This is a genomic window from Rhizobium pisi (assembly GCF_003938655.1).
Classification (GTDB): domain Bacteria; phylum Pseudomonadota; class Alphaproteobacteria; order Rhizobiales; family Rhizobiaceae; genus Rhizobium; species Rhizobium pisi.
This window is the reverse complement of sequence record NZ_RJJT01000015.1, coordinates 55,040-111,002: the sequence shown is the minus strand read 5'-3', so window position 1 is coordinate 111,002 and position 55,963 is coordinate 55,040. Positions and strand designations below refer to the sequence as shown.

The following is a 55,963-nucleotide window of genomic DNA, read 5'->3' as shown; positions in this document are numbered from 1 at the left end:
AGTCCAATCCCGTCCCCGACATGGCAGGTTTCTCCGTCGCCACAACGACGATACCGACAAGCATCGTCGTCTGACGACCCGCGGGCGAGGCGTGAAACGGGCGCAGCGCTGTCGCACCCGGCATTGCATCGGCCATCCAGCCGTCTATGCTCGGTCGAACTTTCCCATACCCGGCAGATCCAATGACCGCTAGAGAATTGAAAGCGCAGTTGCGCAACGAACGGCTGTCGGCACGCGACGCCATCCCCGCCGAGGAGCGCGCCGCGAAAAGCCGTGCAATGGCCGATCACGCCGGCGAGGCGGTTGGTTTTGCGCCGGGCACGATCGTCTCGGGCTTCCTGCCGATCCGCTCGGAAGCCGATCTCAGGCCGCTGATGGCGCGTTTTGCGGCGCGTGGCGCGCGGCTCTGCGTGCCGGCGATCCTCGACCGGCAAACCATTGTCTTTCGTGAATTGGCCGAAGGCGCGCCGCTTGTTGCGACCGGTTTCGGCACGGTCGGACCCGCCGAGGACGCCGCCATTCTCGATCCCGAGATCATGCTGGTGCCGCTTTCGGCCTTCGACATTCGCGGCCATCGCATCGGCTACGGCGCCGGCCATTACGATCGCGCCATCAGCCGGCTCAGAGAGAAAGGGCTGCATCCGAAGCTGATCGGCATTGCATTCGACTGCCAGGAAGTGGCACATGTGCCTGATGAGCCGCATGACATAAGCCTGGATGCCATCCTGACAGAAAGCGGCCTTCGCTTTTTTGCCTCTTGGATTGGATAGGGAATGCGACTGCTTTTTTTGGGTGACATGGTCGGCAAGACGGGACGCACCGCGGTCTGGGACCGCCTTCCCGGGCTGATCTCCGACCTCAAGCTCGATTTCGTCGTCGTCAACGGCGAGAACGCCGCCGGCGGCTTCGGCATCACCGAGGACATCTTTCTGGAAACGATCAATGCCGGCGCCGATGTGGTGACGACAGGCAATCACGTCTGGGATCAGAAGGAAGCCGTCGCTTTTGCCGGACGGCACGATCAATTCCTGCGGCCGGCCAATTATCCGCAGGGCACGCCCGGCCGCGGCTCCGGACTTTTCTATGCCAGGAACGGCGCGCGCGTGCTCGTCGCCAATGTCATGGGCCGGGTCTTCATGCATCCGGAACTCGACGATCCCTTCAAATCGGCGGAAGTGATCCTCGATGCCTGCCCGCTCAAAGAGCAGGCTGATGCGATCATCTTCGACTTCCATGCGGAGGCGACCAGCGAAAAGCAGTGCTTCGGCCATTTCGTCGACGGCCGCGCCAGCTTCGTCGTCGGCACCCATACGCATGTGCCGACGGCCGACGCGCAGATCCTGAACGGCGGCACGGCCTATATGTCGGATGCCGGCATGTGCGGCGATTACGACTCCTCGCTCGGCATGGACAAGGAGGAGCCCCTCAACCGCTTCATCTCCAAGATGCCGAAGGGCCGCATGGAAGCGGCGAACGGCCCCGCGACGATCTGCGGCGTCGGCGTGGAGATTTCCGATGCGACGGGATTGGCCGAAAAGATCGCGCCGCTCCGGCTCGGGCCGCGCCTGGCCGAGACCGTGCCGGAGTTCTGGCGGTAGGCCATCGCGCAGATCAACACGCGATTGTGAGCATCCTCCTCTGGACCGCTGCGACCTCATGCCGCATCCTCACGCCGCCAATTCCAAGTGATCGAGCGTCCTTGGCGCGCCGTTAGGACGCGCGGCGCTCTCAGTAATGCGCCGGAGGGGTGGCATGACGCCGCGATATCTTGTCCTCGCTCTCGCATGCCTTGCAGCCTTCGCCGCGCCGGTTCCCGCCGCGGCACAGGAACAGCGAACGCCCGTCAGCCAGTGCCAGGCGATCGCGCAAAATCTCCCCAGAGCGACCTTCGCAAGCTTTTCCGGGGCGCCGACGCTGATGCCTGCCGTCTCCGAGGGCGAAGACGTCAAGCTCACCTTCCTCGGCCATTCCACCTTCGAGATCGATACACCCGCCGGCATCGTCATCGCGACAGACTATAACGGCTGGTACAGGCCGGCGACGACACCCGATGTCGTGACCATGAACAAGGCGCACCCGACCCACTTCACCCTGACGCCCGATCCCGGCATCAAGCATGTGCTCCATGGATGGAGCGATGTTCCGGGCGAAAAGGCCAACGTCAATCTGGTCGTCGGCGATGCCCATATCCGCAACGTCACGACCGATATCCGCTTCAGCTATGGCCTCGGCGGCTCGCAGGAAAACGGCAATTCCATTTTCATTTTCGAGATCGCCGGCCTCTGCATCGGCCATCTCGGCCATCTGCATTACGAGCTGACGGATTCGCACTACACCGAGATCGGTCGCCTCGATGTCGTCATGGTGCCGGTCGACGGCGGCCTCACCATGGGCGCCGACAGCATGAGCCGCGTCATCAAGCGGCTGCGTTCATCGCTGATCCTGCCGATGCACCGCCGCGGTCCGCCGGTCGAGGCCTTTCTCGCCATGTTCGGCAAGGATTTCGATGTCGCCTACGCTCCCGACGACAGCATCACCGTCTCCATGCGCACACTGCCGAAGAAGCCGCTGATCTACGTCCTGAAGGGTGTGCGATAAATAGGCCCGGCGGTTTCCCTTCTCCTGCGCGCGCGTCCTTTTAGACGCGCAAAGGACGCTGTAGCACTTTGAATTGCTGCATAATTTTATCCTTAAATCGATTCCGATTTATGGAATTATGCAGGAGCCTTGCGCATCAGGCGAATTGCAGATGACGCTTGATGCCCACATCCGGCATCTTGTCGTCGTCGAGATTGGCCTTGGCGATCTCCCAGCCGAACTTCAGCGTATTGCCCGTGGAAACCCAGATCTCGGCATCGTCGACATGCAGGGAAAGCATGGTGAGCTTGGGATCCTTCTTGCCGCCGTCGTACCAGGCGGCCACCATCGAACTCCAGAATTCTTCGATCTTTGCAGGATCGGGACGCACGTCGATCACGCCGGCAAGGCAGGCGTGATAATCATGATCCTTGCCGACGACGCAGAAATGCGCGCGGCTGCCGGGCTTGATGGCGCGCACAATATCGGCATCGGTCTTGGTGTAGAACCAGATCGTGTTGGTGGTAGGATCGGCATGCGGCGCCATCGGCTGCATGTGCATGTCCAGGCCGGAAACGCCGAGCATGCCGGCATGAACATTGTTGACCTGATCCCAAAGCTGACGTGCTGGTTGTTCCCGCGCCTCGCTGAGACTTGCCATGACCGTTCCTTTCCGTTGGAGGGAGTTCGGTTGAAACGCCATCCCACTGCCTTTGTTCCCCGCAGAGGCAGCGGGCGACGTTGTCTTTTCAGCCTGCGAGAATATGCGATAGTGCGCCTGACCAAGAAGGGATCACCATGCGCACAAAACATTCGATTCTGGCTTTGATTTTTTGCACTGCCTTTGCGCCGATAGTCCTTGCGGCCGAAAAGACCTTCAAGCCCGACGAGAATGGTCAAGTCGTCTTCGTCACGCCCACAAGGAATATCGGCTGTGTCTATACGCCAAAGGGCGGCGTCGAAATGTATGTTCCCGAAGATGGTGGTCCGGAGCTTGCCTGCGAGCGCAAAGAGCCGGTCTGGACCCGCCTCATCCTGTCGGCGAGCGGCAAGGCCGATATCTTCAAGATGGTCGGCGATACCGCCTGCTGCAGCGAGGAACATATCCTTAACTATGGCGACAGCTGGAGCGGTGGGCCCTATTCCTGTACCTCCGGCACGGAGGGGCTGCGCTGCCGACGCCGAGACGGACATGGTTTCTTTGCCAGCCGCAAGCGATTGACGGTTGACTGAAACGGGCGGCAGGCCCGCGCATCGTGCGGCAAATCCACCGCTTTTTCCTTGAACGGGTGCCGTTTCGCTCTTATAAGGCGGCCCATTCCGAACAATGAGACGTGCACAGGGGTGCCATGGCTGGCCATTCACAGTTTAAAAACATCATGCACCGCAAAGGCCGTCAGGATGCCGTGCGGTCGAAAATGTTCTCGAAGCTTGCGCGCGAAATCACCGTTGCCGCCAAGGCCGGCCTGCCCGACCCGACGATGAACGCCCGTCTTCGCCTGGCGATCCAGAACGCCAAAGCCCAGTCCATGCCGAAGGACAATATCGACCGCGCCATCAAGAAGGCAGCCGGCGCCGACGGCGAAAACTACGACGAAGTCCGCTACGAAGGCTACGGCCCGGGCGGCACGGCAATCATCGTCGAGGCCCTGACCGACAACCGCAACCGCACCGCCTCCAACGTCCGCTCGATCTTCACCAAGGCCGGCGGCGCTCTCGGCGAAACCGGTTCCGTATCCTTCTCTTTCGACCATCTCGGCGAAATCACCTACAAGCTTTCCGTCGGCGACGCCGACAAGGTGATGGAAGCCGCGATCGAAGCCGGCGCCGATGACGTCGAGACCGATGAGGACGGCCACTACATCACCTGCGGCTTCGAAGCTCTCGGCGAAGTGTCGAAAGCCCTGGAATCTAGCCTCGGCGAAGCCGAAACCGTCAAGGCCGTCTGGCGCGCCCAGAACAATGTGCCGGTAGACGAGGAAAAGGCCCAGTCGCTGATGAAGCTCATCGACTCTCTCGAAGACGATGACGACGTGCAGAACGTCTATTCCAACTTCGAAGTCTCGGAAGAGGTTCTGGCGAAACTCTCCGCCTGATTTCTTCAGACCATCGTCAGTGGAAAACCCGGCCGCGACGCCGGGTTTTTTGTTGTGGAAGGATGTATCTTCTGTCGGAGTGCCGGCCGCCAAACCCTACGCGGCAGCCCGCATGAAATTTCCGAGCCCCGCAAACAGTTCCACCGACCGCAGCCGCGTCTCGATGTCGTGGATCGGCATCGAGATGATCACCTCGTCGGCCTGCGTTTCCCCTAGAAACCCGGTCAGTTTAGCCTCCGCCGTCTTCGGCGATCCCACCACGGCATAACGCAACGTGTGTTCGACGTTCATCTTCTCCATCGGCGACCAGAAGTCCTCCATATCGGCCACCGGACGCGGGAACGGCCCGCGAACATTGCGGCGCAGATTGACGAACTGCTGCTGGGCGGAGGTGAAATGGTACCGCGCCTCTTCGTCGGTCGCCGCCACCGCGCCCATGACGCCGACCATCACGTAAGGCTTGTCGAGCGTCGCCGAGGGCTGGAAACGATCGCGGTAGATCGCGATGGCATCGAGCAGCATGTCGGGCGCAAAATGCGAGGCGAAGGCATAGGGAAGCCCGAGGATGCCGGCAAGCTGGGCGCTGTAGAGGCTGGAGCCGAGCAGCCAGATCGGGACATGCGAATTGTTGCCCGGCACAGCAAGGATTGCCTGGTTTTCGACCGGCTTGCCGAGAAGCTGCTGCAGTTCCACGACATCGTTCGGGAAGCTGTTTGCGCCGGCCTCGAGGTTGCGCCGCAGCGCCTGCGCCGTGCGCATGTCCGTTCCCGGCGCGCGCCCGAGACCGAGATCGATGCGGCCGGGGAAAAGCGCCTCCAGCGTGCCGAACTGCTCGGCGATGACGAGCGGCGAATGGTTGGGCAGCATGATGCCGCCGGAGCCGATGCGGATACGCTTGGTGGCGGCTCCGACATGGCCGATGACGACTGCCGTGGCGGCGCTGGCGATCCCCGGCATGCCGTGATGTTCGGCAAGCCAGAAACGTTTGTAGCCGAATTCCTCGGCCTTCTGAGCCATCCGCGCCGAACTCGCGAGAGATTGGATGACGGTGCTGCCTTCGGCAACGGGGGAAAGGTCGAGTATGGAGAAGGGAACCATGGGAAACCTGCCGGCAGTTGAAGGGTGTGGCTTATGTAGGTTCCCGCCCTCACCATTCCAAACCATGCACGCAAACAAAAAGGGCCGCGCGAACGCGACCCTTGCCTGGTGTTGGAAACAACGGACTACCGGTGACGGCGCAGCACATGCACCTCGGCACTCGGCGCGTGATGGCCGGGCGGCAGCGTGAAATTGCCGAGCTGGCGGTCCATCTGCAGTGCTTCCGTTGCCAGCCGGTGGATCGCCTCGGTCGTCTCCTCGACCATCGAGGCGTTCTGCTGCGTCATCGCATCGAGTTCGGCGACGGCGCTATTGATCTCACGCAGCGTACCGGCCTCCTCGCGGGTCGATTCCATGATCTCGTTGATCTGTCCGTTGATCGCCTCGACATGGGCGCCGATGCCGGTCAGGGCAATGCCCGCTTTTTCCACAAGCGCCACGCCGCTTTCGACCTCGTGCGTCGATTTCTGCAGCAGGCTGGAAATTTCCTTGGCCGCGCTCGAGGAGCGCTGGGCGAGCTCGCGCACTTCCATGGCGACGACGGCGAAACCCTTGCCCGATTCACCGGCGCGCGCCGCCTCGACCCCGGCATTGAGCGCCAGGAGGTTGGTCTGGAAGGCGATGTCGTCGATGACGGAGATGATCGTGTTGATCTGGCGCGAGGAGGCCTGGATAGCCTCCATCGCCGCGATCGTCTCACGCATGATCTGCCCGGAGCCGGTCGTTTCCTTCTTGGCGTCGCGGGCAATGCGTTCGGCCTGCTCGGCCCGTTCGATCTGCCGGCGGACGGATTGGGTGATGGCGCTGATCGCATTCGCCGTCTCGGTGATCGAACCGGCCTGGCGCTCGGTGCGCGCGGCAAGCTCGTCGGCACCGGTGCGCATCTCCTCGGAGCCGGCGCGGACCGCCATCGAGTTGCCGCCGATCGCCGTCATGGTTTCGCTCAGCGTCGCCAGAGCCTCGTTGAAATTGACGCGCAGGCTTTCGAGCTCGTTCGGGAAGCGGGTGTCGATCTGATAGGCCAGATCGCCGTTCGCCAGATGATGCAGGCCCTCGTCGAGCGCCTCCACCACCTGCTGCAGCGACTTCGCCTCGGCCTCGCGCTCGGCCAAATTCTGCTGGCGGTCGTGCTCGGCCCGCAGGCGCGTCTCCTCGCTGGCCGCTTCGAGTTCGCGGCCTTCGATCAGCGATTGCCGGAAACGGGCGAGCGCATTCGCCATCGTGCCGATCTCGTCCTTGCGGTTCAGGCTGCCGATCTCGCCGTCAAGCTTGCCATCGGCGACATCACGGGTAACGCCCGCAAGACGCGCCAGCGGCGAAAACAGAAGATTGGTCACAAGCCCGGTCGCAACCGCCATGACGACGAGCACGCCGATGCCGATCATCGTCAGCAACATAGCGATCTCGATCGAACCAGCATTGAGTTCGCTCAGGAGCACGCTCTCGACCACGAGAAAGCGATCGCCGCGATAGTCGATGCCGCGGACATAGGCGCGGGCCGCGCCGTCCGCCCGGTTGAAATCGGCAACCGTCATCGCCGAACTGGCCAGTGCGTCCTTGATGAAGGTGAAAGGTGCCGTATCGAGCGTCGAAAGCTTGCCGCTTCCGTCAAGACCGACGGCGGATCCATCGGCGGAGACGATCGCCGCCCGCGCCGTGTTGCCCTGGACAATGCCCTTGGCAAGAATGCCGGCGACAATATCGTCTCGCACCTTGAAGAGGATGATGCCCTTGGCCGCTCCGAGCTTGACGATCGGCACGGCATAGAAGATCGCCGATTTGCCGCTGGCCACATCGACGCGGAGGCCGGAAAAGCCTGTCGGCGCAGCGTCATCGGTCGCCTTGGCGGTATTCTCGATTGCCTTGGCGAAAGCGATGCCCGCACCGGTCGCCTTCCAGGCATCCGACTTCAGGTTCTCGGCAAAGTCGTCGTCCTTCTTGTAGGAATAGAGGACAGTACCATCGAGATCGGCGATCAGCAGGTCGCTGAAGGCGGTATCCTCGAGGTCGCGGGCGACTTCGCCCTGCGTCTTTTCATGGTTCGAATAATAGAAGCCGCTCGGCCCTTCCGGCTTCATCAGCTTCTCGCGCTGGTCGGCCGGGTTCGGATTGCCCGATATGAAAACCTTCTTGAGCTCGGCGCGGGCATCCCCCGAGGTCTTCTCGATGGTTTTCCAGCCGCTCTTGAGGCTGGTGATCGACATCTGCAGCGCCTCGATGCGCGCGATCGAATTGGCCTGGTTTTCAAGCTGCGCCAGCTGATCCTGCAGCATGTCGCCGCGGAAGATCAGCACGCTTTCCTTGGCCTTCAGCGCCTGCTCGTCAGAGATGCGGCTGCTGGCGAAATAGGCGAGCACGTCGATGACTGCGATCGACAGCACGGTCATCAGGATGAATGTGGCAATAACCTTGAAGGACAGGGACTGAAATCTCTGAGCCATATGCAACGAACCCTTGTGAACGACGTCTGCCAGCCCGGCATGTGGCGCATGCCCGATCGACCGAGCTAGAATTCGGACATCTGTTTTAATTCGCAGTAAATGGTGCGCCTAAAACTCAGATGTTTTTGTTTTGTTCACATATCAATGGCAGTTATTTCGCAATCGCTATAGGTTGAACTATGCAAAATACGATTCGCATCATCGGCATCGATCCGGGTCTCCGCCGCACCGGCTGGGGAATCATCGACACGCTTGGCAATTCCCTGCGTTTCGTGGCATCGGGAACGGTGACCTCGGACGGCGACATGGACCTCGCCTCCCGCCTTTGCCAGCTGCATGATGGCCTGGCGGAAATCGTTCACAGCCACAAGCCTGATGAAGCCGCTGTCGAACAGACCTTCGTCAACAAGGATGCGGTCGCGACACTGAAGCTCGGCCAGGCCCGTGGCATCGCCATGCTGGTGCCGGCACGCGCTGGGCTGCCGGTATCCGAATATGCCCCTAACGCCGTGAAGAAGGCCGTCATCGGCGTCGGCCACGGCGAAAAGCAGCAGATCCACATGATGTTGAAGATCCTGATGCCCAAGGTCGAATTCAAGGGCAACGACGCCGCCGACGCCCTGGCGATCGCCATCTGCCATGCCCATAATCGCGGCAGCAACCGGATGCGCCAGGCGCTTGCGGGGTAACGCGTTCTTGACTTGTTCTTATTTGCTGATAAGTAATACCTCGGAGGTATTACCATGCGTGTGACCGAAAAAGGCCAGGTGACCATTCCCAAGGATATCCGGGATCGTTTGAAGATCGGCCCCGGGTCGGAAGTGGATTTCGTTGCCGATGAAAAGGGGGCTCGCCTTGTGGTTCTATCCAAGGCCGAGCCGTCGCCGGACGATTTTGAATCCTGGCTCGGCAGCATGAGCGGTACTCTCGACACCGGCGGCATGACGACGGACGAATTCATGGAATGGCTGAGGGGGCCGCGCGATGACCTCGGTCCTCATTGATACGAACATTTTCATCGATATCTTCGGTCCGGAGAACCGTTTTCGAGAGTGGTCCGCACGGACCTTGAGCGCGCTGCGGCCGGATTCACAATTTATCATGACACCCGTCGTCTGGGCGGAGTTGGCAAGCATGACACCACGCGAGGAAACCCTTGCATTTCTCCTGTCACGGTTAAACCTGATACGCGAGGCTTTGCCTTTTTCCGCCGCTTATCGCGCAGGCATGGCGCATGCGCAGTACCGAAGAGGCGGCGGATTGCGAGAACGCACCCTGCCGGACTTCTTCATCGGCGCGCATGCCCTCATTCGATCGCACCGCCTTCTGACGCGCGATGACACGCGCTACCGCTCTTATTTCCCGGAGCTGGACATAATTTCTCCCGAAACGCACCCCTGAGAGACCACGACCCATGATCGGCAAGCTGAAAGGCACCATAGATGAGATCGGCGAAGACTATGTGCTCGTCGATGTGCACGGCGTCTGCTACGTCGCCTATTGCTCGGCCCGTACGCTCTCCAAGCTCGGCTCGGTCGGCGAGGCCTGCGTGCTCTTCATCGAGACCTATGTGCGTGAGGATCAACTGAAGCTCTTCGGCTTCACGAGCGCATTGGAGCGGGAATGGTTCAACATGCTCCAGAGCGTCCAGGGCGTCGGCGCCAAGGTGGCGCTTGCCGTACTCTCGACGTTGACGCCGGGCGAACTCGCCAATGCGATCGCCCTGCAGGACCGCGCCGCGGTCTCCCGCGCGCCGGGCGTCGGTCCGAAAGTGGCAATGCGGCTCGTCACGGAGCTCAAGAACCGGGCGCCGGCCTTTGCTGGAGAGGCGATCAATATCGCTCTCAAACAGGAACTCGGTGAAGGTGTCGCCGCCGCACCGGTTGCCGATGCGGTTTCGGCGCTCACCAACCTCGGCTATTCCCGCGACCAGGCGGCGAACGCGGTTGCCGCAGCCATGAAGACGGCAGGAGAAGGCGCCGACAGCGCCAAACTGATCCGGCTGGGCCTAAAGGAACTGGCGCGGTGAAAAGTCGGAAAACCGATGATGGGATGTCGAGACGGCCGTCTTTTGGTGTATTGGTGTGACAGGTTTGAAAACGGAATGAGAGCATGAGCGAACCCGCCCGCCTGATATCGCCGGAAAAGCGGGGCGAAGATCTCGACATCACCCTGCGCCCGCAATCGCTGGACGAATTCACCGGCCAGGCAGAGGCGCGCGCCAATCTCAAGGTCTTCATCGAGGCGGCGAAGAACCGCGGCGAGGCGCTCGACCATGTGCTCTTCGTCGGTCCGCCCGGCCTCGGCAAAACGACGCTGGCGCAGATCATGGCGAAGGAACTCGGCGTCAACTTCCGCTCGACGTCGGGCCCCGTGATCGCCAAGGCCGGCGATCTCGCCGCGCTGCTCACCAATCTCGAAGAGCGCGACGTGCTCTTCATCGACGAGATTCACCGCCTCAATCCCGCCGTCGAGGAAATCCTCTATCCCGCCATGGAGGATTTCCAGCTCGACCTCATTATCGGCGAAGGCCCTGCGGCGCGCTCAGTGAAGATCGATCTGTCGAAATTCACGCTGGTTGCGGCCACCACCCGTCTCGGCTTGCTGACGACGCCACTGCGCGACCGCTTCGGCATCCCGGTGCGGCTCAGCTTCTACACCGTCGAGGAGCTGGAACTGATCGTGCGCCGCGGCGCGCGGCTGATGAATCTGCCGATAACCGAAGAGGGTGCGCGCGAAATCGCAAGACGCGCCCGCGGCACCCCCCGCATCGCCGGACGGCTACTGCGGCGCGTGCGTGACTTCGCCGAGGTGGCAAGGGCCGAAGCCGTCACCCGCGAGATCGCCGACGAGGCGCTGACCCGGCTGCTGGTCGACAATGTCGGTTTCGACCAGCTCGACAAGCGCTACCTCAACATGATTGCCGTCAATTTCGGCGGCGGCCCGGTCGGCATCGAAACCATCGCTGCCGGCCTTTCCGAGCCGCGCGACGCGATCGAGGACATCATCGAGCCCTATATGATTCAGCAGGGTTTCATTCAGCGTACGCCACGCGGCCGCGTTCTGACCGCAATCGCGTGGAAACATCTGGGAATGCAGCCGCCCAAGGATCTGGAGGCGGCGCAGTTCCGGCTGTTCCAGGAGGACGACTGAGTGATCACCCGCCGCGGATTTTTCAAAGTTCTCGGCGGCAGCGTGGCGGGCGTCATGTCGCTCGGCGGCTACGCCTTTGCTTATGAACCCCTCGCGCGGCTTAGCATTACCCGCTACCGGTTGACGCCGCCGGGATGGACGCCGGGGCTCAAGCTCCGCGTCGTCGCGCTCGCCGATCTCCATGCTTGCGAACCCTGGATGTCGGCAAGCCGCATTGCCGCGATCTGCCGCAGGGCGAACGAGCTCGAGGGCGACGTGACCGTCCTGCTCGGCGACTATGCCGCCGGCATGAACATGGTGACGCAATACGTGCATTCGAGCCAATGGTCCAAGGCGCTATCCACCTTGCACGCTCCTCTCGGCGTCCATGCGATCATGGGAAATCACGATTGGTGGGAGGACAGAACCGCCCAGAAGAACGGCGGGATGGAAACCTTCGGACACCGTGCCCTCGCCGATGTCGGCATCCCCGTCTACAGCAACCGCGCCGTTCGGCTCGAAAAGGACGGACACGGCTTCTGGCTCGCGGGCCTTGAAGATCAGTTGGCGCTACTGCCCGGCAGGAAATGGGGCCGCACGCAGATTCTCGGCCTTGACGATCTCGATGGAACAATGGCTCAGGTCACCGACGATGCACCCGTCATCCTGCTCGCCCACGAGCCCGATATCTTTCCACGCGTGCCCGAGCGGGTCTCGCTGACGCTATCGGGCCACACCCATGGCGGGCAGATCCGCTTCCTCGGCCGTTCGCCGATCGTGCCCTCGCGCTACGGCAATCGCTACGCCTATGGCCACATTGTCGAAGAGGGGCGTAATATCATTGTATCAGGCGGCCTCGGCTGCTCCATTGCGCCGGTCCGCTTCGGCGTGCCGCCGGAAATCGTCGTGATCGATCTTGGATAAGAATGACATGACCAAGCGCACTCACATCCGCCTGACTGCGGGCGCTGGGCGTTTCAACCACCGTATCGCCGGCATCGGCTTTCGCGACGGCCACGTGCTCGTCCATCGCGCCGTGCACGAGCCCTTCTGGACCTTTCCGGGAGGCACGGCCGAAATCGGCGAAACGTCGGAGGAGACGTTGAAACGGGAGATGGTGGAGGAACTCGGGGTCGAAGTCACCGTCACCCGCCTGCTCTGGATCGTTGAGAATTTTTTCCACTACGAACAGCGCGACTGGCACGAGCTCGGCATCTATTATCTGATGGAGATCCCGCCGGAATTCCCCTTCCGGCCGGAAGAGATCATCCACCGCGTCGAAGACGGCGACAATCATCTCGAATTCAAATGGATGCCGGCGACGCGCAAGGCCCTGACCGAACTCGATATCCCGCCCTACTTCATCGCCGATGAAATCGAGGCCCTGCCCGCGGCGCCACGCCACCTCGTCTGGCGCGACGGCAATCTCGACGACAAGAACTGACGCAGGCAAGTTCAACAGCGCGAAGAGGAGATGCGCCGATGCCGAGCTTCGATCCCGTCAGGGCATTTCGCAAACTCGCCTATAACAATGCCCTTGCCAACCGCCGTCTGCTTCAGGCCTGCGCGGCATTGAAGCCCGGCGAATTCGAAGCGCAGCGCACGAGCTTCTTCCCCTCGATCAAGGAAACCTTGAACCACATCATCACGGTCGACTGGTTCTATGTCGATGGCATGGAAGGCGGCACGCTCGGGCTCAAGGCCTTCGAGATCGACGAACCCTTTGATGATGTCGTATCGCTGGCGCAAGCGCAGGCAAAGGTCGATCAGCGACTGGTTGCGCTGTGCGAAGCGCTGACGCCGGAAAGGCTGATCTCCACCGTCAACCTCCACCGTGGCGACCGCATCCAGGAGGAGCGGCTGGAAGACGTGCTCGCCCATCTCTTCCAGCACCAGACGCATCATCGCGGCCAGGTGCATGCGATGCTTGCCGGCACCAGCGTCGCCCCGCCGCAGCTCGATGAATTCATCGTCGCCGACGATGCACGGTTTCGCGGCAGGGAGGTCGCGGAGCTCGGCTGGAACGAAGAAAAGCTGATGCGGTAGCACATAACCCGGAAACAGAAATCGATTTCCGGGCTATGTGAATTCAAGAGCTGCCTCTAATCCTGCAGCCGCTTCTTCAGCCCGTCGATGATCGACTTGGTGAGGAGGTCGTAGTTCTCGTCGAAGTGATGATCGCCGGGCAGTTCGACGACTTCGGCCCCGCTATCCTTCAGTGCCGGACAGGCGACATCGTCATCGTCGTCCTTGCCGTAGATGCATTGCACGAGCTTCGGATCGACGTTCTTCAGATCGGCGATGGGATCGCCTCCCGCCCCTTCGGTCTTCTGGCCGAGCCAGCCGAGAACGGAGATGACGTAGTCGACTTGATGCGACAGCGAGAGCAGCGACAATTGCGCCACCGCGGACTTCTCGGCCGGCTTGAGGAGCTGGTAGGTCGCAGGCACGACATCGGCGCCGAAGGAGTAGCCGACGAGCAGCACGCGTTTCACCTTCCACTGCTTGCGATAGAAGTCGATGATCTTCGAAAGATCGCCGGCAGTTTCTTCCGGCTTGCGTTCCGACCAGAAATAATGGAGCGAATCGATGCCGACGACGGGAATGCCTTCCTTCTGCAACTTGCCGCCGACTTCCTTGTCGATGTCGCGCCAGCCGCCGTCGCCGGAATAGATCACCGCCATCGTATCGAAGGCGGGCGTCGCCTCCAGCACCGCCAGCGGCAGGCCGAGCGGATTGCCGAAAGCGCCGGAAGCGGTCACGAGATCGTCGAGCGTATCGGCAAACACCGTCTGCGCGTCGTCGGTGGAATCGCGGATCTCGATCTCGGAATGGGCCTTCTTCAGCGCCTCGGCATGCGCCCGACCGTCCTTGTCAGCCTTGGGCGTGAAGACCGTTATGACGGGATCCGGCAGGGCGCCTTCGCTGAGGCCATAGACCGTGCGCTGGCCGACCACTTTCTTGGAAGCCGGCGTGCAAAGTTCCTTGCTAAGGGGAATCCCGGCGAGCGGATCGACGGCAAGCGTCTGGCCGATCGTCGCATCCGGCGTCTGCGCGGCTATCGCCAGCGCCAGGGCCCCGCCCTCGCCGATCCCGGCGACGATCGGAAGATGATAGGCGTTGTTGCCGGTCGCGCGCTGCACCTGCTGGCTGAGCGATTCGATATCCGAGACCATGTAGATGCAGCCGTCATTGAGGCTGACGTCATACCGGTTGAGCGCCTCGATATAAGAGGGAAAGTCGACACCGATGACGACGGCGCCCTCGGCAACCAGCCTGTCGGCTTCGGCCTTCTCATAGTCGCCCCAGCCGGCGGCATCCGAGATCAGCATCACCGTGCCCTTGACCTCGCCTTCCGGCAGGAAGATGTGCGGCGACGGGATAAGCCCGGTTTCGAAGTCCTGTGTCGTCTCTTCGGCGGCGCTTGCCGGTGCGGCCGCGATCATGCAGGCGCATGCCGTGGCAAGAAGAATTGTTCTGATCATTTTCTCACTACCCCTTTCAATCCGCCCCCGATCAGAAACGTCGCGTCCATCAACGCGATCATCGGATTGCCCCCTCCGGAGACCGCAAGATAACGCGGTTGCCAGTGCGGATGAAACTTGGATTTGAATGCCCGAAGGCCTTTGAAGTTATAGAACCGCTCGCCGTGTTCGAAAACGGTGCTGCCGATGCGGTCCCAGACGGGCGCCGCCTCGCGTTTCGACATGCCGGAGAGGGGCGCCATGCCGAGATTGAAGTGGGTGAAACCCTGGCCGCGCAGATACTCCATGATCTGCACGAAGAGAAAGTCCATCGAGCCCTTCGGCGCGTCGGGAGAGAAGCGCATGAGATCGATCGTGCCCTCCTCCCTGGATTCGGTGACGAGGATATTGGCGAAAGCAACGATCCTGCCGTCTTTTTTCAGGATGCCGACCGGCTGCGCCGAGACGTAGTCGGGATCGAAGGAGCCAAGCGAGAAGCCCTTTTCCTTGGCGTTGTGATGTTCGAGCCAGGCTGTGGAAACAGCGGCGAGATCATCGATGATCTCGCGCACGTTCTCGGGTTCGACGACGGCGAATTCCAGCCCGTCGCGCTGGGCGCGGCTTGCCGTCTGGCGAAGGTTCGCCCATTTGCCGCCCTTCATCTCGAAGGTCCTGAGATCCGCCACCGCCAGTTCGCCGAGCTTGAAGGCGCGAAGGCCGGCATCGGCGCAATGGGAAAGCAACGCCGGCGAGATTTGGTAGAAGACGGCGCGGCAGCCCGCCGCACGCGCCGCTTCGACGAAACGCCAGACGAGCTCCTGCACGGCGCGATGATCGCCGACCGGGTCGAACAGCGCGATCCATGAGCGGCCCTGCCGGCCGTACATGATGAAGGCGTCTCCCTTCTCGGAAAACATGATGCTCTTGTCGCCCATGCGCACCAGATTGGCGTCGGCATTGCCTTGCTTGCCGACGATCTCGACGGCGCGCACCAGCGCCTCGTCGGTCGCCGGTTCCGGCCGGAAGGTCGCCGGTCGGAGCAGGCTGAAAATGGCGATCGCCGACGAGATGATGGTGATGCCGAGCACGGCGCGCAGCCCGCGCGGCGCCTCGGCGGTGAATTCGAACTGCCACCAGAGCTGGTTGCTGTATTCGACATCGCGATAGACGAAGAGCAGGATGACGACAGCGCCGACGACGATGACGGCGATCGCCATCAGCCAGGACGCCGTCAGCGCCTGGTTGAGCAGCGACGCGTGGCGGGTAAAAAGCCGGCGGCTGACGAAGAGCCCGAAGATCAGGAAGGCCAGAAAAGCAGCTTCGACAAGCGCGATCGCCTTCAGGAGCGACAAAGTCAGCGCGGCAAGCGCCGAGAACACGGCCACCCACCAGGCGCCGTCGAGCCGCTGGCCGAGGCCGCGCGCAGCGACGACGAGTGCCAGCCCGAGCAGGCTGGAGAGGAAATGCGCTCCTTCGACCATCGGCAGCGGCAGATAGTTGGAGAGGAATTCCAGATTCTGGTCCGGCGTCGGCGTCACGCTCGAAAACACCAGCATGACGCCGAGCAGCAGCGCGAGCGCCGAAAGCAGCTGCGGCATCAGCCGCCCGCCGATGCGCCGCATGCTGGAGGCGGCCGGATGATCGACGAAACGACGCAGCTCCGCCGCCGACACGGCGAGCACGGCGATCAAAAGCGGCAACACATGGTAGATGAGCCGGTAGATCACCAGCGATCCGAGCACGGCATCGATGTTCACCGCGCTGCCGAGCGACGCGATGATCACGGTTTCGAACACGCCCAAACCGGCCGGAACATGGCTCAGCACGCCAAGACCGACGGCGATCGCATAGACGGCGAGGAAGACCGGCCAGCCGATCGCCGTCTGCGGCAGCAGCACGTACAGCACAGAGGCCGAAGCGGCGATATCGAAGGCGGTGACGAGGAACTGGCGCGACCAGGTGCGCGAATCCGGCAGGCGGATTTCCACAGGGCCGAGATTGAGCGCGCGGCCCTCGCGGCCGATGATCATCGCTGCGCCGAGAATGGCGATGATCGAGCCGGCGATCAACCGGAGAAACAAGGCGCTGACACCGATGAGCGGCCCGATCTCGTCGGCGATGATGAGGAGGGCGATCGCCGCGACACCCGCAAGCCCGAGACCGAAGGAGAGCGTAACGAAGGCGATGATCCGGCCGATATCCTCCGGCGAGAGCCCGAGGCGCGTATAGGCGCGGTAGCGGATCGCGCCGCCTGAAAGCGCGCCGAAACCGGCGGTATTGCCGACGGCATAGGCGCTGAACGCCGTCAGCGCCACGTGCGGAAAGGGCAACTTCTTGCCGATATATTCGATGGCGTTGAGATCGTAGAAAACAAGCGAGAGGAAACTGAGCGCCGTGAAGAACAGCGCGAGCAGAATCGCGCTCGGCCGGGTCGCCGCCAGTGCATCGACGACGTCGTCATAGCGCACCTCGTTGGTGAGCTGCATGATCGCGTAACCGACGAGGCAGAAGACCACCAGTGTCGCTGCTGCCGTCAGCGGCGTCCTGTAACGTCTGAAAAGCCCGAGGAAAAAACCGTCCGTCTCTTCCATTTCTTCCAAATTGTCGTGACCCGACATCTCTTACCTGCGCGCAATTTCCAGCTGGTGGGGAATCATTTCCGAAATGACGTAACATAAGAGGCATATAAGCTCTATGAAGCCCTGCCCGACGCTACCCCAGCCCGCCGCCTGCGCCTCCATCATCCTCAATTGGGGCGAATTTGCGCAGGCGCGCTTAACATCACATTGCATTTTCGTAAGTTACGAATGCCTTGCCGCCACGACGGAGATTTGAATGCGCGGAGAAGCCGGTATGCAGAAGGCGCCTGCCCTCATGCGGCCGGTTCACTGCCGGCCCGTGCATGCGCAGCGTAGCGCGCGACGGCAGCATCCACATCCGCGTCGCGATCGCCCGCCACCTGCACCGTCGGCACGGCGAATTCGATGCCGTTTTCCTTGAAGGCATTGCGGATCATCGCCAGCGCATTGCGGCGGATGACGAATTGTTCGCCGGGCTTTGTCATCATCGACAGGCGGATCTCGATGGCGAATTCGCCGAACTGTTCGACACCCTTCATCTTCAGCGTCTCGATGATATGCGGCCCGAATTCCGGATTTTCGAGCAGCGTTTGCCCGATCTGCTTGATCACCTTCTTCGCTTTGACGAGATCGGTGTCGTATTTGACGTTGAGGCTGATCTTGTCGATCGTCCAGTCGCGGTTGAGGTTCTTCACCGCGCCGAGTTCGCCGAAAGGCACCGTCGTCAGCGGCCCGCGATGGTGTCTGAGTTTCACCGAGCGCAGGCTAAAGGCTTCGACCACACCCTTGTGGCTGCCGCTTTCGATATATTCGCCGACGCGGAAGGCATCGTCCCAGAGATAGAACATGCCGCTGATGACGTCCTTGACGATCGTCTGCGCGCCGAAGCCGACCGCGACGCCGACGACGCCGGCACCGGCAATCAGCGGTCCGATCTCGATACCGAGGCCCGAAAGCACCATCAGCACCGCAATGACGGCGATCACGACGGCAAGGATGTTGCGGAAGATCGGCAGCAGCGTCTGCATCCGCGCGCGTTTGGCCTTCTCCTCGTCCGTGGCAGCCCCGTCCAGGGGGGAGTCGAGCAGCTGGCCGTCGATATAGGCCTTGACGACGTGCCACAACAGGTCGGCCGCCAGCAGGATGACGATGCCGCCGATGACACCGCGGGCGATCTTGTCGACCATCGTATCGCCGGCAGCCATCGTGTCGGCGCCGACGCCGAGCATCCGCCCGAGCCAGACGGCGGCAACGGCGATGATCAGCGCGCGCACGCCGCGGTCGAGCAGCACGGTCGCGATGCGACGCGTGGCAAGGAAGCTCGCTTCGGTCTGCTGGAGCGACTTCACCGCAAGCGTCGAGACGGCGAGCACGCGCGGCAGCAGCAGTGCGTAGACGCCGAGCCAGAGCAGCCAGTTGAAGCCCGAGACCCAGAGGCTCCAGAGCAGCAGGAAATAGACGGTGAGCGCCCAGGAGATCCCGTGGCCGCGCCTTTCGTCCTTGTGCGGCCGCGACCAGACCGCCTCGATCGCAATGAGCAGCAGGCCGATGCCGAGGAAGTAGCCGACGAGGAGCCGGACACTCGGGGAATAGCCGAGCGGCTCCATCGACTGGATCACCGCCCATCCGAAAACGAAATAGATGATGAAGGTCGCGCAACGGCGATACCAGAAGAGTGCGACGGCACGGCCCGGCATGGTCGGATCGGTGATGCCCTGCCGTTCTTCTTCGGCCCGTGCCAGCCCGATGAGATCGACCAGCACGCCGCCGAGGCAGATCGTAAAGCGCTGGACGATCAGCGCAACGACGCAGACGATCGCGATGCTCTGGCTGAACGGCGGCCAGCCCAAGCTGAGAAGCGTGAGCACCGTTGTTGCCGCAAAGATCAGCGCCGGGATGACGCGCGGCGCCAGATGCATGCCCGCCAGCTGCGCCAACCGATGGCGGCGGCGGCGGAAGACATGACGGGCAATGATTTCTACGATCCCGCCGAGCAGGAAAATCGCCAGGAACTGCGCCGCCATGCGCATCCCGCCGTTGGCGGCGATTTCGCCGAAGAGCAGCGAGGAGGCGTTGCCGATCTGCGAAGGCAGCGTCATCGCCGCATCGGAGACCATCGACACATGCCGACGGGCATGCTGCAGCAGGCCTGACAGGACCGACATCTGGTTTTCAGCCGCCGCATTTCCGGCCGGCGTCGCCGCCATCTGCGTCGACATCCACTGCTTGACCTCAGGCGTCTGCATGAGCTGCATCATCTCACGCACCTGGGCCGGCGGGGCGGCCGCGGCCGGCGCTTGCGCGGGTGGCGTCTGGGCAAAGCCCGGCGAAAACGCTCCCGAAAGCACAATGACGGCCAGCACACCTGATATGGCGGCCTTCAAGCCCGCTGCCCTGCCACGCTCCATAACCGCCTCCAATGGAGTGCCGGCCGCTTGGACGAAGCAGCCTCGACATTTCCCTTTTCAGCAATGGATACTCGCGACCGCTGCCGCCAGCAAGCCGTAGGAAAACCATACCGATGGCTAATGCATGTCGTCCGAAAGTGTGCCGGGGCGGATGTCGCCGCCTTCCCGGGCCGAGGCCGTTAAGCCCGCTGACTCAGGATGGCGGCGTTGTTCCAAACGGCGGAAAGAGCCGCCTGCCTTCAGGATTTCGGAGCCGGCTTTTCCACGTGGCCGCCGAAGCCCGCACGCATCGCAGACAGCACCTTATTGGCGAACTCGTCATTGTCGCGCGAGGAGAAGCGGCCGTAGAGCGCAGCGCTCAGCACCGGCGTCGGCACACTTTCGTCGATTGCCGCCATGATCGTCCAGCGGCCTTCGCCGCTGTCGGAGACACGTCCCGCATATTTCGACAGCGCCGGATCGACATGCAGCGCATCGGCCGTGAGATCGAGCAGCCAGGAGGTGATGACGCTGCCGCGGCGCCAGACTTCCGCGACATCCTGCAGATTGAAGTCGTATTGGAAATGTTCGGGATGCGCGAGCGGCGCGGTTTCCGCATCGGCCTCGTGCGAGGCGGCGCCGATATTGGCATGTTTCAGGATGTTCAGGCCTTCGGCATAAGCGGCCATCAGGCCGTATTCGATGCCGTTATGCACCATCTTGACGAAATGGCCGGCCCCGTGCGGGCCGCAATGAAGATAGCCCTGCTCGGCGGTGCTGGCCGCAACTGCTTCGGCGGTGCGGTTCGGCGAGGCTTCCGTGGTGCCGGCGCCGGGTGCGAGCGCCGCAAAGATCGGGGAAAGGTGCTGGACGGTGCCCTTCTCGCCGCCGATCATCAGGCAATAGCCGCGCTCGAGGCCGAAGACGCCGCCGCTGGTGCCGACGTCAACATAATGGATGCCCTTGCTGATGAGCTCGGCGCCACGGCGAATGTCGTCGTGGTAATAGGAGTTGCCGCCGTCGATGACGATATCGCCATTCTGCAAGAGTGGCACCAGGCTCGCCAGCACCTTGTCGACGATCGCCGCCGGCAGCATCAGCCAGATCGCGCACGGATGCGCGAGCTTCGAGACGAATTCTTCGAGCGATGCGCTACCGGTCGCACCGAGGCCCACGAGCTCGGCAACGCTTTCCGGCCTGGCGTCGTAGACGACGCATTCGTGACCGCCCCGCATCAACCGCTGGACCATGTAATTGCCCATGCGGCCCAAACCAACCATACCAAGCTGCATAATGAATCTCCTGGAACCGAGATGAAGTATCGACTCCGGAAATTAGCACCCGCAGTGTGACAGGCAAGCGAAGTCTGCCTATGCGCCGCCGACCTCTTCAAGGCCAGCATGTTGGTCAAACATCTGGCGCGCTCGCCGGCTCGCCCTTCATTTCGCTGAGATACATGCCCTCGCGCAGATTGATGCCGTATTCAACGAAGGCCTTCATGCTGCAAAGCATCTGTGTCCAGCCCTCGCAGTTGAGATAAGTGCCGCGCCGGCCGGCCTCGTCCTCGCGCCAGCCGTTTTCGGCAATCGTCACCAGCGTGCCGCCATCCTCCAGCGGCTTGAAGTTCATTTCTACCAGCGTTTTGTATCTCGTCTTGTCCTCCGCTGCGCCGCCGTCCCAGCGGAGCACGATGCGGCTTTCCGGCACGAGCTCGACCACTTCGACCGGCGCATCCTTCCACCAGGTCACCGTCGTGCCCTGAACGAGCGGCGCGCTCGCCCCGCCGATCGTGGTGAAATAGCTGCTGAGCTTCTTCGGATTGACGACGGCATCGAACACGTCTGCGACGGGACGACCGATACGGCCGGAAATGCGGATTCCGAGAGACATGGCGGTTCTCCTCTTCTCCATTGCACCTGGCGTCATTATGTTATAAAAACATAACATGTCAAGCGAATCAAAGGACGATCCTGTTTTCAAGGCGCTGGCCCATCATCGCCGGCGGGAAATCCTCGACATCCTCAAGGATGCACCCCGCACGACAGGCGCCCTTTGCGACTTCTTTCCTGAGATGGACCGCTGCACAGTGATGCAGCATCTGAAAGTGTTGGAGGAGGCCGATCTGGTCATCGCCAGGAAGGAAGGCCGCGAGCGCTGGAACCACCTGAACAGCCTGCCGATCAAGCATATCTACGACCGCTGGATCAGCGCCTATGCCGGCCACGCGCTCTCGATCCTCGACCGATTGAGAAACGATCTCGAAGGCCAGCCGGAATAAATATCCTGACGTCAAACAGCCGATAGATGCACGGCCGGAGAAACAGGCTTCGGGCAGCCAAGACTTGCCGCCCGGCCCACCGAGGCCTTATTCTGGCAAAAAAGCATTGGGCAGGACGATGACGATATCGGGGACCGGCATACGCCGCATGCGGCGGCTGCGCACCATGAAGCAGCAGCATCTCGCCGAACTCCTCGGCGTCAACCAGGCGACCGTCTCGCGCTGGGAGCGCAATCAACTCGCCCTCTCGCCCGAACAGGCAATCGCGCTGGAACGGATTTTCGCCTCGCCGCAACATACCGCGGCCGATGCGGCGCTGAAGCGGCTGGTCGAGGATTCCATCCGGCCGGTGCACCTGATCTGTGACGGCACCCATCGGCTGCTCTCCGCCTCCTGGCCCCGGCAGGCGGAATGGCGCGCGCCGCTCGGCGCCTTCCTCGGCCGCTCGCTGTTCTCCTATGCCTCCGCCGAAATCGCCGCTGCAGAACATTCACTGGAGGAGCGCGGCTGGCATGAGGGCAAGCTCCTGTCGCTGACCTTCGAAACCGGCGCGAACGACAACGCGCTGCTGCCGATCGCCGCCGGCCGCGTGACCTGGGAACGGATCACGCTGTCCGATGGCAGCGCCGGCCGCCTCGTCACGACCGTCGGCTGAGCCTGCAGCTTTCCTGCACGCCCATGCATAATTTATGCGTTGTCCGGAAACCTCGGCCTTTATAGCGTCCCCCCCCGAAACGGCAGGAGACGATGCGATGACGATATTGGTGACGGGAAGTGCCGGCCATCTCGGCGAGGCGCTGATGCGCAGCCTGAGGGCGGAAAGCCGGTGGGCGCGCGGTATCGACATCAAACCCTCGGCTTTTACCGATATGGTCGGTTCGATCGGCGATCGCGCCTTCATCAAGCAGGCCATGTCTGGTGTCAGCCATGTCCTCCACGCCGCGACGCTGCATAAACCGCATGTGGCGACCCACGGCAATCGCGATTTCCTCGACACCAATGTCGGCGGCACATTGAACCTGCTCGAAGAAGCGACCGCCGCGGGTGTTTCAAGCTTCGTCTTCACCAGCACCACCAGCGCCTTCGGTGCAGCCTTGACGCCGGCCGCCGGCGAACCGGCGGCATGGGTCACCGAGGACGTGCTTCCTGTTGCAAGGAACATCTACGGCGTGACGAAACTCGCTGCCGAAGACGTCTGCGAACTCTTCGCCCGTAAATCCCGCCTGCCTGTCGTCATTCTCCGGACCTCGCGCTTCTTCCCCGAAAGCGACGACGATCATGATATTCGCAGCCGCTACTCGCCGGAAAATGCCCAGGCCAACGAGCTGCTTCATCGCCGCGTCGATATCAGCGATGTGGTCGCCGCCCATCTTCTCGCACTCGAAAGAGCGCCGGCAATCGGCTTCGGCCGCTACATCATCTCCGCCACGACGCCGTTTTCGCCGGGCGATCTCGCCGAGATCAGGGAAGACGCGCCTGCTGTCGTCGAGCGGCTCTTTCCGGGCGCGGGCGCCCTCTATGCCGAACGCGGCTGGAAGATGTTCCCGACGCTCGATCGCGTCTATGTCAACGAACGCGCAAGGCGAGAACTCGGCTGGCAGCCGCGATATGATTTCCGCTTCCTGCTGGATTGCCTGCGCGACCGAAGGGAATGGCGAAGCCCGCTGGCGCTCGATGTCGGTTCCAAAGGCTATCACGACGAGGTCTTTGCCGAAGGGCCTTATCCGGTCGGCTAGAGTATGTCGCGCAAAACTGTACAGCAGTTTGAGATCGCAACATGCTTTAGGGCCAGAGCGGAAAAACTGCCTGCCAAAGCGTCATCCAGATATCACGATCCCGCCTTAGACCGTTAGCCCGGGACACGGGGAGACGAAATCCGGGGTGTGTTCTGCCCTCAGGAAACTGAATCCAAAGCCGGATTTCATTTGAGCCGGAGTCCAGCCTGCGGGTGGGGCACCGTTGCAGGAACGCTTTTGACCGAGAGGCTATTTCATGAAGAACGTCAGACCATATGCATCGCGGCTGTTCGCCGCTATTCTCGGGGCATCCGCCGCCATTCCGGCCGTCGCGAGCGCTGAGAATTCCGCCACCGTCGGCAGCCTCACCTTCGTCAACAAGGGCCTGGTCGGCGTTGGCCGCATCCCGGCCAACCAGCGTGACAAATTCGGTGAAACCTTCGGCTCCGGCTCCGGCATGGCGATCGATCCCGCCGCCTGGAGCCGCGACGGCGCCAGCTACAAGGGCACGCTCTACCTGCTGCCCGACCGCGGTTACAACGTCGCCGGCACCGTCGATTATCGCCCTCGCCTGAACACCATCTCGATCGGCCTGACCCCGACCGCTCCGGGTGCTGCCCCCAAGGCCGGCAAGGAACAGTCGGGCGTCGACGCAAAGCTTACCGATTCCATGCTCTTCCTCGATGACAAGGGTGGGGACATGACCGGTCTCGATCCGGAATCCGGTGTCCGCCCCGCTGCCGGCAACTTCCCGCCACTGCCGCAGGCTGTGAACGGCAAGATTGCGCTCGACAACGAGGCGATCGTCCGCATGGCCGACGGCACCATGTTCGTCAGCGACGAATACGGCCCCTACATCTATCGCTTCTCGGCCGACGGCCATCTGCTCTCGGCCACCCAGCCGCCGAAGGCGCTTTTGCCGATGCGCAAGGGCGCGCTGAGCTTTGCCTCCAACAACCCCGGCCCCGGCGCCGCCGCGCCCGATCCGAAGGACCCGGAGACCGGCCGCCAGAACAATCAGGGCCTTGAAGGCATGGCGATGACGCCTGATGGTAAGTTCATCATATCGGTGCTGCAGTCGGCCGCCCGCCAGGATGGCGGCGATTCCAGCTCGACCCGCCAGAACACCCGCGCCATGATCTATGACGCCGCCGACCCCGATCATCTGAAGCTGGTGCACGAATATGTCGTGCCGCTGCCGGTCTTCAAGGATGCCAAGGACAAGACGACGATCGCCGCAGAGAGCGAAATCGTCGCCCTTTCCGACAAGACCTTCCTGATGCTGTCCCGCGACAGCGGCAACGGCCAGGGCGTGAAGGGCGACACCTCGCTCTACCGCAAGATCAACGTCGTCGATCTTTCCGCCGCGACTGACATCGCCGGCAGCGATTTCGACGCCGGCAAGCCGATCGCGCCAAAGGGCGTCGTCGATCCCTCGCTGACGCCGGCAACGCTGACGCCCTTCATCGACCTCAACGACAAGGCCGATCTTGCCCGTTTCGGCCTGCACAATGGCGCGCCGAACGACAAAAACAATTTGTCGGAAAAATGGGAAGCCATGGGTCTTGCAAGCGTTCTCGACCCGAACCTGCCGGACGACTACTTCCTGTTCGTCGCCAACGACAACGACTTCCTGACGCAGGATGGTTTCCAGGTGGGCGCAGCCTACAAGGCGGAGGGCGGCGCCGACGTCGACACGATGTTCCAGGTCTTCCAGGTCACGCTTCCCGGCCTGAAGAAGTAATAGACGCGTTAAAAAGGGCGGACGCGCACTTCGCGTTCGCCCGCCACACCATGCGTCTTTGCCGACAAAAAAGGGAAGGGTGCGATCCACGACCACCGGTGGATGTTTACGATCCTGGGTGCCTACAAACGTAGGTGGGCGCCGTGTGCCCAGGCCCACAGGCCTGGCCAGGGACAGCTCCCTTTGGATCGAGTATGGCCCCAGGGATTGTGGTTCCTGTCGAGAGGCGCAGACCGCATCGCGATATATAAGGTCGTTTGCGCTGACGCGCCAGTGGCGACGGCAGGCCGTCCCTATTTAATTGAGTTCGGGCGCCGCGCGGCCATTCAGCTTGTCGGTGATGCCGCGGATTCGGCTCGACACTTCGCTCAACGCCGCAGCCAGGTTTTCCTCCGTGCGTGCTGTCGCGGCAAGCACGGTGTCGCGATTGCCGCGCAGCGATTCGAGTTCGGATTCCAGCCCGGCAACGCGGCGCGTCAGCTCGGAAATCTCGTCCATGATCATGATGCCAGCCATGACGGTGATCCTGAGATCGCCGATTTCGCCGAACTGACCCTTGAGATGGGCGACATAGTGGTCGAAGCGGATGGCGAGATCGGTCAGGTGTTCCTCCTGCCCTTCCTCGCAGGCCATGCGATAGGCCTTGCCGTCGATCGTTACCGTCACCTGCGCCATGCCATACTCTTTCTATCAGCGATCCAGAACAGCGCGGATCGTTTCCATCGCCGTCACCAGCCGCCGCGACACCTCGCGGTTGACCTCCTCCAGCCGGTTGGCACGGAATTCAGCCTGGTCGAGCTCCTGCGCCAGCCGCGAACGGTCGGCATGCACGCGCCGAACCTCGCCTTCGATCTCGCCCTGCTCACGCTGCCGCTCGATGCGCATATCGACGGCATTTTCGAGGTTCGAAATCGCCTGTCTCAGCTCGTTGAGCGCTGCTTCCATGGTTTTGCCCGTGGGCGTCATGCCTTTTCGATTCCCGTGCAGGATCTGCGAATCGGCCCTCAGCGCCGATCCTGTCATTTCAAGAGGATATGCAGCTCGCCGACGACCCGTCAATAAATGCCGTCATCTGCGCGCCGGCCTATCCTGTGGATGAATGCTTTCCGCGTGTCCGCGACGCAAGATTCGACTTTTGTGCAATCACGCGATCAAATGTCAAAAAACACTGCGAGCCACCCGGATTTGGCCCGCCATTTATTGACTTGCCAGCCCCAACTGCTATGTCTCAGCCGCTTTCACTCGATGGTCTTGGAGGCTCGAGGCCATCCCCCGACACCCGGAGTTTGCAGAAAAGCCATGACCTCTCTCCAACAAAATGACCGGATGGCAAATGCGATCCGCTTCCTCGCCATGGATGCCGTTGAAAAGGCGAACTCCGGCCACCCTGGCATGCCGATGGGCATGGCTGACGTGGCAACGGTCCTTTTCACCAAGTATCTGCGCTTCGACCCCAAGAAGCCGCATTGGCCGAACCGCGACCGCTTCGTTCTTTCCGCCGGCCACGGCTCGATGCTGCTCTACTCGCTGCTGTATTTGACCGGCTACCCCGACATGACGGTCGAGGATCTGAAGCAGTTCCGCCAGCTCGGCTCGAAGACCGCCGGCCATCCGGAATACGGCCATGCCACGGGCATCGAAACCACCACAGGCCCGCTCGGCCAGGGCATTGCCAATGCCGTCGGCATGGCGATTGCTGAGCGTAAGCTGCGCGAGGAATTCGGCGCGGAGCTGCAGGATCACTATACCTACGTCATCAATGGCGACGGCTGCCTGATGGAAGGCATCAGCCATGAGGCGATCGCGCTTGCCGGCCATTTGAAGCTGAACAAGCTGATCCTCTTCTGGGATAACAACTCGATCACCATCGACGGCGCCGTCTCGCTGTCGGACTCCACCGACCAGATCGCCCGCTTCAAGGCTGTTCACTGGAATACGATCGAGATCGACGGTCACGACCAGGCCGCCATCGCCGCTGCGATCGAAGCCGCCCACAACTCCGACCGCCCGACCTTCATCGCCTGCAAGACGATCATCGGCTTCGGTGCTCCGAACAAGCAGGGCTCCCACAAGGTGCACGGCAACCCGCTCGGCGCCGAGGAAATCGCCGCCGCCCGCAAGGCGCTGAACTGGGATTACGAGCCCTTCGTCATCCCCTCCGATCTTCTTGAGGAATGGCGCGCAGCCGGCACTCGCTCTGACAGTATCGTCAAGGCATGGGAAGAGACGCTTGCCAAGTCGCCTGCCAAGGCCGAGTTCAGCCGCCGTTTTGCCGGAGACCTGCCTGAAGGCTTCGACAAGGCCATCGACGACTATAAGAAGAAGCTTGCCGAAACCAAGCCGACGATCGCCTCGCGCAAGGCATCCGAAGACGCACTTGAAGTCATCAACGGCTTTGTGCCGGAAACGCTCGGCGGCTCCGCCGACCTGACGCCGTCGAACAATACCAAAACCAGCCAGATGCACTCGATCACGCCGACAGATTTCGCCGGTCGTTATATGCACTGGGGCATCCGCGAGCACGGCATGGCCTCGGCCATGAACGGTATCGCGCTGCACGGTGGCCTCATTCCCTACGGCGGCGGCTTCCTGATCTTCTCCGATTATTGCCGTCCGCCGATCCGCCTCGCCTCGCTCATGGGCATCCGTGTCATCCACGTGCTGACCCACGACTCGATCGGCGTCGGCGAGGACGGGCCGACCCATCAGCCGGTCGAACAGATCGCCGGCCTGCGTGCGGTGCCGAACCTGCGCGTCTTCCGCCCGGCCGACGCAGTCGAAACCGCGGAATGCTGGCAGATCGCCATGAAGAGCAAGGATCATCCGTCCGCTCTGGCTCTCACCCGTCAGAACCTGACGACCGTCCGCACCGAGTACAATGAGAAGAACCTCTGCGAACTCGGCGCCTATACGCTCGCCGGCAACGCCGACGCCAAGGTCACGATCTTCGCGTCCGGTTCGGAAGTGGAACTCGCCGTTGCCGCCCGCGCAACACTGGAAGGCAAGGGTGTCAGAACCCGTGTCGTATCCGTTCCCTGCACCGAACTGTTCTTCGATCAGCCGGAAGCCTATCGCCAGGAAGTCCTCGGCAACTCGCCGGTCAAGATCGCCGTCGAAGCCGCCGTCCGCGAAGGCTGGGATGCCTTCATTGGCCCGGAAGGCAGCTTTGTCGGCATGAAGGGCTTCGGCGCGTCCGGCCCTGCGAAGGACGTCTTCAAGCATTTCGGCATCACCGCCGACGCCATCGTTGCGGCTGCCGAAGCAAAGCTTTAATGAGAGCGCCTTGAGGCGCTCTCCATCTCCTCAATTCCAGGCCCTGCTCTATCGGGCCCTACTCTATCGGGAGTGAATGAACATGACAGTCAAGGTTGCCATTAACGGTTTCGGCCGCATCGGCCGCAACGTCCTCCGCGCTATTGTCGAATCCGGCCGCACCGACATCGAAGTCGTCGCCATTAACGACCTCGGCCCGGTCGAGACCAACGCCCACCTGCTGCGCTACGACTCCATCCACGGCCGCTTCCCGGCAGAGGTGAAGGTCGAGGGTGACACGATCATCGTCGGCAACGGCAAGCCGATCAAGGTCACCGCGGTCAAGGATCCGGCAACGCTGCCGCACCGCGAGCTCGGCGTCGACATCGCCATGGAATGCACCGGCATCTTCACCGCCCGCGACAAGGCCGCCGCTCACCTCACGGCCGGCGCCAAGCGCGTCATCGTCTCGGCGCCTGCCGACGGCGCTGACCTTACCGTCGTCTTCGGCGTCAACCATGACCAGCTCACCAAGGAGCATCTGGTCATCTCCAACGCATCCTGCACCACCAACTGCCTGGTGCAGGTCGTGAAGGTTCTCGACGACGCCGTCGGCATCGACCACGGCTTCATGACGACCATCCACTCCTACACCGGCGACCAGCCAACGCTCGACACGATGCACAAGGACCTGTATCGCGCCCGCGCAGCCGCCCTTTCCATGATCCCGACCTCGACGGGCGCTGCCAAGGCCGTCGGCCTCGTTCTGCCGCATCTGAAGGGCAAGCTCGACGGCACCTCGATCCGCGTTCCCACCCCGAACGTTTCCGTCGTCGACTTCAAGTTCGTCGCCAAGAAGGCGACCAGCGTTGGCGAAATCAACGAGGCGATCAAGGCTGCCGCAAACGGCAAGCTGAAGGGCATCCTCGGCTACACCGATGAGCCGCTCGTCTCCCGCGACTTCAACCACGACAGCCACTCCTCGATCTTCGCAACCGATCAGACGAAGGTCATGGAAGGCAACTTCGTGCGCGTCTTGTCCTGGTACGACAACGAGTGGGGCTTCTCCAGCCGCATGTCGGACACGGCAGTCGCTTTCGCCAAGCTCATCTGAGAGCCTGACGACTGAATATCGTAAGCGGCCCGGGAAACCGGGCCGTTTTGTTATAGGCGCTCACGCCGCATCATTTCCCATTTCCGCCGCCGGATCTGATAGGATAGACGGCCTTGGGCATTCGACATGAACAGGCCGCCAGTACCGGCTCGGTTCCAAAACCGGTCACGGCGTCATCGATAACCCCTACGGCCACAGCGCTGCCCGGGGAGATAAAGAGAGATGAATGGACTATTTTACCGTTGAAATCGCCGGCCGTGCCATTGCCAGTTTTCGCTCGCGAAACCACGAGGAAGCGACGCACTTCTTCGAGGCGGAAGATTTTCGCGACGACCTGACCATCCTCGAGTCCGAAGGCAAGGCCCTGTGGGATCGCAAGGCGACGCTCAGCCTGCGCAAGGCAACCGCCGAGGAAGCAAGCGAAGTCGAGCACGCCTATGAATTCGATGACGATCCTGAAAGGACCATCGACGACGAGTTCGTCGTTTTCCTGGTCCCGGTCGAAGATCTGACCGACGAGGGCGAAGACACCGAAGACTGACAGTCGATCCGTATCGGTCGTCCGGTTTCAAAAGCCATCTCGAAGCGACGGGTTCGGTGCGGCTGCAAGGATGGAATCACGGTTGGCAATCCGCTGGCCAACCGTGATAAACTGAGGAAATACATAGCGCTGCACAATGGCTGAAATGATCCAGGCGGAGGCGATAAATGGCAGAGGCGCAAAAACGCTTGTCCCACACCACCCTCAAGCGGCGGCAGCGGTTTCACCCCAAGCGGGACGTGAGACCTGCCGTGTTGGCAAAGGCTAATCGTCTGGTCATCTCGGTTGCCACGTTCATCGGTCTTTCGTTTCTCGCCGTCGTCATCCTTCAGGCAGTGTTCTGATAGCGGAGCAATGGCCGGCCACTTCTGGCACAAAGCTACAGCCGGCTCCGTCGCTGGGCAGACGGCCTGCCTTTCCTGCCCGATATCGAAAAATCTTCGCGTTCATTTTCCTCGCTCTCCGCATCCGCGTCTGCAATCCATTCTTCCGGTCATCGGACAGGACACACGGGCCGCGTGGAGGAACGTGTCTTCTCCTGTTGCAATCGGCAGATACCGTCAGGAAAAATCGATCTTCCTGCCTTTCGCCCTGCTCTTGCCTGATTTGCCCATACATTCTTTATAGAGAATTTCTCCCGTAGCATTTCCGTGTCGGTGGCCGTCCGGCAGCCGTTCAGCAGCATGATGCAGCACGAGACGAGGTTAAGCCGCAAGGCCTACCCTTCTCTGCCGTTTTGCCGTTTACTGATGGATCGGCGCGTTTGGCGGAGGGGTTGAGAAGGCGGATCGGCCGGGGATGGCCGTATCCGCGCAGCAGTCGATGGAAAGGGGTGGGCATGGAAGCGTTCTATATCGTGGTGCTGGTCTCGACGGCGCTCGTGCTTCTTGCCGCTTTTTCGAGCCTGCTCGCTTTCCGCTTCGGCGCCCCCTTGCTGCTGCTTTTCCTGATGATCGGCCTTGCGGCCGGCGTCGATGGTCTCGGCATTGAGTTCAGCAACAATTACCTCGCCTATATCCTCGGCTCCATCGCGCTTGCCGTCATCCTGTTCGATTCCGGCTTCGGCACGCCGATGCAGGCCTTCCGGCTCGCAGCCGTGCCCTCACTTGCGCTCGCCTCGGTCGGCGTGCTGATCACCGCCTCGCTCTTTGCCGTCGCCGCCATGTGGCTTTTGAATTTCACCTGGCTCGAAGGCCTGCTGCTCGGCTCGATCGTCGCGTCGACCGATGCCGCCGCCGTCTTCTTCCTGCTGCGCATCGGCGGCATCAATATCCGCGACAAGGTGCGCTCGACGCTGGAAGTCGAATCCGGCACCAACGACCCGATGGCGATCTTCCTCACCATCGCCCTGGTCGAGGTGCTGGCGAGCGGCGAGCGTTACTCCGGCATCAATATCGGCATGCTCGCCATGTTCGTGCAGCAGATGGGCCTCGGCGTCATTCTCGGCCTGCTCGGCGGCATGATGATCGTGCTGATCGTCAGCAAGCTCGATACCGAGCGCGGCCTGACGCCGATCTTCGTGCTGGCGCTCGCCCTCCTCGTCTTCTCCTTCACCGGCGCGGTCGGGGGCAGCGGCTTCCTTGCCGTCTATGTCGCGGGCATCTACGCCGGAAACCGCAAGATGCAGGCGATCGGCACCATCAAGCGCTTCCAGGACGGCATGACGTGGCTGGCGCAGATCATCATGTTCCTGGTGCTCGGCCTGCTCGCGACGCCCTCGCAGTTTCCCGTCATCATCGTGCCCGCCATCCTGCTCGCCCTCTTCCTGATCTTCGTTGCCCGCCCCTTGGCGGTCTGGCTGTCGCTGCTTCCCTTCGATTACACGCAGCAGGAGATCGGCTTCGTCGCCTGGGTCGGCCTGCGCGGCGCCGTCTCCATCCTGCTTGCGATCATGCCGATCCTCGGCAAGCTTGATAACGGCCAGATCTATTTCAACACCGCCTTCATCATCGTGCTGGTCTCCCTTCTCGTCCAGGGCTGGACGATCAAGCCGGTCGCCAAGAAGCTCGGCCTGATCATTCCGCCTCGCATCGGCGCGGTCGACAAGGTCGAGGTCGACCTGCCGGGTGCTGCCAACCATGAACTGCTCTCCTACCGCGTCATCAAGGACAGCCCGGTGCTGCGCGGCGAGCGCATTCCGCGCTGGGCGACGCCCTCGCTCGTCATTCGCGACGGCAAGTCGATGCGCTATCAATACGCCGGGCGGTTGCGTGAGAACGATCTCGTCTATCTCTTCATCGTGCCGAGCTATTCCCGCCTCCTCGACCGGCTCTTTGCCAGCCGCGCGCCGGTGGATGAGGATGATGCCGAATTCTTCGGAGCCTTCGCGCTTTCCCCCGCCCGCCCCGCCGCCGATCTCGACGCTGCCTATGGCCCAGGGCTTCTCAACGAGTCGGAAAAGGGTCTGACGATCGCCGAATTGATGCGGCAGCGCCTCGGCGGCAAGGCCGATTATGCCGACCGCGTCCGCCTCGGCTCGATCATTCTCATCGTCCGCGATCTCGACGAGCACGATCACGTCACCTCCGTCGGCATGTCGCTGGAAGCGGTCGAGCCGGCGATCACCCTGCCGATCTTCATCAATCTCAAGGACATCATCCAGCGCATCCGCGGCCGGCTGAAAGGACGCCGTAACCGCGAAACCGCCGCCTCTGAAAGCGCTGAGAAAGCGCCGGCCGGACGCGACGAAGCCACACGCGAAAACGGCCATTGAGCGCCTTGCGTCTCGGATGATCCTTGCTATGGTCGGCGCGATTTCCGCCAACCAAGACTGGATCCTCCCCATGCCTTCTTTCAAGACCCTCGACGATCTCACTGACATCAGCGGCAAGCGCGTTCTCGTCCGTGTCGACCTCAACGTCCCGGTCAAGGACGGCAAGGTCACCGATACGACGCGCATCGAGCGCGTGGCGCCGACGATCCTCGAATTGTCCAACAAGGGCGCCAAGGTCATCCTGCTTGCCCATTTCGGCCGGCCGAAGGACGGCCCGTCGCCTGATCTCTCGCTGTCGCTGATCGCCCCTTCCGTCGAGGAAGTGCTCGATCACGCCGTGCTGACGGCCGGCGATTGCATCGGCGAGGCCGCCGCCTCCGCCGTCGCTGCGATGAATGACGGCGATATCCTGCTTCTGGAAAACACCCGCTTCCACAAGGGCGAGGAAAAGAACGACGCAGACTTCATCAAGGCGCTTGCCGCCAACGGCGATATTTATGTCAACGACGCCTTCTCCGCCGCCCACCGCGCCCATGCTTCGACGGAAGGCCTCGCCCACCACTTGCCGGCCCATGCCGGCCGCACCATGCAGGCCGAACTGGAGGCGCTGGAAAAGGGCCTCGGCGATCCGGCCCGCCCGGTCGTTGCGATCGTCGGCGGCGCCAAGGTTTCCACCAAGATCGACCTCCTGATGAACCTCGTGAAAAGGGTCGATGCGCTCGTCATCGGCGGCGGCATGGCCAATACCTTCATCGCCGCCCGCGGCACCAATGTCGGCAAGTCGCTCTGCGAGCATGATCTTGCCGAAACCGCCAAGCAGATCATGATCGAGGCCGCGACCGCCGGCTGCGCCATCATCCTGCCGGAAGACGGCGTCGTCGCCCGCGAGTTCAAGGCCGGTGCGGCCAACGAGATCGTCGACATCAACGCCATTCCCGCCGATGCCATGGTGCTCGACGTCGGCCCGAAATCCGTCGAGGCCATCAAGGCCTGGATCGAGCGTGCCTCGACGCTGGTGTGGAACGGCCCGCTCGGCGCTTTCGAGATCGAGCCCTTCGATGCTGCGACGGTCGCCGCCGCAAAATATGCCGCCGAGCGCACCGTGGCCGGCAAGCTGACCTCCGTTGCTGGCGGCGGCGACACCGTCTCGGCGCTCAACCATGCCGGCGTTGCCGACGATTTTTCCTATGTCTCGACCGCCGGCGGCGCCTTTCTCGAATGGATGGAAGGCAAGGAGCTCCCCGGCGTCGCGGTGCTGAACGCCGCCAAATAATCAAAACCCGATTTGACAGGTTTTACATGTGGATAGACCGCGGGTGGCGAGGAGCCTTCCGCGGTCTTTTGCTCAGAGCGCGGAAAAAATCCCATCTTTTCAAACGATTGAATTGATTTCAATCGTTTCAATGACTTAGCCTTCCATTTTCCTCTCTATAAACTTCTGTTATCGCCATCCTATATCCTTAAACTGCCGATGTTTAATGCTGTGGAGAGAACGAGATGAGCGAACGACTGGAAGACATTGCAGTGCAGATGGTTGCAGGCGGCCGGGGACTGCTTGCAGCTGATGAATCGACCTCCACCATCAAGAAGCGTTTCGACACGATCAACCTCGAATCGACCGAAACCAGCCGTCGCGACTACCGGGAAATGCTCTTCCGCTCCGACGAAGCGATGAAGAAATACATCTCCGGCGTCATCCTCTATGAAGAGACGCTCTTCCAGAAGGCCGCCGACGGCACGCCCTTCGTCGACATCATCCGCGCCGCCGGCAGCATTCCCGGCATCAAGGTCGACACTGGCGCCAAGCCGATGGCCAAATATCCCAATGAAACCATCACCGAAGGCCTCGATGGCCTCGGCGAGCGTCTTGCCCGATATTACGAAGCCGGCGCCCGCTTCGCCAAGTGGCGCGGCGTCATTGCCATCTCGTCGACGCTGCCGACCCGCGGTTCGGTCCGGGCCAATGCTCAGGCGCTCGCCCGTTATGCGGCTCTCTGCCAAGAAGCCAAGATCGTTCCGATCGTCGAGCCGGAATGCCTGATGGACGGCAAACCGGGCGACCATAATATCGACCGTTGCGCTGAGGTGACCGAATCCACGCTGCGCATCGTTTTCGAGGAACTGGCCGATGCCCGCGTCAGCCTCGAGGGCATGATCCTGAAGCCGAATATGGTCATTGACGGCAAGAATGCCCGCAAGGCCTCGGTCGCCGAAGTCGCCGAACGCACCGTGCAGGTGCTGAAGCGCACGGTTCCGTCAGCCGTTCCGGGCATTGCCTTCCTCTCTGGCGGCCAGACGACCGAAGAAGCGACGGCGCACCTTTCCGCCATCAATTCCACGGCCGATCTGCCCTGGCTCGTCACCTTCTCCTACGGCCGCGCCCTGCAGGACAGCGCGCTCAAGGCATGGAACGGCAAGCAGGAAAACGTTGCCGCAGGCCAGCGCGAATTCACCCACCGCGCCGAGATGAACAGCCTCGCCGCCAAGGGCAGCTGGAAAAAGGACCTGGAAAAGGCCGCCTGATCTTTCGCGCTTGAGATTTGGACAGGACGCGGCAACTGCAGCGTCCTGCCCTTTCTGTCTCTGCCATTGTCTCGGCGACAAGAAACCGCTTCGTCCCGCGAAAAATCGTGATTATTCATAACGGCCCGCTGCAACAGGAGCCGCTATGCACACCATCTCCTACGTCACCGTCGATGTCTTCACGTCCGCGCGTTTTGAGGGCAATCCGCTTGCCGTCATCTCCGATGCGCGCGGTCTCACCGACGCTGAGATGCAGAAAATCGCCACCGAGTTCAACTATTCCGAAGTCACCTTCGTCCTGCCGCCGGAAGATCCTGAGAATTCCGCCCGCGTGCGCATCTTCACCCCGACGATGGAAATACCCTTCGCCGGTCATCCGAATGTCGGCACCGCCTATGTGCTCGGCCAGCGGGCGGAGATCTTCGGCAAGCCGGTCGGCGACAGGCTGCGCTTCGAGGAAGAGGCCGGCATTGTCGAAGTCAGTCTGAAACGCAGCGGCGGAAGGGTTACGGCAACAGCGATCCGCGCGCCGCAGCCGCTGACGATCGGCGATACCATCGCCGAAGAAACCATCGCCCGCTGCGTGACACTCGATCCCGGCGTCATCGTCACGACCACCCACGCCCCGGTCTTTGCCTCCGTCGGCCTCAACTTCGCCGTCGCCGAATTGAACGGGCTCGAAACACTGGCCGCCGCCCGCCCGAACCTTGCCGGCTTCCAGGCGGCCGCCGGCCGCCAGGCGACGAGCGGCCATGACTTCTCGCTCTTCCTCTATGCCAGAACCTCCGCAGACCCGTGGCATATCCGCGCCCGCATGTTCGCGCCGCTCGACAACGTGCCTGAAGATCCGGCGACGGGCAGCGCTTCGGCCGCCCTTGCCGCCTATCTCGTCTCGCTGGCGCCGGACGCCGATATGAATATCCGCATCACGATCGAACAAGGTGTGGAAATGGGCCGCCGCAGCGTCATCGCCCTCGATGTTGCGAAATCCGGCGGCATCGTCACCGACGTCGTCATCTCCGGAAGCTGCGTTCCCGTCATGCGTGGAGAAATCCTGCTTCAGGACTGACGATCGGGGCGACGCGGCCCGTCTACATCAGGAAATCGCGCGAAAGCAGCGCCAATGCCCAGATGCCGAAAGCGATCAGCGCGATCCTCCAGAAATCCATGCGTCGTCTCAGGCCTGGAAGCCCGAGCGGCTTGATCACCTGTATCGCCATGGCAAGGATGAGCAGCAAGGCTATCAGCTTTGTCATGCTTTATTTTTTCCGTTTTTCGGAATGTCACAGGACGGACATTTTTCCGCGCGAACAAGAGGATCTCGACACGCCGTAAAGACATTCCGGGGCACAATCAATCATCTTGAGGCTAGGCAGACGCAGGTCTTGCCTTATGTCCATTTTTAAATCGCTGAGACCGAGTCTGGGGAAATGAAGAGAAATCTGCTGTCCGTCGCCGCGCTGCTCTTTGGCACGCTCTTCCTTTTCATGGGCAACGGCCTGCAGGGCATCCTGCTTCCGGTGCGGGGCAATCTCGAAGGTTACGCAACCACGACACTCGGCCTGCTCGGCACTTCATGGGCCGGGGGCTTCGTCATCGGCTGCCTGGTGGCGCCGAAGCTGGTCCGCCGTGTCGGCCATATCAGAGCCTTTTCCGGCTTCATCTCGATCATCGCCATCATCGCGCTGGTCAGCGGCATCATTATCGATCCGTTCTGGTGGGTGGTGCTGCGCGCCGTCACCGGCTTCTCCACCGCCGGCACCTCGATGATCATCGAAAGCTGGCTGAACGAACGCGCCAGCAATGAGAGCCGTGGCGCGATCTTCTCGCTCTATATCGGCATCACGCTGCTCGGCGTCGTCGGCGGCCAGATGATGATCCCGCTGGAAGACGTGCGCACGCCGGTGCTCTTCATGATCTGCGGCATCTTCTACTGCATCGCCATGCTGCCGACGACGCTGTCGACCGCTGCATCACCACAGCCGCTGAAGGCGGTCCGCCTCGACCTGCCGGCGCTCTACCGCAACTCGCCGGTTTCCTGCCTCGGCATTCTGCTCGTCGGCATCGCCAACGGCGCTTACGGCACGCTCGGCGCCGTCTTCGGCGCCGGCGCGGGCCTCTCCGACGCCAGCATCGCCATCATGATGAGCGCCACGATCTTCGCCGGCGCGGTGATGCAGCTGCCGGCCGGCCGGCTTTCCGATCGTATCGACCGGCGCTACGTGCTCGCCGCCATGTCGGCGATCGCCGCCGTTGCCGGACTGCTGATCTTCCTACTCCACCCGACCTCACCCACCTTCCTGATCGGCCTCGTCATTCTCTATGGCGCAGTGGCGAATACGCTCTATCCGATCGCCGTCGCCCATGCGAACGACTTCGCGACCTCGGAGGATTTCGTCAAGGTCTCCGGCGGCCTGCTGCTGCTCTACGGCATCGGCACGGTGATCGGCCCGACGATCGGCGGCCCCGTCATGTCGATGATCAGCCCACATGCGCTCTTCCTCGTCACGGCCATCGCCCATGTGCTGATCACCGTCTACGCCATCATCAGAAGCCGCATCCGCGCCGCCGTTCCGGTCGGCGACCGCGATGCCTACACGACGATCCCGACCGGCACCTCGCAGATGCTGACGCCGCAAAGCATGTCGCTTGCCGATCGCGGCACCGGCAAATCTGCTGAAACCGGGAAGCCTCCCGAAAGCGGCGATCCTGCTGTAAAGTTCGGCTGAGCAATTCCAGGAAAAGTGCGAAGCGGTTTTCCAAGGCAAAGCGCGAAGTGCTTTTGCCGGGAGTTGCGTAAAACAAGACGTGAGAGCGATTTTGCGCTTCCATGAAAAGCTGAACCGCTCTAGCGCATCGGCCCCCAAAATCGGAATCGATTTTGGGAAGTACGATGCCCTGGGCAGCAACGGAGGACGAACCATGAGCTTCATCGATGACGACCGGCCGCAGAAGAAGGCCGTCCATGAGATCGGCGCCGATCTCTCCATGCTTTCGGTGGACGAGCTGAAAGCGCGAGTGGAATTGCTGAAGGCGGAGATCGCCCGCCTCGAAGCCGAGGCCACCCGCAAGGCCTCGGGACGGCAGGCGGCTGAGAGCTTCTTCCGCTCGTAATCGCCGAAGTCCCTAAAAAACAAGAGTCTAGGCTAAAAAATGAGGCCGCCTCAAGTCTTGATCCGGCACAATGTTAATAAAATATTAAGCTTTATAAGGTATTACTGTACTCATCCGGATCTTTTCTGGATCTCAGACAGTTTTCCATGCGGTGAATTGGTCTGATTTTTCTCCCTGTTTTACCTTGAGAGCCGCTTTTGCGGCTCTTCTTTTTACTTGCAGCCGGCGCACTTCCACGAAACTGTGGAGATTAACCCTTTCTTAAGAAACGGCTTGCGCATTTGCGCTAATGATACCATCTTAAAGTCATAAAGACCGGGCTTGGAAACTTTTCCATCGGCGCCGGCGTTACCTGACCATAAAGTAGCTGCGTGCAACAGGGACTATTGCGATGTCGGAAGTTGGATTGAACACGATCAGTTTTGCGGGCCGCGCAGCTGCATCCTCGCAGTTCAAGGCGCTTTACGCGGAAGGCATGTCGCTGGTCGAAGAGACCGCAGCCTATCTCGACGGCCAGGGCCGCGCCGCCTCCAAGGTTCTCCCGCGGATGGCCTCGGTCCTCTACGCAGCGGAATCCATGCGCCTCACCACCCGCCTCATGCAGATGGCCTCCTGGCTGCTGCTGCAGCGCGCCGTCAACAACGGCGAAATGTCCCGCGACCAGGTCCTGGCGGAGAAGAACAAGGTTCGCCTCGACGGCTTTAACGTCGACCGCGCCGCACCCGGCTGGGGCGACCTGCCGGAATCCTTCCGTGACCTCGTCGAGCATTCGCTGCGCCTGCAGAACCGTATCGCCCTCTTGGACCGCGAAATTTACCGCCCGTCCGAAGCTGTGATCGTCCACGACAACCAGAACAGCGTCCAGGCCCAGCTTTCCCTGCTGCAGACCGCCTTCGGCAACAACTGATCCGGATTTAGAGAATTCGATATGAAACCGGCTGCGCCCCGCGCAGCCGGTTTTTTGTTTGCCGATGAACGGCGACATCCCGCAACGCAAAAAGCCCGGCGAAACCGGGCTCTTTTCAAATTCCGTCGAGCAGAAGCGATTAGAGGCCGAGGCCGCCGAAACGCTTGTTGAACTTGGAGACGCGGCCACCGCGGTCCATGAGCTGCTGGTTGCCGCCGGTCCAGGCCGGATGCGACTTGGAATCGATTTCGAGGTTCATGACAGCGCCTTCCGAACCCCAGGTCGAGCGGGTTTCGTATTCGGTGCCGTCGGTCATGACAACCTTGATCACGTGATAGTCGGGATGGATGCCTGCCTTCATAACAATCTTCCTGCGATACCGGAGTTCAATTTGCCGCATGCAGTTGCGGGCAACGAACCGATTGAATAAATGAAGCCGCAGTCGTGATGGCTACGGCTTCCCATTAGGATGCGGTGCCTATACATGAAGGACGCCGGGATAACAAGAGCCAACAGGCCGCATTGCGCGGGTCTTGCAGGCGATCGGAGACGATTTGGCAGAGCAGGCACAGGCAGAAGAACAGAAGACCCGATCGCTACGGCCGCTCGGCAGGCTGACGCCCTATGTCATGCGGTATCGCGGCATGGTGGCGGGCGCGCTGATTTCGCTGTCAATTGCCGCCGTCACCTCGCTGGCGCTGCCGCTTGCCGTGCGCCGCATGATCGATCACGGTTTCACCCACTCCGACGGCCGCTTCATCAACAGCTACTTCGCAATGCTGATGGTCATGGCGGTGGTCCTCGCGATGGCAAGCGCGCTGCGCTATTATTTCGTCATCACCATCGGCGAGCGCATCGTCGCCGATCTTCGCCGCGACGTCTTTGCCCATGTGACGCGGCTGTCGCCCTCTTTCTTCGATGTCAACCAGTCCGGCGAGATCGTCTCGCGCCTGACCGCCGATACGACGCAGATCAAATCCGCCGTCGGCGCTACAGCTTCGGTGGCGCTCAGGAACCTCATCCTCTGTCTCGGCGCCATGGGCATGATGATCGTCACCTCGCCGAAGCTTTCGAGCCTCGTCATCGGCGCGATCCCGCTGATCGTCTTCCCGCTTGTTGGCTTCGGCCGCTCGGTGCGCAAGCGTTCCCGCGCCGCCCAGGATACACTCGCTGAGGCTTCCGCCTTTGCCAACGAGACGGTCGCCGCCACCCGCACGGTACAGGCCTTCAACGGTGAGGATGCCGCAGCGGCACGCTATGGCGCCGCCGTCGAATCCGCCTATGAGGCCGCACGCGCTGCCATCCGCTCCCGCGCCCTGCTGACGGGCATCGCCATCACGCTGATCTTCGGCAGCGTCGTCGCCGTGCTCTGGGTTGGCGCACACAGCGTGCTTGCCGGCACGCTCTCGGCCGGCACGCTCGGCCAGTTCCTGCTTTATGCCGTCATCTCCGCCGGCTCGCTGGGCGCGCTCTCGGAAGTCTGGGGCGAACTCTCCCAGGCAGCGGGCGCTGCCGACCGCCTGACCGAGCTTCTCGACGAGGTCTCGCCGATCGCAGCCCCGGCCAACCCGCAGGCCCTCCCTTCGCCCGGCCGCGGCCGCGTCGAATTTTCCGGCGTGCACTTCGCCTATCCCTCGCGCCCCGGCAAATCGGCGCTGCACGGCTTAAGCTTCGCGATCGCGCCGGGTGAGACGGTCGCCATCGTCGGCCCTTCCGGCGCAGGCAAGAGCACTGTCTTCTCGCTGCTGCTGCGCTTCTACGATCCGCAGCAGGGCAGCGTAAAGATCGACGAGGTCGACGCGCGGCTGACGACGCCAGACGAACTGCGCCAGCGAATCGCCATCGTGCCGCAGGACGTCACCATCTTTGCCGCCTCGATCCACGACAACATCGCCTTCGGCCGCCCCGGCGCCTCGCGCGAGGAAGTCCGCGCCGCGGCACTTGCCGCCCAGGCCGACGAATTCGTCTCCCGCCTGGACAAAGGCTATGAGACCGAGGTCGGCGAGCGCGGTGTGACGCTTTCCGGCGGCCAGCGCCAGCGCATCGCCATTGCCCGCGCCATCCTGAAGAACGCCCCCGTATTGTTGCTCGACGAGGCGACCTCGGCGCTCGATGCCGAAAGCGAGACGCTGGTGCAGAAGGCGCTCGACGGCCTGGTGGATGGCCGCACAACGCTCGTGATCGCCCATCGGCTGGCAACCGTGCTGAAGGCCGACCGCATCCTCGTCATGGACCAGGGCCGCGTCGTCGAGGAAGGCACGCATCAGAGCCTGATCCGCCAGGGCGGCATCTATGCGCGGCTGGCGCGGCTGCAATTCGATGCTGCCCATGAAGATGTGCTCGCCGCCGCGAAATAACCGGCATGCGCCTGTTCATCGACAACCACTAAAGTCTGACCTTGACCGCACCTCCCTGTGGTTGCCTTTCGCGCCCCCGCATTCGCTTGCGCCCAATGGAAACGGTGACAATTGGACGCTAAGCAATCGAATTCTAATTAAGGCAGTGGAAAAGCTCGCCATTTTGATCTAGCCTCCACTAAGCTGATGGTTGCAATTCAGCGTTTCGGGAGACATCCATGTATAAATTCGAAGTTTATAAGGATAAGGCGGGCGAGTTCCGCTTCCGCTTCAAGGCATCGAACGGCGAAGCCATGTTCTCATCCGAGGGCTACAAGGCGAAGGCGTCCGCCATGAGCGCCATCGAATCCATCAAGAAGAACACGCCCGGTGCCGAAGTCGTCGATCAGACGAAGGCCGAATCCTGATCCGATCGGCAGGGGCGGCGTCACGCCATCCCTGCCCTTTTCGCGCCCTTGAGCAGCGCCGGTGCCTTTGAGCCCGGCCTGCTCGCTCTTGATTTTCGGCGCCATTTTTCTTTTTCGCATATTTTTTGAAAGCCATGTCGAAACGACCCGTGGCCGCGCCTCATTGTATCGGAACGGCCCGCCGCTCCGCCGGGCTTCACAGCTTTCGGATATCGGTCCCCGATATCGGCATGCCCGGATCAATGCCAACCATGAGATCAGGAGTTTTCCATGCAATATGCTCTCATCATTCGCGAAGGCGCCGAGGACTTTGCTCGGCGCAGCGACCCTGCCTATCGCGACGGCTGGATCGCCTATAGCAAGGCGCTTGCCCAGGCAGGGATCATGACCGGTGGCGCCGGGCTGACAGGCCCGGAAACCGGCACGATCGTGCGCCGCAAAGGCGAGGACCACGATGTTCAGGACGGCCCCTATCCCGAAGGTAAGGAACAGCTCGGCGGCTTCTATCTGATCGAGGTTCCCGACATGGATACCGCGCTCGAATGGGCGACACGCGTTCCGATCTCCGACAGGGGTTCGGTCGAGGTGCGCCCGCGCCTGCAGATGTGAGGCGAGGATGCCACCCGATGCCGGACGCGCTGCCGAAGAGGTGGCGCGTCAATCCTACGGCAAGCTGATCGCCTTCCTCGCCGCCCGTTCGCGCGACGTGCCGGCGGCGGAAGACGCATTATCGGAAGCACTGGCTTCGGCGCTTCGTGTCTGGCCCGAACGCGGCGTTCCCGGCAATCCGGAAGCCTGGCTGCTGGTCGCCGCACGTCGGAACCTCATGCAGGCCGCCCGCCACCGCGCCGTCCAGGCCAACGCGCAAGCGACGCTGTCGCTCGCCTTCGAGGAGGCCGAGGAACGTATGAACGAAGCCGGCAAATCCGCCTTTCCCGATGAGCGGCTGAAGCTGCTTTTCGCCTGCACCCATCCCGCCATCGACAGCTCCGTGCATACCCCGCTGATGCTGCAGACCGTTCTCGGCATCGAGGCGAAGACCATCGCGCGAGCCTTCGTCGTTTCACCGGAAGCGATGAGCCAGCGGCTGGTGCGGGCCAAGATGAAGATCCGCGATGCCGGCATTCCCTTCGCCGTTCCCCCTCGCCCCGCCCTATCAGGTCGGCTTGCCGCCGTTCTTTCGGCGATCTACGCCGCCTATGGCCTCGGCTGGGACGGTCTCGACGGCGAGGAGGAGCGCCATTCGCTTGCCGGTGAGGCGATCTGGCTCGGCCGCGCGCTTCTCGCCGTCTTGCCCGACGAACCGGAAGCGATCGGCCTCCTCTCGCTGATGCTTCACTGTGAAGCCCGTCGCAGCGCCCGGCGCGACGGCAGTGGCCGATATGTGCCGCTGGACGAACAGGATACGGCGATCTGGAACGCGATCATGATCGCGGAGGCCGATGCGCTGCTGCGCAAGGCCGGAGGTTTCGACCGCTTCGGCCCGTTCCAGTGCCAGGCGGCGATCCAGTCCGTCCATGCGGCGCGCCGGTTTTCAGGAGCGACCGACTGGCAGGCGCTGACGACACTCTACGCCGCGCTTGTGACGATGAAGTCCGCGCTCGGCGCGCGCGTCAGCCAGGCTGCGGTGATCGGCAGGGCGCTGGGTCCAGCCGCGGGCCTGGAGCAACTCGACAGGCTCGATCCGCGCGACATCGCCGCTTATCAGCCTTACTGGGCGGTGCGGGCCTTTCTTCTGGCAAACGCCGGCGATGACACCGCCGCGACCGACGCCTACATGGCGGCGATCGGCCTCAGCGACAGTCCCGCCGTGCGCGACTTTCTCACCCACCGGCTGGAGCAGGCGCGCCGGGCGCTCTCAGGCTGATCATTTCTCGGTCAGCTTCAGCTCGATACGGCGGTTCGTGGCGCGCGCATCCGGCGTCTCACCCGGTGCAATCGGCTGGAATTCGCCGAAGCCGGCAGCAACGAGCCGATCGGCCGGCACGCCCTGCGCGATCAGGAACTTGACGACCGAAATCGCACGCGCCGAGGAAAGCTCCCAGTTGTCGCGATAGCGGCCCGTTCCGGCAAGCGGCACATTGTCGGTATGGCCGTCGACGCGCAGCACCCAGTTGATCTCCGGCGGAATTTCCTTGGCGAGATCGAGAAGGGCGGCGGCAAGCTTTGCCATCTCCATCTGGCCATCCGGATTGAGATCGGCCGCGCCCGAGGGAAACAGCACTTCCGACTGGAAGACGAACCGGTCGCCGACGATGCGGATATTCTCGCGGTCCGAGAGGATTTCGCGCAGCCGGCCGAAGAAGTCGGAGCGGTAACGGTTCAGCTCCTGCACGCGCGCGGCAAGCGCCACGTTGAGACGGCTGCCGAGATCGGCGATCTTCGTCTGCGAGACCCGGTCTTTCTCTTCCGACGCCTGAAGTGCTGCTTCGACGGCGGCGATCTGGCTGCGGAGGGCTGCAATCTGCTGGTTCAGGAGTTCGACCTGGCTGAGCGCCCGCTCGCTCACCTGCTTCTGCTCGTCGAGCTCCTGCGTCATCGTGCCGATCCGCTTCTGCGCCGCGTCCTGGCCGCCCGAACCGGCGTTCAGCAGTGCCTGCAGCCGCGACCGCTCGCCTTCGGCATTGGAAAGCGACGCCTGCAGGTTGGCGACCGAATCCTGGAGATCCTGGTTGCTGCCTTTTTCAAGCGCCAGAAGCTGGGTCAGCTCATTGATCTGGCTGTTGAGGCGATTCAGCACCTCGTCACGGCCCGTGATTTCGCGGCTGAGAATAAACTGTCCGACGACGAAGACCGTCAACAGGAACATGATCGAGATGAGCAGCGTCGACAGGGCATCGACGAAGCCCGGCCAGTAATCCACCGTGCGTTCGCGGCGGCGGTTGCGGGCAAGAGCCATGGCTTATTTGCCCTCGCTCTTCTCTGTGTGGCTCGCCCGGTCGCGCGGGCGTTCGGTCCTGTCGCCTCCGCGCTCCTGCAGGCCGATGCGTTCCGCCAGCCGGTCGAGCGTGCGGCGCATCGCCTTCGCTTCGTCCTGCTGCGCCTCGATCCAGTCGCGCAGCATCTGCTGCTCGTTGCGCATGTTCTTGACCAGCCCCTGAATGCCTTCGGCGAGGCTCGCCATGGCGGCGACCGAGCGCTGGCTGCCGACGCCGCCCTCTTCGGAGACCTTGCGCAGATAGTCGGAAAGCGCGCGCATGTCTTCCGAGGATGCGCCGGAAACGGCCTCGAGCGCCGGCGCAAGATCGGAGCCGACATCGGTGACGGAGGAGAGCCAGTTTTCCAGCTCCATATAGAAGCGGTTCTGCGCGCGGCCCGCCTGCAGGTCGAGGAAGCCGAGAATGAGCGAACCGGAAAGGCCGAGCAGCGAGGAGGAGAAGGCTTGGCCCATGCCCGAAAGCGGCGTGGAAAGCCCTTCCTTCAGCGCCGAGAGCACATCCCCCGTGCCGTTCGAGCTGGCATCGAGCGACTGGATGACGATGCTGATCGAGCCGATGGTGCCGATGAGACCCCAGAAGGTGCCGAGCAGGCCGAGGAAGACCAGGAGGCCGATCAGGTAGCGCGAAACGTCGCGCGATTCGTCGAGACGGCTGGCGACGGAATCGAGGATGGAGCGCAGCGCCGTCGTCGACAGCGCCATGGAAGTTTTACGGCTGCCGATCAGCGCCCGCATCGGCGCAAGCAGCTTCGGATTGCGGCTGACCTTGTCGGCGCTGCCGGCGGCGCGGAACGAATTGAACCAGCGCACCTCGGGGCGAAGCGCCAGCACATGATTGAAAACAAGGATGATTCCGACCGCGAGAACGCCGAGGATCAGGCCGTTGAGGCCCGGATTGTGCATGAAGGCGGTCTGTGTCTGCCGAAAGAGGATGGCGGCAATAAAACCGACGATGACGAGGAAGAGCAGCATCGTCCAGAGGAAGGGCATCGGACTCGAAAGTCTGTAGGCATAATTGCCCGTCGTCTTTTCGGTGGAGCCGATCTCCGCCACATTCACATTTTCCATAGGTTACGCAGCCTCCGGATTCCCTGCTGGCGGAGACTAGAGCAACATTGTGCCGAATTGAAGTATGCCGGGGCGAAAACCGTGACTTTACAACAGCCGGTTTTCCGTTCGGTCACTTGGCGGGGATCGGCCGCTTGATGACCTCGAGCAGCGCCTTGTGGATGGCTTCGTTGCCGGCGACGATCGCGCCGCTCTCCAGAATGGCCGCCCCGCCGTCCCAGTCGGTGGCAAAACCGCCTGCTTCGCGAATGAGCAGGATGCCGGCCGCCATGTCCCAGGGCGCGAGCTCCGCTTCCCAGAAACCGTCGAAACGACCGGCGGCGACATAGGCGAGATCGAGCGTCGGCGAACCGAGGCGGCGGATGCCCGCCACTTCGCCCATCACGTGGCGAAGCTCGACCAGGAACTTGCCGTGGTTGCGTTTGCCAAGCGCCGGCACGCCGCAGCCGATGACGCAATCCGACAGCACGCGGCGCGCGGCGACGCGCAGGCGCCGGTCGTTGAGGAAGGCGCCGCCGCCGCGCTCGGCGGTATAAAGCTCGTCGGTCGCCGGATTGAAGACGACGGCGGCGACGATCTCGCCGTTGCGTTCGAGCGCGATCGAGACGGCGAAAGCCGGAATGCCGTGCAGGAAGTTCGTCGTGCCGTCGAGCGGGTCGACGATCCAGCGATGCGCGCCGTCCGTGCCTTTGATCTCCTCGCTTTCCTCGCCGAGGAAGCCGTAAGTCGGGCGGGCTTTTATCAGCTCTTCCCGGACGATCTTCTCAGCCTTGCGGTCGGCGGTGGAAACGAAATCGCCCGGTCCCTTCACGGAAACCTGCAGGTTCTGCACTTCGCCGAAATCACGCCCCAGCGATTTTCCTGCCTTGAGGGCAGCCTGAACCATGACATTGAGAAGAGCTGAACGGGCCATCTGCGCATTTTTCCTTGGGACTGATACGAGGCGCGCGCTGCCAGGGGCGGGAAATGTCCCTGAACATGCATGACAGGCAGCGCTGCAAAGATTGGCGGCCTCAAGACCACAAAATCACGGAAATTTCAAGGGGAGGCGCGCATGGCTGCCCTGCAATGCAAGCCATGCCAATTTTATTATGGACAGATTAGTCCAGAAAGTGTAAATCGTCTGCCATGGCAAGACACAAGGAATTCGATCGCGACACCGCCCTTCAGGCCGCCATCGGCGTGTTCTCGGAGCATGGTTACGAAGGCACCTCGACAGACGATCTGCTGACGGCGATGAAGATCAGCCGTCAGAGCATGTACGACACCTTCGGCGACAAGCGCAGCCTCTACTTGGAAGCACTGAAGCGCTACAATGCCGACAGCGTCGGCAAAATCGTCGCCGATCTCCGCCGAGAGGGCCGGCCGATCGAGGCGCTGGAAGGTGCTCTCGTCGCCTTCGCCTCACGTCCCGCTGCCGAGGCGCGGCGCTGCTGCCTCGGCGTCAGTGCCATCTGCGAATTCGGTCGCACCGATGCCGAGATCGCAGCTCTTACCGACAGCGCCGGCCACGCGCTTCACCTGGCGATTGAGGGCCTTCTCGGTGAGGCTCGCGGGGCCGGAGAACTCGCAGCGGATATCGATATCGCCGACGCCGTTCCATTTCTCGGCGCAGCTCTCGCGGGCATGAAAGTCAGCGCCCGAAACGGCGCCCCACCCGAGACGCTCCGCAACATCGCGCGCATGGCTATCAGAAGCCTTCGTTGAGGAGAACAACTCCGAGCTGACTTTTCCATGAGCAATTCTAGACTGATCAATCCAAAAAACAGAAGGAAATCTCCATGTCTCAACCTCTTTCCACCAAGATTGCCCTCGTTACCGGCGGCGCGCGCGGCATCGGTGCCGCCATCGTCCGAAGGCTCGCAGCCGATGGCGCCGCCGTCGCCTTCACCTATTCAAGTTCAGAGCACAGGGCGAAGGCGATCGTCGCCGAACTGGAGGCCGCTGGCGGCAAGGCGCTGGCGATCCGGGCCGACAGTGCCGATTCGAAGGCCGTGCAGGATGCCGTCGCGTTGACAGCCGGGCATTTTGGCGGTCTCGACATTCTCGTCAACAATGCCGGCATTCTTATCCTCAACCCGCTCGACGACTATTCGCTCGAAGATTTCGATCGGATGTTCGCCGTTAATGTCCGCGCTGCGTTCGTCGGCATCCAGGCCGCGGCAAGACATATGAAGGAAGGCGGCCGCATCATCACCATCGGCAGCGTCGCTGCCGATCGCAGCGGCTTTCCAACCTCGGCGGTCTACAGCATGACGAAGGGCGCCATCGCCGCGATGACCCGCGGCCTCGCCCGCGATCTCGGCTCACGCGGCATCACTGTCAACAACATCCAGCCCGGCCCGACGGCGACTGACATGAACTCCAATGAGGACGATCATGAGCGCCTTAAGCCGCTGATGGCGCTTGGCCGTTTGGGTGAGGACCGCGAGATTGCCGGCCTCGCCGCGTATCTCGCCAGTGCCGAGGCCGCCTTCGTCACCGGCGCCAGCCTGACGATCGACGGCGGTTATCTCGCCTGAATGCAGAACCTGCAGGGCTAAAATAAAGGCCGGCCGCATCCTATGATACCGCCGGCTTCGCCTGTTCAAACAGGTCCTAAAACTTCTGCTGTGTCATCAGCACTTCGCGGGCGATCTGATCGAGCGGCAGGATACGGTCGACACCGCCCTTGGCGATCGCTTCCTTCGGCATGCCGAAAACGACGGAACTCGCCTCGTCCTGCGCCACCGTGTAGGCTCCGGCCTCGTGCATTTCCAGCATGCCGCGCGCGCCGTCGTCGCCCATGCCGGTCATGATGATCCCCATCGCGTTCGAGCCGGCCGAACGCGCCGCCGAACGGAAGAGCACATCAACGGAAGGCCGGTGGCGGGAGACCAGCGGCCCGGTCTTCACGCTCACATAATAGCGCGCTCCCTGGCGTTCGAGCAGCATGTGCTTATCGCCAGGGGCGATCAGCACATGGCCGCGCAGCACCGGGTCGCCGTCGGCGGCTTCCTTGACCTCGACCTCGCAGAGTCCGTTCAACCGCTTCGCAAAGGCAGCGGTGAATTTCTCCGGCATATGCTGGACGATCACCACGCCTGGAGCATTGGCCGGCAGTTCTTCCAGGAATTCGCGCAACGCCTCGGTGCCGCCGGTGGAGGCGCCGACGCAGACGACCATCTCCGTCGTCTTTGCCATCGCCCGTCCCGTCGGCGGTGGCAGCATCGCATCCGCCGTCAGCTTCTTGGCCGGCCCCTCGGCGGAGGCGGAGCGAATGGTTCCGGCGGCGCGGCGCACGGTGGAAAGCCGCGCGTGCGAAGCGCTCTTCACGACTTCACGAATGCGCATGGCGTCATCGGCGAGACCGTCGGCAGCTCCGATCTTCGATTTCAGAATGACGTCGACGGCGCCTGCCTCGAGCGCCTGAAGCAGCGTTTCCGAGCCCGCCTCCGTCAGCGACGAGCACATCACGACGGGGATCGGCCGCTGCGACATCAGCTTGCGAAGGAAGGTGATGCCGTCCATGCGCGGCATCTCCACGTCGAGCGTGATGACATCGGGGATTTCCTCCTGCAGCTTCCGCGCCGCCACGAAAGGATCGGATGCCACCCCCATGATCTCGATATCGGGATCCTGCTCCAGCACATGGCTCAGTGTCTGGCGGATGCTGGCGGAATCATCGATGATGAGAACGCGGATTTTCTTACGCATGGATGCCTCCAGAGCAATTCCAGCAAAAGTGTGTAACGGTTTTGCCAGGCAAAGCGCGAAACGCTTTTGCCGGGAATTGCGTGAAAACAAAGAGATAGAGCATTTCCGCGAGGAGAAAAGCGGAAATGCTCTAGATACGCTGAAACACCGTATTCGAAACCTGTTTCAACGGCAGGTCGAAGCCGGTGATAGATTCGGAATGGCCGATGAATATGTAGCCGCCCTTCGCCAGGCAATTGCAGAGACGGTTGAGCACACCGGCCTGGGTTTGCTTGTCGAAGTAGATCAGCACGTTGCGGCAGAAGATGATGTTCATCAAGTCGCCGACCGGGTATTTGTCGTCCATCAGGTTCATTCGGGCAAAACCCACCCTGCTGCGCAGTTTCGGTGTGATGCGCACCTCCTTGCGGCCCGGCTGCTTGGCAACAAGCACGTATTTGCGCTGCAGGTCGCGCGGCACGGGCGCGATGATGTCTTCCGGATAGATGCCCCGGCGCGCCGTCTGCAGCACGTCGGTGGAAAGATCGGTGGCAAGTACGCTGTAGGAAACGTCGTTGCGGCCTTCGGCAAATTCCGCCAGCACCATCGCCATCGTGTAGGGTTCGGCCCCCGTCGAGCAGGCCGAGCTCCAAGTGCGGATGGTGCGCACGCCGCTGTTGGCGATCGCCGGCAGCGCCACCGTCTGCATGTAGTCGAAATGCTTGGCTTCCCGGAAGAAATCCGTCTTGTTCGTCGTCACCACGTCGATGAGGTAGACGGTTTCCTGGGCGAGGCCGTCGTGATTGAACAGGAAGTCGCAATAATCGTCGAAGGTCGAATGATTGGTCGCGCGAAGGCGGCGCCTCAACCGCCCTTCGAGCATCGTCAGCTTGGTCGGCGGCATCTTGATGCCGCTATAGTCGTAGATGAACCGGGCAAGCTTGTCGAAATTGCGCTTGCTGATCCGGTCGCCGGGCAATTGGGTTTCCACCGCTGCCATACTCATAGAACGCAGTACTCCAGATTTGACTTGGGGCGTCAGGCCGCCGATTGCAGTGCCGAGGCGTCCTCGCGTGACAGCAGCCGTGCAAGATCGATGATGACGACGAAGCCGTTTTCGCGGCGAACGACGCCGGCAATATAATCCGAGCGCCAGCGCACGCCGATGTCGGGCGCCGCCTCGATCTGGTCACGCCGGAACGGCGTGACCTCGAAGACGCGGTCGGCGACGAGGCCGAGGGTGAGCAGCCGGCTTTCCATCGGCACGTCGAGGACGAGCACCCGCGTGTGCGGCGTCGGCACGGTCTTCGTCATGCCGAGCTTCAATCGAAGATCAATCGTCGGCACGCCCTGCCCGCGCACGTCGCGCAGGCCGAGCAGATAGTCGGGACCGTTCGGAATCTTGAAAGCTTCCGCATAGTCGAGGATTTCCCGCACCACCTCAACCGGCACGGCGAAAATTTCGTCGCCCAGGCTGAAGGTCACGAATTGCGCTTCCAGAGATGTCGTGGCCATGATCATGCACTTTCCTTGAATTCGGCGTCCCCGTCATCTGGACCGCCCATGGAGAGATCGAGAGCGAAACCTTTCACCCGCGCCTGTTGAGCTGCGACGGCGTTGGCGGGCGGTTTCTTGGTTGCAGGCTTGCGGATGGCGGCCGGAGCGGGGCTCCGCACCGTCATCCTGGCTGCCGGCGCGCGCTCGCGAGGCCCGCCTGCCATATCGACCTTGAAGAAGGCGATCGACGTCTGCAGCTCTTCCGCCTGCGAGGCGAGCTCCTCGGAGGTTGCCGACATCTGCTCGGAAGCGCCAGCGTTCTGTTGCGTCACCTTGTCGAGCTGCTGGATCGCTTCGTTGATCTGCGAGGCGCCGATATCCTGCTCGCGGCACGCGGCGCTGATCTCGGAGACCAGTTCTGCCGTCTTGCGGATATCGGGCACCAGGCGGCCGAGCATGTCGCCGGCTTCCTGAGCGGCCTTGACTGTATCGCTCGACATAGCCCCGATTTCGGCTGCCGCCGACTGGCTGCGTTCGGCAAGCTTGCGCACTTCCGATGCGACCACCGCAAAACCCTTACCGTGCTCGCCGGCGCGCGCTGCTTCGACGGCCGCATTGAGAGCCAGCAGATCTGTCTGACGGGCGATCTCCTGAACGATGCTGATCTTCTGGGCGATCGTGCGCATGGCGTCGACGGCGCGTGTCACCGCGTCCCCACTTGCTTCCGCATCCTTCGCCGACTGACGCGCGATCTTCTCGGTCTGGGCCGCATTGTCAGCGTTCTGCTTGATGTTCGAGGCCATCTCCTCCATCGCGGCGGAGGCCTCTTCGGCGGACGCGGCCTGTTCCGTGGCGCCCTGCGACACCTGCTCGGAGCTTGCCGATAATTCCTGGCTGCCGGCCGAAACATTTTCGGCAGCCGAGATCGCGTCGGCGACGACGCCACGCAGGCGCTCGACCATCTGCTCGAGCGCAATGCCGAGCATATCCTTTTCCGAGAGCGGTTTCGGAGAGACCATCAGGTCGCCGTTGGAGATCTGGTTGGCGATCGTTGCGGTATTACGAAGGTTCGCGGTCATCCGGCTCATCGAATCGACGAGATCGCGGATTTCGTCGTTGCTCTTGTGGTCGATATTCTGTTCGAGGTCACCGATGCTGACGGCATCGGCAAGGCTGACGGCGCGCTTCAGGCCACGGGAGATATTGAGCAGGATCCAGATGGCAGCCGCCGACGAGACGATGATCAGGCCGACCGTCATCATGACAAGCATATTGCGCGACTGCGCATACTGGTCGTTGGTGGCGGCATCCGTTTCGGCGACGTTGCCGGTCACGGTGTCGTTGAGCTTGGCGAGGATGCCGAGAAGCTGCGTCGTCACCTGCTGGCCTTCGCCCATCGAGGTGACGCCGGCCTGCGCGTTGGTTTCCGTCGTGTTCTGCGTTGCGAGATCGGCAATATGATCCTGTAGCGCCGTCCATTTGCCGTAGAGATCGCCGAACTGCGCCATCGCCGTCTTGATCTCCGGATCGTCGGAGGCGGAAAGGCGGCCATGGAGCGTTTTGATCAGGTCACGCTGCTGCGAGATCTCATCGACATAGCCGCCGATCTTGCTGGCATCGGTATTGATGATCGCGTCCTTTTCGGCGCGGATGGAACGCATCACGGCATCGGAAAGATCGCCGGAATCGCGCAGGTTGGCGACCGGACCGGCGACCATGATCGAGATGTCGCTGTTCAGCGACGAGAGATTGTAGATCGAAAGACCTGCCATGGCGCAGGTCAGGAGAACGATGAAACCGAACACCAGGCTCAGTTTGAGTTTGATCGTGAAACGCATTCTAACACCCCTTAGAATTGCTGTGGATTTCCTGCGAATTTCAAATTGCGCAGTGGTGAAGACGCGTCATGCGTTCACGACTCTGCCGGCATTCCCCGGCGCATCTTTGCGTCGGTCATATTCGAGAGGCCGCCGTAACAGCTCCCCGTTCTGCACCGGGGAAAGCGCTATGCGCTCTCCCGGAATTCGTCGTCCGACGTATCGGGGCCGCCCATCGACATATCGAGAGCAAACCCCTTCGCCCGAGCCTGCTGGCTGGCAACGCTGTTGGCGGCTGCCCCCTTGCCTGCCGGTTTGCGCGCCGCGGCCGGGCTTCGCGTGGTCATTTTGACCGCCGCGCCGCGGCCCTGCCGACCGCTCGTCGCCGCCTTGCCGTTGTCTGCCATCTCGATCTTGAAGAAAGCGATCGAGGCCTGCAGCTCTTCCGCTTGGGCGGCGAGTTCTTCCGAAGTCGCAGACATCTGCTCGGAGGCTCCCGCATTCTGCTGCGTCACCTTGTCGAGCTGCTGGATCGCCTCGTTGATCTGGGCAGCCCCGATATCCTGCTCACGGCAGGCGGCACTGATCTCGGAAATCAGTTCCGCCGTCTTGCGGATGTCGGGCACCAGGCGGCCGAGCATGTCGCCGGCTTCCTGGGCAGCCGTCACGGTATCGCTCGACATAGCCCCGATTTCGGCAGCGGCCGACTGGCTGCGTTCGGCGAGCTTGCGCACTTCCGATGCGACGACCGCAAAACCCTTGCCATGCTCACCCGCACGCGCGGCTTCGACGGCGGCATTAAGAGCCAGCAAATCGGTCTGGCGAGCGATTTCCTGAACAATGCTGATCTTCTGGGCGATCGTGCGCATCGCGTCGACGGCCCGGGCAACGGCGCTTCCGCTCATCTCCGCATCCTTGGCGGACTGACGGGCGATCTTTTCGGTCTGGGCGGCGTTGTCGGCATTCTGCTTGATGTTGGAAGCCATCTGCTCCATCGAGGCGGAGGCCTCTTCGGCAGAAGCCGCCTGTTCGCTGGCGCCCTGCGAGACCTGTTCCGAGCTCGCCGACAATTCCTGGCTGCCGGCCGATACGCTCTCGGCAGCGGCAATCGCATCAGCGACGACATCGCGCAGGCGCTCGACCATCTGTGCGAGCGCAATACCGAGCGTGTCCTTGGCCGAAAGCGGCTTGGGAGACACCATCAAATCGCCGTTTGCGATCTGCGTGGCAATCTCGGCGGTGACGCGAAGATTGGCAACCATGCTCTGCATGGCGATGCCGAGCGTATCCTTGGCCGAGAGCGGCTTGACGTCGACGGAAAGGTCGCCTTCGGCAATCTGGTTGGCGACATTGGCGGTGGCGCGCAGATTGTTCACCATGCCGAGCATGGCGATGCCGAGCGTATCCTTGTCGGAAAGCGGCTTCGGGGTGACACTGAGGTCGCCATTGGAAATCTCGTTTGCGATCTCCGCGGTAGTGCGGAGATTGTCGGTCATCACGTTGATCGTGTTCACGAGATCCTTGATCTCGTCGTTGCTCCTGATCTCGACCTTCTGGTTCAGGTCACCGATGGCAACGGCGCTGGCGACGTCCATGATCTTGCGCAGACCGCTGCTGACGCCGAGGGCGATCCAAAGCGCAGCAGTGAAAGCGATCACGGACGCGCCGATCGCGATGCCGATCAGCATGTTCTTTGTGGAACTATAGAGGACATCGTTATCGTTATCGGCTTGCGTCATCGCCTTCTGTTGAAGCGCGACGAGCGTCTCGAAAACGTCTTCCAGTTCCATGACCAGGGCGCGAACCTCTCCCGACGAAAGGGCGGCAGCACCTGCCCTATCGCCGCTCTCCTGCAAGGAGGCGACCTTGTTTGAGTCTTCAGTGAAGCGTTTAGCGAGCTCTACCAGCCGGTCCCAAGTGGGCTTGCCCTCGGCTGTTGCGAGCTGCCGGCCGCCTGTCGCAAAGGCGAGCATGTCTTCCATGCTCTTCGCCGAGTTCTGGTAGTCCTTGGTGACCACTTCGGGATTCATTTCCAGAAGGGCATTCTTCTGCCAGCGAACGGCATTGAGCTCTGCAGCCTTGGCTTCCAGAGCCAGTTCCAGCCTTTTTGCAGGCCCCGACACGAGGTTGCCGACGGCGTCGTTCAATGAGCCCAGGCTAAGGATGCCGTAGACCGCGCTACCCACCAATAACAATATGACAAAGCCAAATGCGGCTGCGAGTTTAAGTTTAATCGTAATACGCATCTCAATATTCCTCTGTGAGAGCGAGGCAATCAATTTGGATCGGGGGCGCGGCATCATGCAGCAATAAATTCCGCGGGCGAAACATGCCACGGTTAGAAATTCGAGGACTTCCGTGCGCGGCATCGGCAGCCGCCGGAAGCTTGCGAGACGTTCCGTCCACGGAACGTCGAACTTCAAAGTGATAAGTCTGAAAGGGGGAAAGCGACTACATTCACTTCCCGGCAGCCGGACATCTATCGGTCACAGCGCCAACGCATACACG

The 55,963-nt window shown here is 62.1% G+C and carries 55 protein-coding genes and 1 other RNA gene (1 of these 56 only partly in view); 35 read left to right on the top strand and 21 right to left on the bottom strand.

Going from position 1 to position 55,963, the window contains the following annotated elements; all coding sequences use genetic code 11:
• The 4 genes from EFD55_RS21455 to EFD55_RS21440 form a co-directional block, all read left to right on the top strand.
• Positions 1–74, top strand: partial view of a hypothetical protein gene (locus tag EFD55_RS21455; RefSeq protein WP_125847129.1) — the 3' portion only. It extends 610 nt beyond the left edge of the window; only the last 74 of its 684 coding nucleotides appear in the window; its start codon lies beyond the left edge, outside the window; its stop codon occupies positions 72–74.
• Between the two features lie 108 nt (positions 75–182).
• Positions 183–770: a 5-formyltetrahydrofolate cyclo-ligase gene (locus EFD55_RS21450; protein ID WP_125847127.1), complete on the top strand. Its 588-nt coding sequence runs from the start codon at positions 183–185 to the stop codon at positions 768–770.
• A 3-nt stretch (positions 771–773) separates the two neighbouring features.
• Positions 774–1,598 carry a TIGR00282 family metallophosphoesterase gene (locus EFD55_RS21445; protein WP_003582125.1) on the top strand — a complete coding sequence of 275 codons (825 nt, stop codon included), beginning with the start codon at positions 774–776 and terminating at the stop codon, positions 1,596–1,598.
• A 154-nt stretch (positions 1,599–1,752) separates the two neighbouring features.
• On the top strand, positions 1,753–2,598 hold the full coding sequence (locus EFD55_RS21440; RefSeq protein ID WP_125847125.1) for an MBL fold metallo-hydrolase: 846 nt from the start codon (positions 1,753–1,755) through the stop codon (positions 2,596–2,598).
• Between the two features lie 136 nt (positions 2,599–2,734).
• Here the strand turns inward: EFD55_RS21440 and EFD55_RS21435 are convergent, their stop codons facing one another.
• Positions 2,735–3,238, bottom strand: a complete 504-nt coding sequence (locus EFD55_RS21435; protein ID WP_125847123.1) for a pyridoxamine 5'-phosphate oxidase family protein — start codon at positions 3,236–3,238, stop codon at positions 2,735–2,737.
• Positions 3,239–3,375: 137 nt separating this feature from the next.
• Between EFD55_RS21435 and EFD55_RS21430 the strand changes: the two genes are divergently transcribed.
• Both EFD55_RS21430 and EFD55_RS21425 read left to right on the top strand, forming a co-directional pair.
• On the top strand, positions 3,376–3,810 hold the full coding sequence (locus EFD55_RS21430) for a DUF6636 domain-containing protein (protein ID WP_125847121.1): 435 nt from the start codon (positions 3,376–3,378) through the stop codon (positions 3,808–3,810).
• Positions 3,811–3,926: 116 nt separating this feature from the next.
• The gene (locus tag EFD55_RS21425) at positions 3,927–4,673 is read left to right on the top strand and encodes a YebC/PmpR family DNA-binding transcriptional regulator (RefSeq protein ID WP_125847119.1); all 747 of its coding nucleotides are present in this window, start codon (positions 3,927–3,929) and stop codon (positions 4,671–4,673) included.
• Positions 4,674–4,769: 96 nt separating this feature from the next.
• On the opposite strand, the gene EFD55_RS21420 is transcribed toward EFD55_RS21425, so the two are convergent.
• A complete protein-coding gene (locus EFD55_RS21420) occupies positions 4,770–5,771 on the bottom strand; it encodes an LLM class flavin-dependent oxidoreductase (RefSeq protein WP_125847117.1) in 1,002 nt (333 codons plus the stop codon).
• A gap of 125 nt (positions 5,772–5,896) precedes the next feature.
• A complete protein-coding gene (locus tag EFD55_RS21415; RefSeq protein ID WP_125847115.1) occupies positions 5,897–8,212 on the bottom strand; it encodes a methyl-accepting chemotaxis protein in 2,316 nt (771 codons plus the stop codon).
• A gap of 179 nt (positions 8,213–8,391) precedes the next feature.
• On the opposite strand from EFD55_RS21415, the gene ruvC reads away from it, so the two are divergent.
• The 8 genes from ruvC to EFD55_RS21375 all read left to right on the top strand — a co-directional run bounded on the left by ruvC (position 8,392) and on the right by EFD55_RS21375 (position 13,390).
• Positions 8,392–8,901 (top strand): crossover junction endodeoxyribonuclease RuvC, encoded by a 510-nt coding sequence (gene ruvC / locus EFD55_RS21410; protein ID WP_008533049.1) that lies wholly within the window; start codon positions 8,392–8,394, stop codon positions 8,899–8,901.
• 54 nt (positions 8,902–8,955) lie between these two features.
• Positions 8,956–9,216, top strand: coding sequence for an AbrB/MazE/SpoVT family DNA-binding domain-containing protein (locus EFD55_RS21405; RefSeq protein ID WP_125847113.1), 261 nt, complete (start codon positions 8,956–8,958; stop codon positions 9,214–9,216).
• The gene (locus tag EFD55_RS21400; RefSeq protein WP_125847111.1) at positions 9,197–9,613 is read left to right on the top strand and encodes a type II toxin-antitoxin system VapC family toxin; all 417 of its coding nucleotides are present in this window, start codon (positions 9,197–9,199) and stop codon (positions 9,611–9,613) included. The genes EFD55_RS21405 and EFD55_RS21400 overlap by 20 nt, the downstream gene beginning before the upstream one ends.
• A 13-nt stretch (positions 9,614–9,626) precedes the next feature.
• Positions 9,627–10,241, top strand: coding sequence for a Holliday junction branch migration protein RuvA (gene ruvA, locus EFD55_RS21395; RefSeq protein WP_125847109.1), 615 nt, complete (start codon positions 9,627–9,629; stop codon positions 10,239–10,241).
• Positions 10,242–10,324: 83 nt separating this feature from the next.
• Complete coding sequence (gene ruvB, locus EFD55_RS21390) at positions 10,325–11,365, top strand: Holliday junction branch migration DNA helicase RuvB (protein WP_125847107.1); 1,041 nt, start codon at positions 10,325–10,327, stop codon at positions 11,363–11,365.
• Positions 11,366–12,268 carry a metallophosphoesterase gene (locus EFD55_RS21385; protein WP_125847105.1) on the top strand — a complete coding sequence of 301 codons (903 nt, stop codon included), beginning with the start codon at positions 11,366–11,368 and terminating at the stop codon, positions 12,266–12,268. It abuts the gene before it with no gap.
• A gap of 7 nt (positions 12,269–12,275) precedes the next feature.
• Positions 12,276–12,788 carry an NUDIX hydrolase gene (locus EFD55_RS21380; protein WP_125847103.1) on the top strand — a complete coding sequence of 171 codons (513 nt, stop codon included), beginning with the start codon at positions 12,276–12,278 and terminating at the stop codon, positions 12,786–12,788.
• Positions 12,789–12,826: 38 nt separating this feature from the next.
• Positions 12,827–13,390 (top strand): DinB family protein, encoded by a 564-nt coding sequence (locus EFD55_RS21375; RefSeq protein ID WP_125847102.1) that lies wholly within the window; start codon positions 12,827–12,829, stop codon positions 13,388–13,390.
• A 56-nt stretch (positions 13,391–13,446) separates the two neighbouring features.
• Here the strand turns inward: EFD55_RS21375 and EFD55_RS21370 are convergent, their stop codons facing one another.
• From EFD55_RS21370 to EFD55_RS21350, 5 genes are all read right to left on the bottom strand, one after another.
• Entirely contained in the window at positions 13,447–14,829 is a 1,383-nt protein-coding gene (locus EFD55_RS21370) for a virulence factor family protein (protein WP_125847100.1), read from the bottom strand.
• Positions 14,826–17,426 (bottom strand): bifunctional lysylphosphatidylglycerol flippase/synthetase MprF, encoded by a 2,601-nt coding sequence (gene mprF / locus EFD55_RS21365; RefSeq protein ID WP_125847098.1) that lies wholly within the window; start codon positions 17,424–17,426, stop codon positions 14,826–14,828. Before mprF ends, EFD55_RS21370 begins: the two co-directional genes overlap by 4 nt.
• A gap of 254 nt (positions 17,427–17,680) precedes the next feature.
• Positions 17,681–19,795 carry a mechanosensitive ion channel family protein gene (locus tag EFD55_RS21360; protein WP_125847096.1) on the bottom strand — a complete coding sequence of 705 codons (2,115 nt, stop codon included), beginning with the start codon at positions 19,793–19,795 and terminating at the stop codon, positions 17,681–17,683.
• 239 nt (positions 19,796–20,034) lie between these two features.
• Positions 20,035–21,066 carry a phosphogluconate dehydrogenase (NAD(+)-dependent, decarboxylating) gene (gene gnd / locus EFD55_RS21355; protein WP_125847094.1) on the bottom strand — a complete coding sequence of 344 codons (1,032 nt, stop codon included), beginning with the start codon at positions 21,064–21,066 and terminating at the stop codon, positions 20,035–20,037.
• Between the two features lie 115 nt (positions 21,067–21,181).
• A complete protein-coding gene (locus EFD55_RS21350; protein ID WP_125847092.1) occupies positions 21,182–21,664 on the bottom strand; it encodes an SRPBCC domain-containing protein in 483 nt (160 codons plus the stop codon).
• A 55-nt stretch (positions 21,665–21,719) separates the two neighbouring features.
• On the opposite strand from EFD55_RS21350, the gene EFD55_RS21345 reads away from it, so the two are divergent.
• The 4 genes from EFD55_RS21345 (at position 21,720) to EFD55_RS21330 (ending at position 25,532) form a co-directional block, all read left to right on the top strand.
• On the top strand, positions 21,720–22,052 hold the full coding sequence (locus EFD55_RS21345; protein WP_125847090.1) for an ArsR/SmtB family transcription factor: 333 nt from the start codon (positions 21,720–21,722) through the stop codon (positions 22,050–22,052).
• Between the two features lie 118 nt (positions 22,053–22,170).
• A complete protein-coding gene (locus tag EFD55_RS21340) occupies positions 22,171–22,707 on the top strand; it encodes a helix-turn-helix transcriptional regulator (protein WP_125847088.1) in 537 nt (178 codons plus the stop codon).
• A 97-nt stretch (positions 22,708–22,804) separates the two neighbouring features.
• Positions 22,805–23,788, top strand: a complete 984-nt coding sequence (locus tag EFD55_RS21335; protein ID WP_125847086.1) for an NAD-dependent epimerase/dehydratase family protein — start codon at positions 22,805–22,807, stop codon at positions 23,786–23,788.
• A gap of 256 nt (positions 23,789–24,044) precedes the next feature.
• Positions 24,045–25,532 (top strand): esterase-like activity of phytase family protein, encoded by a 1,488-nt coding sequence (locus EFD55_RS21330; RefSeq protein ID WP_125847084.1) that lies wholly within the window; start codon positions 24,045–24,047, stop codon positions 25,530–25,532.
• Positions 25,533–25,611: 79 nt separating this feature from the next.
• Here EFD55_RS21330 and ssrS read toward each other — a convergent pair.
• From ssrS to EFD55_RS21315, 3 genes are all read right to left on the bottom strand, one after another.
• A non-coding RNA gene (ssrS, locus tag EFD55_RS21325) (6S RNA) lies at positions 25,612–25,770 on the bottom strand.
• Between the two features lie 59 nt (positions 25,771–25,829).
• Positions 25,830–26,207, bottom strand: a complete 378-nt coding sequence (locus EFD55_RS21320; RefSeq protein WP_125847082.1) for a cell division protein ZapA — start codon at positions 26,205–26,207, stop codon at positions 25,830–25,832.
• Between the two features lie 15 nt (positions 26,208–26,222).
• The gene (locus EFD55_RS21315; protein WP_125847080.1) at positions 26,223–26,498 is read right to left on the bottom strand and encodes a DUF4164 domain-containing protein; all 276 of its coding nucleotides are present in this window, start codon (positions 26,496–26,498) and stop codon (positions 26,223–26,225) included.
• A gap of 333 nt (positions 26,499–26,831) precedes the next feature.
• Between EFD55_RS21315 and tkt the strand changes: the two genes are divergently transcribed.
• The 8 genes from tkt (at position 26,832) to EFD55_RS21280 (ending at position 36,744) form a co-directional block, all read left to right on the top strand.
• A complete protein-coding gene (tkt, locus tag EFD55_RS21310; protein ID WP_125847078.1) occupies positions 26,832–28,805 on the top strand; it encodes a transketolase in 1,974 nt (657 codons plus the stop codon).
• A gap of 82 nt (positions 28,806–28,887) precedes the next feature.
• Positions 28,888–29,898, top strand: a complete 1,011-nt coding sequence (gap, locus tag EFD55_RS21305) for a type I glyceraldehyde-3-phosphate dehydrogenase (protein WP_125847076.1) — start codon at positions 28,888–28,890, stop codon at positions 29,896–29,898.
• A 226-nt stretch (positions 29,899–30,124) separates the two neighbouring features.
• On the top strand, positions 30,125–30,439 hold the full coding sequence (locus EFD55_RS21300; RefSeq protein ID WP_125847074.1) for a hypothetical protein: 315 nt from the start codon (positions 30,125–30,127) through the stop codon (positions 30,437–30,439).
• A gap of 167 nt (positions 30,440–30,606) precedes the next feature.
• Positions 30,607–30,783: a hypothetical protein gene (locus EFD55_RS33260; protein WP_165504845.1), complete on the top strand. Its 177-nt coding sequence runs from the start codon at positions 30,607–30,609 to the stop codon at positions 30,781–30,783.
• Positions 30,784–31,277: 494 nt separating this feature from the next.
• A complete protein-coding gene (locus tag EFD55_RS21295; RefSeq protein ID WP_125847072.1) occupies positions 31,278–33,152 on the top strand; it encodes a potassium/proton antiporter in 1,875 nt (624 codons plus the stop codon).
• 70 nt (positions 33,153–33,222) lie between these two features.
• On the top strand, positions 33,223–34,425 hold the full coding sequence (locus tag EFD55_RS21290) for a phosphoglycerate kinase (RefSeq protein ID WP_183736774.1): 1,203 nt from the start codon (positions 33,223–33,225) through the stop codon (positions 34,423–34,425).
• 224 nt (positions 34,426–34,649) lie between these two features.
• Complete coding sequence (locus EFD55_RS21285; RefSeq protein WP_125847068.1) at positions 34,650–35,675, top strand: class I fructose-bisphosphate aldolase; 1,026 nt, start codon at positions 34,650–34,652, stop codon at positions 35,673–35,675.
• Between the two features lie 145 nt (positions 35,676–35,820).
• A complete protein-coding gene (locus tag EFD55_RS21280) occupies positions 35,821–36,744 on the top strand; it encodes a PhzF family phenazine biosynthesis protein (protein WP_125847066.1) in 924 nt (307 codons plus the stop codon).
• A gap of 22 nt (positions 36,745–36,766) precedes the next feature.
• Here EFD55_RS21280 and EFD55_RS33255 read toward each other — a convergent pair whose 3' ends face one another.
• Positions 36,767–36,931: a hypothetical protein gene (locus EFD55_RS33255; protein ID WP_165504846.1), complete on the bottom strand. Its 165-nt coding sequence runs from the start codon at positions 36,929–36,931 to the stop codon at positions 36,767–36,769.
• 174 nt (positions 36,932–37,105) lie between these two features.
• On the opposite strand from EFD55_RS33255, the gene EFD55_RS21275 reads away from it, so the two are divergent.
• From EFD55_RS21275 to rcdA, 3 genes are all read left to right on the top strand, one after another.
• The gene (locus tag EFD55_RS21275; protein ID WP_125847064.1) at positions 37,106–38,404 is read left to right on the top strand and encodes an MFS transporter; all 1,299 of its coding nucleotides are present in this window, start codon (positions 37,106–37,108) and stop codon (positions 38,402–38,404) included.
• A gap of 193 nt (positions 38,405–38,597) precedes the next feature.
• A complete protein-coding gene (locus tag EFD55_RS21270; protein WP_008533098.1) occupies positions 38,598–38,789 on the top strand; it encodes a DUF1192 domain-containing protein in 192 nt (63 codons plus the stop codon).
• 391 nt (positions 38,790–39,180) lie between these two features.
• Complete coding sequence (gene rcdA / locus EFD55_RS21265; protein ID WP_125847062.1) at positions 39,181–39,696, top strand: protease adaptor protein RcdA; 516 nt, start codon at positions 39,181–39,183, stop codon at positions 39,694–39,696.
• A 139-nt stretch (positions 39,697–39,835) separates the two neighbouring features.
• On the opposite strand, the gene rpmE is transcribed toward rcdA, so the two are convergent.
• Positions 39,836–40,057 (bottom strand): 50S ribosomal protein L31, encoded by a 222-nt coding sequence (rpmE, locus tag EFD55_RS21260; protein ID WP_008533100.1) that lies wholly within the window; start codon positions 40,055–40,057, stop codon positions 39,836–39,838.
• 193 nt (positions 40,058–40,250) lie between these two features.
• Here rpmE and EFD55_RS21255 point away from each other — a divergent pair, with 193 nt between their 5' ends.
• The 4 genes from EFD55_RS21255 (at position 40,251) to EFD55_RS21235 (ending at position 44,327) form a co-directional block, all read left to right on the top strand.
• Positions 40,251–42,053: an ABC transporter transmembrane domain-containing protein gene (locus EFD55_RS21255; protein WP_125847060.1), complete on the top strand. Its 1,803-nt coding sequence runs from the start codon at positions 40,251–40,253 to the stop codon at positions 42,051–42,053.
• Positions 42,054–42,271: 218 nt separating this feature from the next.
• Entirely contained in the window at positions 42,272–42,460 is a 189-nt protein-coding gene (locus tag EFD55_RS21245) for a YegP family protein (protein WP_027683183.1), read from the top strand.
• 270 nt (positions 42,461–42,730) lie between these two features.
• The gene (locus EFD55_RS21240; protein WP_125847056.1) at positions 42,731–43,069 is read left to right on the top strand and encodes a YciI family protein; all 339 of its coding nucleotides are present in this window, start codon (positions 42,731–42,733) and stop codon (positions 43,067–43,069) included.
• A gap of 7 nt (positions 43,070–43,076) precedes the next feature.
• A complete protein-coding gene (locus EFD55_RS21235; RefSeq protein ID WP_125847054.1) occupies positions 43,077–44,327 on the top strand; it encodes an RNA polymerase sigma factor in 1,251 nt (416 codons plus the stop codon).
• On the opposite strand, the gene EFD55_RS21230 is transcribed toward EFD55_RS21235, so the two are convergent.
• The 3 genes from EFD55_RS21230 to EFD55_RS21220 all read right to left on the bottom strand — a co-directional run bounded on the left by EFD55_RS21230 (position 44,328) and on the right by EFD55_RS21220 (position 47,379).
• Positions 44,328–45,359 carry a peptidoglycan -binding protein gene (locus tag EFD55_RS21230; RefSeq protein WP_125847052.1) on the bottom strand — a complete coding sequence of 344 codons (1,032 nt, stop codon included), beginning with the start codon at positions 45,357–45,359 and terminating at the stop codon, positions 44,328–44,330.
• Between the two features lie 3 nt (positions 45,360–45,362).
• The gene (locus tag EFD55_RS21225) at positions 45,363–46,466 is read right to left on the bottom strand and encodes a MotA/TolQ/ExbB proton channel family protein (RefSeq protein ID WP_125847050.1); all 1,104 of its coding nucleotides are present in this window, start codon (positions 46,464–46,466) and stop codon (positions 45,363–45,365) included.
• A 112-nt stretch (positions 46,467–46,578) separates the two neighbouring features.
• The gene (locus tag EFD55_RS21220) at positions 46,579–47,379 is read right to left on the bottom strand and encodes an inositol monophosphatase family protein (RefSeq protein WP_125847048.1); all 801 of its coding nucleotides are present in this window, start codon (positions 47,377–47,379) and stop codon (positions 46,579–46,581) included.
• Between the two features lie 215 nt (positions 47,380–47,594).
• On the opposite strand from EFD55_RS21220, the gene EFD55_RS21215 reads away from it, so the two are divergent.
• Both EFD55_RS21215 and EFD55_RS21210 read left to right on the top strand, forming a co-directional pair.
• Entirely contained in the window at positions 47,595–48,173 is a 579-nt protein-coding gene (locus tag EFD55_RS21215) for a TetR/AcrR family transcriptional regulator (RefSeq protein WP_125847046.1), read from the top strand.
• Positions 48,174–48,247: 74 nt separating this feature from the next.
• Positions 48,248–48,988 (top strand): 3-oxoacyl-ACP reductase family protein, encoded by a 741-nt coding sequence (locus EFD55_RS21210; RefSeq protein ID WP_125847044.1) that lies wholly within the window; start codon positions 48,248–48,250, stop codon positions 48,986–48,988.
• A gap of 76 nt (positions 48,989–49,064) precedes the next feature.
• Here the strand turns inward: EFD55_RS21210 and EFD55_RS21205 are convergent, their stop codons facing one another.
• The 5 genes from EFD55_RS21205 to EFD55_RS21185 form a co-directional block, all read right to left on the bottom strand.
• The gene (locus tag EFD55_RS21205; RefSeq protein ID WP_125847042.1) at positions 49,065–50,162 is read right to left on the bottom strand and encodes a protein-glutamate methylesterase/protein-glutamine glutaminase; all 1,098 of its coding nucleotides are present in this window, start codon (positions 50,160–50,162) and stop codon (positions 49,065–49,067) included.
• Positions 50,163–50,292: 130 nt separating this feature from the next.
• Positions 50,293–51,147, bottom strand: a complete 855-nt coding sequence (locus EFD55_RS21200) for a CheR family methyltransferase (RefSeq protein WP_125847040.1) — start codon at positions 51,145–51,147, stop codon at positions 50,293–50,295.
• A gap of 32 nt (positions 51,148–51,179) precedes the next feature.
• Positions 51,180–51,662 carry a chemotaxis protein CheW gene (locus EFD55_RS21195; protein WP_008533121.1) on the bottom strand — a complete coding sequence of 161 codons (483 nt, stop codon included), beginning with the start codon at positions 51,660–51,662 and terminating at the stop codon, positions 51,180–51,182.
• Positions 51,659–53,476: a methyl-accepting chemotaxis protein gene (locus EFD55_RS21190; RefSeq protein ID WP_125847038.1), complete on the bottom strand. Its 1,818-nt coding sequence runs from the start codon at positions 53,474–53,476 to the stop codon at positions 51,659–51,661. The genes EFD55_RS21195 and EFD55_RS21190 overlap by 4 nt, the downstream gene beginning before the upstream one ends.
• A gap of 167 nt (positions 53,477–53,643) precedes the next feature.
• The gene (locus EFD55_RS21185) at positions 53,644–55,701 is read right to left on the bottom strand and encodes a HAMP domain-containing methyl-accepting chemotaxis protein (protein ID WP_125847036.1); all 2,058 of its coding nucleotides are present in this window, start codon (positions 55,699–55,701) and stop codon (positions 53,644–53,646) included.
• Between the last annotated feature and the right edge of the window lie 262 nt (positions 55,702–55,963).

Bases quoted from the DNA above. Each gene is read 5' to 3' on its own strand.
- EFD55_RS21200 (WP_125847040.1), bottom strand. From the start codon at position 51,147: ATGAGTATGGCAGCGGTGGAAACCCAATTGCCCGGCGACCGGATCAGC.
- EFD55_RS21405 (WP_125847113.1), top strand. From the start codon at position 8,956: ATGCGTGTGACCGAAAAAGGCCAGGTGACCATTCCCAAGGATATCCGG.
- EFD55_RS21190 (WP_125847038.1), bottom strand. From the start codon at position 53,476: ATGCGTTTCACGATCAAACTCAAACTGAGCCTGGTGTTCGGTTTCATC.
- tkt (WP_125847078.1), top strand. From the start codon at position 26,832: ATGACCTCTCTCCAACAAAATGACCGGATGGCAAATGCGATCCGCTTC.
- rpmE (WP_008533100.1), bottom strand. From the start codon at position 40,057: ATGAAGGCAGGCATCCATCCCGACTATCACGTGATCAAGGTTGTCATG.
- EFD55_RS21345 (WP_125847090.1), top strand. From the start codon at position 21,720: ATGTCAAGCGAATCAAAGGACGATCCTGTTTTCAAGGCGCTGGCCCAT.
- EFD55_RS21270 (WP_008533098.1), top strand. From the start codon at position 38,598: ATGAGCTTCATCGATGACGACCGGCCGCAGAAGAAGGCCGTCCATGAG.
- ruvB (WP_125847107.1), top strand. From the start codon at position 10,325: ATGAGCGAACCCGCCCGCCTGATATCGCCGGAAAAGCGGGGCGAAGAT.
- EFD55_RS21205 (WP_125847042.1), bottom strand. From the start codon at position 50,162: ATGCGTAAGAAAATCCGCGTTCTCATCATCGATGATTCCGCCAGCATC.
- EFD55_RS21415 (WP_125847115.1), bottom strand. From the start codon at position 8,212: ATGGCTCAGAGATTTCAGTCCCTGTCCTTCAAGGTTATTGCCACATTC.
- EFD55_RS21245 (WP_027683183.1), top strand. From the start codon at position 42,272: ATGTATAAATTCGAAGTTTATAAGGATAAGGCGGGCGAGTTCCGCTTC.
- ruvC (WP_008533049.1), top strand. From the start codon at position 8,392: ATGCAAAATACGATTCGCATCATCGGCATCGATCCGGGTCTCCGCCGC.
- EFD55_RS21320 (WP_125847082.1), bottom strand. From the start codon at position 26,207: ATGGCGCAGGTGACGGTAACGATCGACGGCAAGGCCTATCGCATGGCC.
- EFD55_RS21315 (WP_125847080.1), bottom strand. From the start codon at position 26,498: ATGACGCCCACGGGCAAAACCATGGAAGCAGCGCTCAACGAGCTGAGA.
- EFD55_RS21275 (WP_125847064.1), top strand. From the start codon at position 37,106: ATGAAGAGAAATCTGCTGTCCGTCGCCGCGCTGCTCTTTGGCACGCTC.
- EFD55_RS21440 (WP_125847125.1), top strand. From the start codon at position 1,753: ATGACGCCGCGATATCTTGTCCTCGCTCTCGCATGCCTTGCAGCCTTC.
- mprF (WP_125847098.1), bottom strand. From the start codon at position 17,426: ATGTCGGGTCACGACAATTTGGAAGAAATGGAAGAGACGGACGGTTTT.
- EFD55_RS21210 (WP_125847044.1), top strand. From the start codon at position 48,248: ATGTCTCAACCTCTTTCCACCAAGATTGCCCTCGTTACCGGCGGCGCG.
- EFD55_RS21225 (WP_125847050.1), bottom strand. From the start codon at position 46,466: ATGGAAAATGTGAATGTGGCGGAGATCGGCTCCACCGAAAAGACGACG.
- EFD55_RS21430 (WP_125847121.1), top strand. From the start codon at position 3,376: ATGCGCACAAAACATTCGATTCTGGCTTTGATTTTTTGCACTGCCTTT.
- EFD55_RS33260 (WP_165504845.1), top strand. From the start codon at position 30,607: ATGGCAGAGGCGCAAAAACGCTTGTCCCACACCACCCTCAAGCGGCGG.
- EFD55_RS21400 (WP_125847111.1), top strand. From the start codon at position 9,197: ATGACCTCGGTCCTCATTGATACGAACATTTTCATCGATATCTTCGGT.
- EFD55_RS21375 (WP_125847102.1), top strand. From the start codon at position 12,827: ATGCCGAGCTTCGATCCCGTCAGGGCATTTCGCAAACTCGCCTATAAC.
- EFD55_RS21230 (WP_125847052.1), bottom strand. From the start codon at position 45,359: ATGGCTCTTGCCCGCAACCGCCGCCGCGAACGCACGGTGGATTACTGG.
- EFD55_RS21295 (WP_125847072.1), top strand. From the start codon at position 31,278: ATGGAAGCGTTCTATATCGTGGTGCTGGTCTCGACGGCGCTCGTGCTT.
- EFD55_RS21350 (WP_125847092.1), bottom strand. From the start codon at position 21,664: ATGTCTCTCGGAATCCGCATTTCCGGCCGTATCGGTCGTCCCGTCGCA.
- EFD55_RS21445 (WP_003582125.1), top strand. From the start codon at position 774: ATGCGACTGCTTTTTTTGGGTGACATGGTCGGCAAGACGGGACGCACC.
- EFD55_RS21420 (WP_125847117.1), bottom strand. From the start codon at position 5,771: ATGGTTCCCTTCTCCATACTCGACCTTTCCCCCGTTGCCGAAGGCAGC.
- EFD55_RS21185 (WP_125847036.1), bottom strand. From the start codon at position 55,701: ATGCGTATTACGATTAAACTTAAACTCGCAGCCGCATTTGGCTTTGTC.
- gap (WP_125847076.1), top strand. From the start codon at position 28,888: ATGACAGTCAAGGTTGCCATTAACGGTTTCGGCCGCATCGGCCGCAAC.
- EFD55_RS21215 (WP_125847046.1), top strand. From the start codon at position 47,595: ATGGCAAGACACAAGGAATTCGATCGCGACACCGCCCTTCAGGCCGCC.
- EFD55_RS21360 (WP_125847096.1), bottom strand. From the start codon at position 19,795: ATGGAGCGTGGCAGGGCAGCGGGCTTGAAGGCCGCCATATCAGGTGTG.
- EFD55_RS21300 (WP_125847074.1), top strand. From the start codon at position 30,125: ATGGACTATTTTACCGTTGAAATCGCCGGCCGTGCCATTGCCAGTTTT.
- EFD55_RS21235 (WP_125847054.1), top strand. From the start codon at position 43,077: ATGCCACCCGATGCCGGACGCGCTGCCGAAGAGGTGGCGCGTCAATCC.
- gnd (WP_125847094.1), bottom strand. From the start codon at position 21,066: ATGCAGCTTGGTATGGTTGGTTTGGGCCGCATGGGCAATTACATGGTC.
- EFD55_RS21280 (WP_125847066.1), top strand. From the start codon at position 35,821: ATGCACACCATCTCCTACGTCACCGTCGATGTCTTCACGTCCGCGCGT.
- EFD55_RS21425 (WP_125847119.1), top strand. From the start codon at position 3,927: ATGGCTGGCCATTCACAGTTTAAAAACATCATGCACCGCAAAGGCCGT.
- EFD55_RS21370 (WP_125847100.1), bottom strand. From the start codon at position 14,829: ATGATCAGAACAATTCTTCTTGCCACGGCATGCGCCTGCATGATCGCG.
- rcdA (WP_125847062.1), top strand. From the start codon at position 39,181: ATGTCGGAAGTTGGATTGAACACGATCAGTTTTGCGGGCCGCGCAGCT.
- EFD55_RS33255 (WP_165504846.1), bottom strand. From the start codon at position 36,931: ATGACAAAGCTGATAGCCTTGCTGCTCATCCTTGCCATGGCGATACAG.
- EFD55_RS21285 (WP_125847068.1), top strand. From the start codon at position 34,650: ATGAGCGAACGACTGGAAGACATTGCAGTGCAGATGGTTGCAGGCGGC.
- EFD55_RS21380 (WP_125847103.1), top strand. From the start codon at position 12,276: ATGACCAAGCGCACTCACATCCGCCTGACTGCGGGCGCTGGGCGTTTC.
- EFD55_RS21220 (WP_125847048.1), bottom strand. From the start codon at position 47,379: ATGGCCCGTTCAGCTCTTCTCAATGTCATGGTTCAGGCTGCCCTCAAG.
- ruvA (WP_125847109.1), top strand. From the start codon at position 9,627: ATGATCGGCAAGCTGAAAGGCACCATAGATGAGATCGGCGAAGACTAT.
- EFD55_RS21195 (WP_008533121.1), bottom strand. From the start codon at position 51,662: ATGATCATGGCCACGACATCTCTGGAAGCGCAATTCGTGACCTTCAGC.
- EFD55_RS21340 (WP_125847088.1), top strand. From the start codon at position 22,171: ATGACGATATCGGGGACCGGCATACGCCGCATGCGGCGGCTGCGCACC.
- EFD55_RS21450 (WP_125847127.1), top strand. From the start codon at position 183: ATGACCGCTAGAGAATTGAAAGCGCAGTTGCGCAACGAACGGCTGTCG.
- EFD55_RS21290 (WP_183736774.1), top strand. From the start codon at position 33,223: ATGCCTTCTTTCAAGACCCTCGACGATCTCACTGACATCAGCGGCAAG.
- EFD55_RS21435 (WP_125847123.1), bottom strand. From the start codon at position 3,238: ATGGCAAGTCTCAGCGAGGCGCGGGAACAACCAGCACGTCAGCTTTGG.
- EFD55_RS21330 (WP_125847084.1), top strand. From the start codon at position 24,045: ATGAAGAACGTCAGACCATATGCATCGCGGCTGTTCGCCGCTATTCTC.
- EFD55_RS21240 (WP_125847056.1), top strand. From the start codon at position 42,731: ATGCAATATGCTCTCATCATTCGCGAAGGCGCCGAGGACTTTGCTCGG.
- EFD55_RS21335 (WP_125847086.1), top strand. From the start codon at position 22,805: ATGACGATATTGGTGACGGGAAGTGCCGGCCATCTCGGCGAGGCGCTG.